The sequence below is a fragment of the Halomarina rubra genome (assembly GCF_023699475.1).
GTDB lineage: Archaea > Halobacteriota > Halobacteria > Halobacteriales > Haloarculaceae > Halomarina > Halomarina rubra.
Map to the genome: position 1 here is coordinate 698960 of NZ_JALXFV010000008.1, position 54538 is coordinate 753497.

Here is a 54538-nt window from a genome sequence, read left to right on the forward strand (position 1 = left end):
CCCGGCGACGAACCCGCACCCCCCACGGCGCAGGCCGCCTGGGACGCCGCCGAGATCGTCGGCGAGAACATCAAGCGCGACATCAACGACCAGCCCCTCCAGGAGTGGCGCTACAAGGACAAGGGGACGGTCGTCTCCGTCGGTGACGAGGCCGTCGCCCAGGACATCAAACCTACCGAGGCGATCGACATCCCCATCGCGCAGGTGCTCGGCAACCCGTTCGACGGGATGGCCGCCGAGACGCTCAAGAAGGGCATCGCCGCCCGCTGGATCAACAAGGTCGCCGGACCGAGCCACGCCGCGAAGGCGTGGCCGGACATGTAACACGACCTTTTACTGCACTCACTCGGCGCGCTTTGCGCGCCTCGTTCGCTGGTAAAAGCTCGGCCAAAAACCACGGCTCACCACCTCCGGTGGTTCGCCGTTCCCGCTCGCTCGTTTCACTCGCTCGCGGTAGGGCGGGTCGGCGTCATCGCTTCCGCACCGCACCCGCACAGCATCCGCACAGCATCGCATCGCCTCCGTACGTTCAAGTGCGAGAACGCGACCACCGTCGCCGTGCGCTGAGAACGGCAACGCGACGAGACGAGCGGAGTGCGACACGCGCCGTCGCGTGTGAGTGGTGCGTGTCGCCGTGTTCGCTATCCTCGACGCGACTGCTCAGCGACGCTTGTAGTCTCGCTGTTCGACGTCCTCGACCTCGTGGCCGGCCTCCTGCCACGCGGTGAACCCGCCGGTCATGTGTGCGACGTCGGTGAATCCCATGTCTCGGAGGACATTCGCAGCGAGCGCCGAGCGTCCCGCTTCGTTGCAGAAGAGGACGTAGCGTCGGTCCGGGTCGAACCAGTCGCGGTAGTACTCCGTCTCGGGGTCTACCCAGAACTCCAGCATCCCCCTGGGTGCGTGTTTGGCACCGGGAATCGTCCCCTCTAGCCACAGCTCTCGGATATCACGGATGTCGACGAGCGTCACGTCGTCGTCGCCGAGTCGGTCGTGGACCTGTGTGACGGTGACCGTCTCGACGTGCTCTTCGGCAGCTTCGGCCATGTCCCACGCGTGCTGACGGAGTTCGGTCATCGTCCGCAACGGGACCGCCCGAAAGAAAGCGTTGTCGGCGATTCGGATTAGAGCGACAGTCCGGCGTGCCAGCGGTCCGCACCGGCTTCGGCCTTCACTTCGTCCATCTTCGCGAGCAGGTGAGTCGCGAGGCTCGCGGTCTCGGAGGCACGGTCCGCGCCCTCGGTCCGGAACTCGCCGGTCGCGCGGTTGGCGTAGACGGTGCAGACCGCGCCCGCTCGTAGCCCGTAGACGTTCGCGAGCGTGCAGATGGCGCTGGCCTCCATCTCGAAGTTCTTCACGTTGGCCTGTTTCATCTCCTCGAACAGCGCCTCGCCGTCGGCGGACTCGTAGCCGTTGAACCCCTCGCGTCCCTGTCCGACGTAGAAGGAGTCGGCGGAGGCGGTGTGACCGACGTGGTAGTCGTAGCCCAGTCGCTCCGCGGCCGCGACGAGCGCCGTGACGACCTCGAAGTCCGCGACCGCGGGGTACGTCTCCCGGACGTACGCGTCGCTGGTGCCTTCGAGACGGACGCCGCCGGCGGTGATGACGAGGTCGCCGATGTCCATGTCCTCCTGGATGGCTCCACAGGAACCGACGCGGATGAACGTCTCCACGCCGACCCGGGCGAGTTCCTCGACGGCGATGGCGGCGGAGGGCGAACCGATTCCCGTCGACGTGACGGAGATGGGTGTCCCCTCGTACTCGCCGGTGACCGTGTGGTACTCGCGGTGGCTGGCGACCTCCTCGGCGTCGTCCCAGTATCCGACGATGGTCTCGACGCGTTCGGTGTCGCCGGGCAGGAGCACCGTCTCCGCGACGTCGCCCGGCCCGACCTCGATGTGGTACTGTACGTCCTCGGCGTCGGAGTCGCTCATGGGCGGACGTCCGCGCCTGCGGGTAAAAGTGGGCGGTTATCCGGCGAGCGGTCCTCTCACCGTGACTGACACGTCTCGTCTGGTTTCCGTTCGTGACAATTTGCCAACAACTATTGGCGTCGGGGGGTGACCTACCGGAGCCATGAGTGACATGCTCAGCGGACAGACCGCGGTGATAACTGGTGGGTCGAGCGGCAACGGACGTGCCATCGCGAAAGCGTTCGCCCGTGAGGGTGCGGACGTCGTCGTCGCGGACATCCAGTCGGACCCGCGAGAGGGCGGGACGCCGACCCACGAGTGGGTCCCCGCGGAGACCGACGCCGAGGCGACGTACGTCGAGTGCGACGTGACGAACCGCGACGACCTGGAGGCGGCGATGGACGCCGCCGAGGAGTTCGGTGGCGTCACCTCGATGGTGAACAACGCCGGCATCTTCCGCGGCGAGGAGTTCACCGAGGTCACCGAACAGCAGTTCGACCAGTTGATGGACATCAACGTCAAGGGCGTGTTCTTCGGTGCACAGGCCGCCGCGAGACGGATGCTCGACCACGGGAACGGCGGTACCATCGTCAACCTCTCCAGCGTCGCGGGGTTGCAGGGGTCGGGTGACTTCGTCACCTACTGCACCTCGAAGGGTGCGGTCCGCCTGTTGACGTACTCGCTGGCGGCGAAACTCGGCCCCGACGGCATCCGGACGAACGCCATCCACCCGGGGCTCATCGAGACGACGATGACGACCGACGACGTCCCCATCTTCGGCACCGAAGCCGAGGAGGGGTACGTCGAGACCATCCCCTCGCGACGGGCCGGCCAACCCGAGGACGTCGCCGACGCGGCGCTGTACCTCGCCAGCGACCTCTCGGGGTACGTCAACGGGGAGTCGCTCGTCGTCGACGGCGGGATGGCTCACACCCAGTGAGCGAGTCGGAGACGGTCTGTGAGGTGCCGACGGTCGGTCAGTCGGACCCGCTCTCGGTCCCGGAGACGGTCTCCGGTCCGGAGAAGCCCGTGTAGTTCACCACGACGAACGAGACGAACATGGCGGCGGCGAGGGCGGCGAACGATACCGAGAGCGTCCGGCGAGTCGCCGGCGAGATGCCGAACCGCTCGCCGGACCACTCGGTCGCGAACAGTCCCGCGAGCGCCAGCGAGAGACCGATGGCGGCGACCCACCCGCCGCCGAGTGGCGAGGCGGAGACGAGCAACAGGCCGTACGCGAACACGAGCGCGCCGGCGACGATGGCGAAGACGTCGAGGACGCCGACCGACGGCCCCGACGTAGTGGTCTCTGCGGTAGTCACGACGACGGGGAGGTGAATCGAGGAGATAGCCGTTGCGTGAGTCGAGATAGCTCGGTCTGCCGGGCGACTACTTCCCGTCGGTCGCCCGGTTCGCTTCGGCGTCTTCGAGCGTCTGCAGCGAGATGGTGTTCGGGATGAGGTCGCCCAGCACGTACTCGGCGATGTGGTCGCCCTCGTCACAGAGGACGGGCAGGTCTGCGTCGCCGAACTCCGCGAGCGTCTGGCGGCACATCCCGCAGGGTGTCACGCCGTCCTCGGCCGCGGAGGCGACTGCGAGCCGGGTGAACTCGTCGTGGCCGTTCTTCACCGCCTCGGCGATGGCGACCTCCTCGGCGTGCAGCGAGTTCGAGTAGTTCGCGTTCTCGATGTTACAGCCCAGGAACACCTCGCCGTCGGCGGTCTCGAGCGCTGCGCCGACCGGGTACTCCGAGTACGGGACGTACGCACCCTCGAACGCCTCGCGAGCACGGTCGACGAGTTCTGCGTCGTTCATGGGACGACGTTCCGGGCGCGGTGAGAAATAGCCTCCGTCTGCCGAAACGGGCCCCGGAAGGGGCCACCCGGAGACCGGTCAGCGGTCCTCGCCGGTCTCGTAGTGGTCGCCGGCCGCCTCGGGGATGCGAGTGCGGCCGACCAACGCGAGCACGACGATGACGCCGATGTACGGGAGCGTCCCGATGAGGTCGCTCGGGACGCCGATACCGGCCGTCTGGAGCGGGTTCTGGATGGCCTCCAGCAGGGTGAACAGGAACGTCGACAGCATCGCGCCGACGGGGTTGTAGTTCCCGAACAGGTACGCCACGATGGCGATGAACCCCTTCCCGTTGACCATCGTCTGCCCGCTGCCGGTGAACTGACCGATGTTGTACGACAGCGCAGCGCCGCCCATTCCGGCGAACACGCCCGAGAGCAGGACGGCCGCGTAGCGCACCCGGTGGACGTTCACGCCGCTGGTGTCGAGCGCCTTCGGGTTCTCGCCGCTCGCACGGACCCACATCCCGAAGTTCGTCCGGTTCAGCAGGTACCACCCCAGCGCGACGACCCCGAACATCAGGTACACCGAGGGTGACGCACGGAAGAGCGCCTGAGCCGGCCCCAGCGCGTTCGTCGTCGACAGCGTCTGGAACACCGGCGAGACGACCGGGATGCCGGCGTGACGCACCGCGGGGACCGAGTTCGTCAGGCTGACCGTGTTCGGACTGCCGTAGACGATTCTGGCGGCGAACGGAGCGAACCCGAGCGCGATGAGCCAGATGGCGAGTCCCGCGATGATCTGGTCGGCGCGGAACTCGATGCAGACGACGGCGAACACGAGGGCCAGCAGGACGCTGGCGAGGATGGCCGCGCCGAACCCGACCCACAGGCTTCCGGTCGTGTCCGCCGCGAAGATGGCGGTGAACGCCGAGATGATGAGCAGCCCCTCCAGTCCGATGTTGATGACGCCGGACTTCTCGGCGAAGATGCCACCGACCGCCGCGAGCGTGATGGGCACCGCGAGGGTGAGCATCGACGACCACGGCCCCGGCTGGAGCAGGAGGTACGAGAGCGTCCCCACCGTCGAGTCCGGGAACAGCGTCCCGACGACGAACAGGAGGGCGAACGCGCCCACGACACCGCCGGCGATGAGCAGCCGGCCGTCGGTGTTTCCGAGCGTCGACTCGCCGCTTCCGGCGTCGGCGGTCGCCTCACTCATCGGTCTCACCTCCGGCGACACCGCCGTCCGAGCGGACGGCGTCGGCGACCCGACTGCCGCCCTCGCGACTGCGACGACCGGCGTCGGTGAACCGCTTGCCGACCAGCCGGAAGAACTCCGGCATCGCCACGAACAGGATGATGAGCCCTCTGAGGACCCCCACGAGCTGGATGGGGATGGTGACGTTCGGGTCCGTCTGGATGGAGATGGCCCCGCTCTTCAGCACGCCGAACAGGAACGCCGCTGGGACGACCCCGACGGGGTTGTTCCCCGCGAGGATGGCGACGGTGATACCGTCGAACCCGTAGGAGGGGACGGGCGGCTGGAAGTAGCCGTAGTACATGAGGACGTAGACGGTCCCGCCGATGCCCGCGAGCGCCCCCGAGATGGTCATGCTGGCGACGATGGTCCGAGCGGAGTTCACGCCCCCGTACTCGGCGGCGGCAGCCTGGAGACCGCTCGTTCGGAGGTCGTACCCGAACGACGTGTGTCGGAGCAGGTAGTACGTCGCCGCCACCAGCGCGAGGACGAACAGCAGTGCCACGACCGAAAACGCGGTGTTCTGGGCGTACAGCAGCTGTGGGAACTCGACGCCCGCCGGGAGGTCGTTCGTCTTCGTCGAGAAGCTGTCGGGGTCCTTGAACTGCTCGCGGACCAGGTACAGCGCGACCGACGACGCGACGAAGTTGAGCATGATAGTCGTGATGACCTCGTTGGCGTCGGCGTACGCCTTCAGCGCCCCCGGTATCGCACCGTAGAGCCCACCGAAGACGGCTCCGACGACGATGCCGATGGGCAAGAGCGCGACCGTCGCAAGGCCCGTGAACACCGGAACGAGCGCGAGCATGACGAGCGTACTCGCCAGTCCGCCGATGACCATCTGGCCCTGCGTCCCGATGTTGAAGATGCCGGCCTTGAACGCGACGGCGACCGACAGCCCCGTCAACACGAGGACGGTGGTCTCGGTCAGCGTGTACGCCAGCCGGTCGTTGAACGGCGTCCACCCCTCGGTGAACGGTGCCGCGAAGTTGCCGTGGAGCGGGTCGAACAGCGGGTTGATGGGGTTCCCGAGCGCGCCCAAGAACAGCCGGTCGTACACTCGGAACGGGTCGTAACAGAACCCGTAGCCGAAGTACGTCGTCGCGGCCGTCTCGCAGGTCGCGGTCCGGCCCGCCGCGAGGATGACGAGCGCCCCGATGGCGATGGAGAGGACGAGCGCCGCGAGGCTGATGAGGGCGCGCTCGAACGCGCTCGCTTCGACGAGTCGGGCGAGGCCAGCGCGTGCGCGGTCCCCCCACTCGGTACCCGAACGGTCCGGTTTCGACCCGTCGGAGCCGGCCTCGGAACTCATCGCTCACCTCCGTCCGTCGCGGCCGTACTCGGTTCCGGTTCGCCCTCTTCGGGGAACCGGTCGGGCCGTTCGCCGGCCATCAGCAGGCCGATCTCCTCTTCGGTCACGTCCGTCGGGTCGACGACGGCCATGAACTCCCCGTCGTGCATCACCGCGAGGCGGTCCGAGAGGCCCCGGACCTCGTCGAGTTGTGAGGAGACGAGGAGGACTCCGGCACCCGCGTCGCGCAGGCCGAGCAACTGCTCGTGGATGAACTCCGTCGACCCGATGTCGACTCCGCGCGTGGGGTGCATCGCTACGACGAACCGCGGGTCGCGAGCGAACTCGCGGCCGACGATGAACTTCTGCTGGTTCCCACCGGAGAGCGACCCGGCGCGGGCCTCGGCGTTCGGTGGTCGGACGTCGTACTCCTCGATGATGTCCTCGGCGTGTGTCTGTGCTCGATTCCAGCTCACCCGGCCGCGGTTGGCGTACGGGGGCGTGTGCTGACTGCCGAGCAGCCCGTTCTCGACGAGGTCGAAGTCCATCACTAGCCCCTGCTCGTGGCGGTCCTCGGGGATGTAGGCCATCCCGTCTTCGATGCGGCGACGCCGCGAGTGGTCGGTGACGTCCACGCCGTCGAGCGAGACGCCGCCGGCGGTCGGTTGGCGCAGGCCGGTCAGCGTCTCGACGAGCTGTGACTGGCCGTTGCCGTCGACACCGGCGATGCCGAGCACTTCGCCCTGCCGGACGGCGAACGAGACGTTCGAGACGACCTCGACGTCCCTGTCGTCGCGGACGACGATGTCGTCGGCCGCGAACACCTCGGGGCCGGGGTCGGCGGGCGACTTCTCGACTTCGAGGAGCACCTCGCGACCGACCATCAGTTCGGCCAGTTGTTCTCTGGTCGTCTCCGCCGCGGGGACGCTCCCGACGTTCACTCCGTCTCTGAGGACGGTGATGTCGTCGGCGGCGTGCATCGCCTCGCCGAGTTTGTGCGTGATGAAGATGATGGTCTTCCCCTGGTCGGTGAGCTCTTCGAACACCTCGAAGAGACCCTCGACCTCCTGGGGGGTGAGCACCGCCGTCGGTTCGTCGAGGATGAGCACGTCCGCGCCGCGGTACAGTGCCTTGAGAATCTCGACACGCTGTTGGACGCCGACCGAGACGTCCTCGATTCGGTCGTCGGGGTCGACGTCGAAGCCGTAGCGGTCACAGAGGTCGTCGACACCAGACCGAGCGCGGTCGCGGTCGACCGCGAGACCGAACCACTTGCGCGGCTCGGAACCGAGGGTGACGTTCTCGGCGACCGTCATCGGGTCGACCAGCATGAAGTGCTGGTGGATCATCCCGACCCCGGCGTCGATGGCGTCACGTGGCGTGTCGAAGTGACGCTCGACCTCGTCGACGACGACGCGACCCTCCTCGGCGCTGTAGAGGCCGTACAGGACGTTCATCAGCGTGGTCTTGCCCGCGCCGTTCTCGCCGAGCAGTGCGTGGACCGTGCCGCGCTCGACGGCGAGGTCGACGTCGTCGTTGGCGACGACACCGGGGAAACGTTTCGTGATTCCGTCGAGGTGGACGGCGGTCGTCATCGGTGGAAGAGTGGCAAAGTTCGTGGTTGTTGTGTGCGAATCTCAGACGTTCGAGGGGTCGGTCGGGACCTCGATACCGCCGTCGATGATCTGCTGGCGGGCGTCGGAAACCTGCGTCTTGACCTCCTCGGGGATGTCGCCGCCGATCTGGTCGCCGTAGACGACCTTGACGCCTTCCTGTTCGAGACCGAGCGTCGTGTTGGCCCCACCCTCGAAGTTGCCGTTGACGACGGCCTCGATGGAGTTGTAGACGGCCGTGTCGACGCGCTTTACCATGCTCGCGAGGATGACGTCGGCGGAGTTCGGCTTCGTCACCGACTGGTCGCGGTCGACGCCGATGGCGAACCGGCCCTGCTCCTTCGCGGCGTTGAACACGCCCGTCCCGGTGTTCCCGGCGGCGTGGTAGACGATGTCCGCGCCGTTGTTGTACATCGAGTTGGCGGCGGCCTTCCCGGCCGTCGGGTCGTTGAACGGCGAGGACCCACCGACGTAGTTCGAGAGCACCTGGATGTTCGAGTCGACGGCCTTGACGCCGGCCGTGAACCCGGCTTCGAACTTCCCGATGAGCGAGCCCTCGGCACCACCGACGAACCCGACGGTCGTCTCCTCGGGGTTCGTCTCACCGGCACCGGCGGCGAACTCCTGGGTCGTGAGCAGGCCGGCCATCTGACCGACGAGATACGAGCCCTGGTGCTCGGCGAACAGGTAGTTCGCCACGTTGTCCGCGTCGACCGTCGCGTCGACGATCATGAAGTCCTGGTCGGGGTACTGTCCGGCCGTCTCGGTGAGCGCCTCCGCCTGCAGGAAGCCGATACACGAGACGAGGTCGTAGTCGGGGTCCTGGGACTGCGCGAACGACTGCTGGAACCGCGCGAACTCCGACACCTGGGAGGGTTCGGACTCGTTGAACGAGACACCCAGGTCCTGAGCCGCTCGGTTCAGGCCGGTCTGGGCCTGGTCGTTGAACGACCCGTCGCCGAGACCACCGGTCGCGTACACCATCCCGACGTTGACGTCGGACCCGTCGCCGGACCCGCCGTCCGTCGAGTCGGTTCCCGTCGACTCGCTCTCGTTGCCCGACGTCGTGTCGGTGCCCGTGCCTCCCTGCTGTTGGTCGCTCTGATTCTCACCATCTGTCTCGGTGCTCTCGTCGGGCCCGCCCGTACACCCTGCGAGACTGACAACTCCTGCGACACCGACCCCCTTCAGAAACTTCCGACGGTCCATACTGTGTGACACCTACCTCATGCTCTGTATGGAGGGTTGAATAAGGTCACCGTTTTACACCTATTGCGAAACACAGTATCATGCCTACGCTCACTGACACGAAACCCGACGAGCGACGGGGCGACGCCTGGGGGCGAGGTGACTACTGCGCAGTCGCGTCGGCGACGCTCTCCTCGACCAACCCGACGACCGTCTCGACGAGGTCGTCGACGGTCTCGCTCTCGGCGTAGACGCGGACGTACGGTTCGGTCCCGCTCGGCCGGACGAGCGTCCACGAGCCGTCGTCGAACGCCAGTCTGACGCCGTACTCCGTCTCGACGGTCGCCTCGGGAAAAGTCTCGGGGAGCGTCGCCCCGAGTGTCGTCATCGCCGGTGCCTTCGCGTCGTCGGGACACTCGACGCTCACCTTCCGGTAGGGCCGTTCGTTCACCGGGGCCCGAAGCGCGTCGAGTCCGCGGTCGGCGACCAGTACCGAGAGGACGGCCGCGCTGGCGACGCCGTCTATCCACGGCCCGAAGGCCGTGTGGATGTGTTTCCACGGCTCGCCCGCGAACACCACGTCACCGTCCGATTCGCGGACGCTCGCGATGCCCTCGTGGAGCGCGCCGAGGTGGATGCGTTCGACTCGGCCGCCCGCCTCCTCGACGCGCTCGTCGATTCGGCCGGAGGCGTTCGGCGTCGTCACGACGACGGGGTCGGCGACGTCGCTCGTCCGGACGTAGTGTTCGGCGAGGACCGCGAGGACGGTGTCCTCGTGGACGACCTCGCCGTCGCCGTCGACGATGACGATGCGGTCGGCGTCCCCGTCGTGGGCGATGCCGAGCACGTCGTCCTCGGCGGCCGCGACGAACGCCATCAGGTCGCCGAGCGTCTCCGGAGTGGGTTTCGAGGGTCGGCCGGGGAAGTGGCCGTCGACGTTGCCGTTCAGCGTGACCACGTGGGAACCGAGCGCGCGGAGCACCTGCGGGGTCGCGAGCGCGGCCATCCCGTTCCCGCAGTCGACGACGACCGTCTGTCCCGACAGCGGCTCGCCGTGACCCAGCGCGTAGTCGACGACCGCCTGGCGGTAGTCGACCAGCGGCGACCCGTCGTAGGTCCGGCCCCACTCCGCCCACGTCGCGGGGGCGACACCCTGCTCGACGCGGTCCTCGATTCGTCCCTCGGCCTCGCCGTCGAACTCCTCGCCGTCGACGAACAGCTTCAGACCGTTGTCCGCGGGCGGGTTGTGACTCGCGGTGACCTGCAGTCCGAACCGGCCCCGAGAGGCGAACGCCAGCCCCGGCGTCGGGAGTTGGCCGACGCGGTGGACGGTCACGCCGGCGCTCGACGCGCCCGCTTCGACGGCCGCGACGAGGGCGGTACCCGTCGTCCGACCGTCCCGGGAGACGACCAGTTCCTCGCCACCCTGCTCGCGAATCTCCGCCCCCAGCGCCCGTCCGACCGACAGCGCGAGGCCGGGCGTGACGCGCTCGCGTGCGTCGCCGCGGATACCCGCGGTCCCGAAGAGTTCCATACTCCACGCTTCAGCGGCGGCTACTTAGCTGGTTTCGTCTTCGGGCCGCGGTCCGGACACCGTGGGAGACGACGGCGGGGCCGACAACGGACGACCGACCGGAGAGGGGTCGACGCTCGGGGTCGCTCAGAGTTCGACGCCGCTGGAGACGAGCGAGTGGCGTCGGAGGAGGCCGCCGTTCTCGTCGTACACCAACAGCGTGTCCACGTCGACGTCGAGGAGGGGTCGGTCGTGGTCGACGACGAGTCGGAACTGGCCGTCGCTCTCCTCGCCGTCGCGGGCCGCGCGCACGAGGTCGAACACCACGTCGGCGCTCGTGTCGAGTTCGAACAGGAACGCACCGGTGTACCGGTTCGACACGGCGAGGACGCCCCAGGCCGACTCGTCGACCGGTTCGCGAAGTCGATAGGAGACGTCGATGTCCGCCGCGTCGAGGGGAGCGCCCGACTCGTCGGTCAGTCGCTCGGCTAACAGCCCGTCGGGGCCGTCGAACTCGACGTTCACGACCGGTCGCTCGCGCTCCGCGGTCTCGACGTCGAGTGTGAAGTAGTCGCGCCTCATTCGTGCTAGCCTTCGGTCGCGCGAGCAAAGAACGTGACGCCGATTTTCGCCGAGACGCCCGCCAGTCCTCTCATCGAGGCGTGACAACGCGGTAGTGTGTCTCCGAAACCGAGGTCCGACGCTCCCGGTCGACGGAATGTCCCGACCGACGGACACCACCGACGAACCCCATCTTCCCGACCCGTCACGAGGTCTTTACCCACGCAGAGCGTACCCGTAACATGGTCTTCACAGCGGACCGTCGGCGGGTGGCACTCGCGGGGGCGCTCGTCGCCCTCGTCGCCGTCGCCGTCGGTGGGACGGTCGCGTGGTGGGGGGCGTCGCTCGCGGTGGCGCTCGCGGCGGGCGTCCTCGTCGGCCTGTTCGCGCTGGTCGTGGTGCCCCTGGCGCTCATCGCCCGCGAGGTCGGCTCGACCGCCGACGACCCGCTGGCCCTCGAACGACGCATCGGGGCCGCCGCCGGACGCTCGACGACCGAACTCGACGCGCTCGCGGAGTGGGACGAACGCCGTGGCCGCCTCGAAGAGCCCGCCGACCGGGACTGACGGCGGCGCTCGCGAGGCGAGAGAGCGAAACGTCCGAAAAAGGTGGCGTCGGGCTACTCCTCGTCCGCGTCGTCGACTCCGACTGCTTCGTCGACTCCAACCGCGTCGTCCGCGTCGTCCGCGTCGTCTACGTCCGCATCGTCGTCCGCGCCGTCGCCCGGCGAGAACACGTCGACGCTTGCGACCCAGTCGTCGTCGAGTTTCATCACGCGCACGCCCATCGTGTTCCGACCCTGTTCGGACACCTCGTGGGCGTGGGTCCGCATTATCTGGCCCTTCTCGCTCATGATGACGAGGTCGTCGTCGGGCGCGACGGTCTCCAGCGCCACGACGGGGCCGTTGCGTTCGTTCGTCTTGATGTCGATGAGTCCCTTCCCGTAACGCGACTGGACGCGGTACTCCGACAGCGGCGTGCGCTTGCCGTAGCCGTGCCAGGTCACCGTGAGCAGCGACTTGTCGCCGTCGGTGGTGCTGACGAGACCGACCACCTCGTCGTCACCCTGGAGTTTGATGGCGTTGACCCCGCGTGCGGAGCGACCCATCGAGCGGGCCTCGGTCTCGTCGAAGCGGATGGTCATGCCGTCGCGCGTGCCGATGATGGCGTCGCCCGACCCGTCGGTGACCGCCACGTCGACGAGTTCGTCGCCCTCCTCCAGTTTGACGGCGCGGATGCCCGTCGAGAGGATGTTGTCGAACGCGGTGACGGGCGTGCGCTTGATGTACCCGCCACGGGTCGCCATCGTCAGGAACTCCTCCTCGTCGAGTTCGTCGGCGTTGACGATGGCCGTCACCTGCTCGTCGCGGTCGAGTTTGAGGATGTTGACGGCCGAGCGCCCGCGGGCCGTCCGGCCCATCTCGGGCAACTCGTAGGTCTTCAGCTTGTGGACCTGGCCCTGGTCGGTGAAACAGAGCAGGTAGTCGTGGGTCGAGGCCTGGAACGCCTTCGACACACGGTCGCCGTCTTTCAGGCGAGCGCCGATGATACCCTTCCCGCCCCGGTGCTGGGGGTCGAACGCTGACAGCGGCATCCGCTTGACGTAGTCCTCCTGCGTGAGGACGACGACCATCTCCTCCTCGGGGATGAGGTCCTCGCGGGTGACGTTGCCGTAGTCCTCGACGATGGAGGTCCGGCGCTCGTCGTCGAACTCGTCTTTGACGTCGCGCAACTCGTCTTTGATGACGCCGAGCAGTTCGGACTCGTCGCCGAGGATGGTCTCCAGACGCTCGATCTCGTCGGAGACCTTCTCGTACTCGTCTTCGAGTTCCGCCGCTTCGAGCGACGTGAGGCTCCCGAGTTGCATCCGGACGATGTGGTCGGACTGGCGCTCGGAGAAGTCGTAGGCCTCCTGCAGGGCCGCTCGTGCCGCGTCGCGGTCCTCGCTGTTGCGAATGAGTTCGACCACGTCGTCGACGTTCTCGAGGGCCTGCAGACGGCCTTCGAGGATGTGCGCGCGGTCCTCGGCCTCGTCGAGTTCGTACTGCGACCGCCGGCGGACGACGTTCCGGCGGTGCTGGACGAACTGTTCGAGCATCTCCTTGAGGTTCAGCACACGGGGTTGGCCGTCGACCAGCGCCAACGAGATGATGCTGAACGTCCGTTCGAGGTGGTGTTCGAGCAGTTGGTTTCGCACGACGTCGGCGTTCGCGCCGCGCTTGAGGTCGATGACGACCCGGATGCCCTCGCGGTCGGACTCGTCGCGGATGTCCGAGATACCCTCGATGCGCCCGTCGTTGACGTCGTCGGCGATGCGCTCGATGCGCCGGGCCTTGTTCTCCTGGTACGGCAGTTCCGTGATGATTATCTGCCGCTCGTCCTCGTCAACCTCCAGTTCCGCACGGACACGGAGCTTCCCGCGACCGGTCTGGTAGGCGTCGACGATGCCCTCGCGACCGACGATGTTCGCGCCCGTCGGGAAGTCCGGCCCCTTGACGTGCTCCATCAGGTCCATGACGGTGCAGTCGGGGTCGTCGATGAGTTCGATGGCCGCGTCGACCACCTCGCCGAGGTTGTGCGGCGGGATGTTCGTGCTCATCCCGACGGCGATACCCGAGGCACCGTTCAGGAGGAGGTTCGGGACGGCGGCGGGGAGGACCGTCGGTTCGGTCAGGCGGTCGTCGTAGTTGCCCTCGAAGTCGACGGTGTCCTTCTCGATGTCCGCCAGCATCGACTCGGCGATGGGGGCCATCCGCGCCTCCGTGTACCGCATCGCCGCGGGCGGGTCGCCGTCGACGCTGCCGAAGTTCCCCTGCCCGTCGATGAGCGGGTAGCGCAGCGAGAAGTCTTGGGCCATTCGGGCCAGTGCGTCGTAGATGGCGGAGTCACCGTGGGGGTGGTAGTTCCCCATCGTGTCCCCGACGATGTTCGAGGACTTGCGGTGGCCCGCACGGCTCGTGATGCCCGCCTCGTGCATCGCGTAGAGGATACGTCGCTGGACGGGTTTCAGCCCGTCTTTCGCCGAGGGGAGCGCCCGCCCGACGATGACGCTCATCGCGTAGTCGATGTAGGACTGCTCCATCTCCTCTTCGACGCGCACGGGCGTGACGCGCTCTGCCGGTACGTCCGGGGCTTCGCCGGGGAGGTCCGAACTCATCGGTGCCTCCGTCGTGGTGTGGGGTTCATGGTCGGTGTCGTCGTGGTCGCGGTCGTCGTCTGCGGTACTCGTGTGGCCGGTGTGGCCGTGGCTGGTCGGCGGGGCGACGGGTGGGGGACCATCAGATGTCCACCCACTCGGCGTCCTTCGAGTGCTCCTTGATGAACTGCTTGCGCGGCCCGACGGCGTCGCCCATCAGTACGGAGAACATCCGGTCTGCGGCGGCCGCGTCCTCGATGGCGATCTGCTTGAGGATGCGGTTGTCGGGGTCCATCGTCGTGTCCCAGAGCTGTTCGGGGTTCATCTCGCCAAGCCCCTTGAATCGCTGGACCTGGTCGGGCGACCCGTCACACTGCTCCTCGACGATGCGCTCGCGGTCGGCCTCCGTCATCGCGTCGTACGTCTCCCCGCCCGAGCGGATACGGTACAGCGGCGGTTGTGCAGCGTAGACGTAGCCCGCCTCCAGCAGCGGCTTCATGTGCCGGTAGAGGAACGTCAGGAGCAGGGTGCGGATGTGTGCCCCGTCGACGTCCGCGTCGGTCATCATGATGATCTTCTGGTAGCGCGCGTCCTCGATGTCGAACTCCTCGCCGATGCCCGTCCCGATGGCGGTGATGAGGTTGCGGATCTGCTCGTTCTCCAGGATGCGGTCCAGCCGGTGTTTCTCGACGTTGAGGATTTTCCCACGGAGCGGGAGGATGGCCTGGAAGCCGGGGTCACGACCCTGCTTCGCGGAGCCACCTGCGGAGTCACCCTCCACGACGAACAGTTCTGCCTCGCTCGGGTCGCGGGTCTGACAGTCCGCGAGCTTCCCGGGCAGGGAGGTGGATTCGAGCGCCGACTTCCGGCGCGTCAGCTCCTCGGCTTTCTTCGCGGCCATCCGCGCCTTCGCGGCGTCGACGGCCTTGCGGATGATGACCTCGGCGGTGTTCGGGTGTTCTTCGAGATAGGTCCCGAGCTCTTCGTGGACGGCGCTCTCGACGATACCTCGGACCTCGCTGTTGCCGAGTTTCGTCTTCGTCTGGCCCTCGAACTGCGGGTCGGGGTGCTTGACGGAGATGACGGCGGTGAGGCCCTCGCGGATGTCCTCGCCCTTGAGGTTGCCGTCGATGTCGTCGGCGAGCCCCTGAGATTTCGCGTAGTCGTTGACGATGCGCGTGAGCGCCGTCTTGAACCCGGTGAGGTGGGTCCCGCCCTCGCGGGTGTTGATGTTGTTGGCGAACGCGTGGATGGAGCCCTGGACGCCGTCTGTCGCCTGCATGGCGATTTCGACCTGGACGACCCCGTCGTCGGTCTCCGACTCCGCGTCGAAGTAGACGACGTCGTCGTGGAGCGCGGACTTCGACTCGTTGAGGTAGTCGACGAACTCGCGGATGCCACCTTCGTACTCGAAGGTCGCCTCCTTCTCGTCGGGTTCGGAGTGGAGCGTGATGCTCACACCCGGGTTGAGGAAGGCGAGTTCCCGGAGGCGCGACTCCAGGGTCGTGTAGACGAACTCGGTCGTCTCGAAGATCTCCTCGTCGGGCCAGAAGGTGACCTCCGTGCCCGTCTCCTCGTCGGGTTCCATCTCCCGGACGCGCTGGAACTCCTCGGGTTGGGGTTCGCCGTGGTCGAAGCGGTGGTTCCACACCGCGCCGTCGCGTTTGATCTCGACCTCGAGCCACTTCGAGAGCGCGTTGACGACGCTCACGCCGACCCCGTGGAGTCCTCCCGACACCTGGTAGGACTTGTTGTCGAACTTCCCACCGGCGTGGAGGATCGTCATGATGACCTCCACCGCGGGGCGGTCGTACTCGCTGTGCGTGTCGACCGGGATACCCCGCCCGTCGTCCCTGACGGTGACGGAGTTGTCCTCGTTGATGACGACCTCGATGGTGTCACAGTGTCCCGCGAGCGCCTCGTCGATGGAGTTGTCTACGATCTCGTAGACGAGGTGGTGCAACCCGCGAGAATCAGTCGAACCGATATACATGGCCGGGCGCTTTCGGACAGCTTCGAGGCCCTCGAGGACCTGAATCTGTCCTGCGCCGTACTCTGAATCCTGCGACATGAACTACTTGGATTTCCTTGGGAGTTCCCACACATAAAGCCCCCGCACGCGCGCGCGGAGTGAATGTGAAAGTGGAACGCGCACGGTCGCCGAACCGTGCGCCGGAGACACACGGTTACACTTTCACCACGCTAACGGGGAGGTTTTAACCGCACGGTAGCAAGAGACCCAACAGGATGACCTCATATCAGTCGGAGCTCGGTGGCGGCGGGAACGTCGCCGAGGAGTTGGCGAAGGGCCAGCGAGCCATCTCCATCGCCGAGTTCTTCGAGAAGAACAAGCACATGCTCGGGTTCGACTCGGGCGCTCGTGGGTTGGTGACCGCGGTGAAAGAGGCGGTCGACAACGCACTCGACGCGACCGAGGAGGCCGGGCTCCTCCCCGACATCTACGTCGAAATCGCCGAGGCCGGCGACTACTACCGTCTCGTCATCGAGGACAACGGGCCGGGCATCACCAAAGAGCAGATTCCGAAGGTGTTCGGGAAACTGCTGTACGGCTCTCGTTTCCACGCTCGCGAGCAGTCCCGCGGGCAGCAGGGTATCGGTATCTCCGCCGCGGTTCTCTACTCGCAGCTCACCTCGGGCAAGCCCGCGAAGATCACCTCGAAGACACAGGGCGAGGAACAGGCGCAGTACTTCGAACTCATCATCGACACGGACTCGAACGAACCGGAAATCTCCGTCGAGGACACGACGACGTGGGAACGACCCCACGGCACCCGCATCGAACTGGAGATGGAGGCGAACATGCGCGCCCGCCAGCAGCTCCACGACTACGTCAAACACACTGCGGTCGTCAACCCCCACGCCCGCATCGAGTTCCGCGAGCCCTCCGAGCACCTGAAGTACGAGCGGGCGACCGACCAGATGCCCGCCGAGACGACCGAGATTCGCCCCCACCCCCACGGCGTCGAACTCGGGACGCTCATCAAGATGCTCGGCGCGACCGACTCCTACAGCGTCTCGGGGTTCCTCCAGTCGGAGTTCACCCGCGTCGGTCAGAAGACCGCCGACAGCGTCGTCGACAACTTCCGTGACCGCCACTACGGTCGCGAGATGGCGTGGTCACCGCCCGCCTCGCACGAAGACGCCGACATCGAGGCGGCCATCACCGACGCCGTCAACGGTAAAGGGCAGGAGGCGACCAGCGCGTTCGCCGGCGCGGTCGCGGACGCCGTCGCTACACGCGACCGACTCGCCCACCACGAACTCCGGGCGGTCGTCGAGAAGGCAGCGGACGACGCGGAGGTCGACTCCGGCGTCACCTTCGGCGACACGGTCCGTGAGAACGCCGTCGACGCCGCGTGGCGCGAGATAGTCGTCGGGCGGGAGGCCGACTGCTTCAGGCTCGTCGACGAGGCGACGACCTCGAGGAAGGACGACGCCGCGGTCGAAGCACTCGCACGCCGCGTCGCGACCGGGTTCACCGGCAACGACGACGCGCGCGACCGCATCACCCACGAGACGCTGTCGAACTACGTCGAACGGGCCGCCGAGCGGACGAAAGAGCGCGACGACGTGAGCTTCGGCGAGACCGCCCGCGAGAACGTCGTCGAGTCGTTCTGGGCGGTCGCTCGGACCGTCCCCGACGACGCACCGAGCGTGAAGGAGACGGAGGGCGACCGCGACACCGCGAGCGAACTGCTCGAAGCGATGCGCGAGACGGACATCCTCGCGCCACCGACGGACTGTCTCGCCCCCATCACCGACGAACTCGTCGAGGCGGGGCTGAGAAAGGAGTACGACGCCGACTTCTTCGCCGCGGCGACCCGCGACGCCGAGGTCCACGGCGGCGACCCGTTCATCGTCGAGGCGGGCATCGCCTACGGCGGCGACCTCCCCGCCGAGGGCCAGGTCGACGTCCTCCGGTTCGCCAACCGCGTCCCGCTGGTCTACCAGCGCGGGGCGTGTGCTTCGACGGACGTCGTCAAACGCATCAACTGGCGAAACTACGGACTGGACCAACCCGGCGGGAGCGGGATGCCCAACGGCCCCGCCGTCCTGATGATCCACGTCGCGTCGACGAACGTGCCGTTCACGAGCGAGTCGAAGGACGCCATCGCGAACGTCCCGAACATCGAAGACGAGATCGAACTCGCGCTGCGGGAGGCGGCCCGCGAGATGAAACGCTACCTCAACAAGCGCCGCTCGATGGAGAAGCGCCAGCGCAAGCAGAACGTCATCGCCGACATCCTGCCCCGCATGGCCGACAAACTCTCCGAGGTCACCGAGCGCGACCAACTGAACGTCGGCGACTCGCTGGCCCGTATCATGAACAACGTCCTCGTCGAGCGTGAGGTGGAAGACGGCCACGTGAAACTCGTCGTCCGAAACTTCTCGGATACGAACGCCGACCCCGACATCACCGACATCGTCGGGGTCGACCCCGGCCAGCCCGAGGACGCACAGGTCATCGAGATGGACGGCGAGTGGTTCGTCAAGTGGTCGCCGACGGTGGCGGCCGGCGAGACCGCCGTCCTGGAGTACGACGTGAGCGACGACGCGACGTTCGACGTCTCCGTCGAGGGTATCGAGGACGCGAAACTGACGGTGAACGCCTGATATGAGTTCAGACAGCGACATTCCACGACAGGACGAACTCGCCCGCGAGCGACTCATCGACCTCGCGGCGGAGTTCTACGACCAGTTCGCCGCGGGGGAGGTGCCGTCGATGCAGATTCCCACGCGGACGAAGAGCAACATCGAGTACGACGAGGAACAGGGCGTCTGGGTGTACGGCGACCGGCACTCGACGCGCTCTGCGAACACCGTCGGTGGCGCACAGAAGCTCCTGAAGGCCATCTACGTCATCGACTTCCTCCAGAACCAGCTCCAGGAGAACCGCTCGTCGACCCTGCGTGAGCTGTACTACCTCAGCGAGTCGTGGGACTTAGACGCCGCACAGTTCAACAGCCAGGACGAGTCGAACGGTCTCATCGAGGACCTGGAGATTGTCTCGCACGTCAAGCGCGAGGACTTCCACATGCGCCCGGAGGAGTCCGGCGCGAAGGTGATGGGACCGCTGCTCATCCGCGAACAGACCAACCGCGGCGAGCGCCAGATCCACTGTCAGGACGACGTGGGCCAGGGTGGCTACCAGATTCCGAACAACGTCGACACCATCGAGTTCCTCGACCACGACGCCGACTTCGTGATGGCCGTCGAGACCGGTGGGATGCGCGACCGACTCGTCGAGAACGGGTTCGACGAGGAGTACAACACCATCGTCGTCCACCTCGGAGGGCAGCCGGCACGGGCGACTCGCCGCCTCACGAAACGACTCCACGACGAACTCGACCTCCCGGTGACGGTGTTCACCGACGGTGACCCGTGGTCGTACCGCATCTTCGGCTCCATCTCCTACGGGTCCATCAAGTCCGCTCACCTCTCGGAGTACCTCGCGACGCCCGAGGCGCGGTTCATCGGCATCCAGCCCTCGGACATCGTCGAGTACGACCTGCCGACGGACCCGCTCAGCGATTCGGACGTCAACGCGCTCCAGTCGGAACTCGAAGACCCCCGATTCCAGACCGACTACTGGCGCGAGCAGATCGAACTGCAACTCGATATCGACAAGAAGGCCGAACAGCAGGCACTCGCCTCTCGTGGCCTCGACTTCGTGACGGACACCTACCTCCCCGAGCGACTCGAGGACATGGGTATCCTCTGAAGGCGGTCGAGCGCGACCCGTTACTCAGAACTCCGTCTCGACGGGTCGGTCGGCCGTCGGCGACGCCCCAGATGTGAACTCCGAGAGCCCACCGCTCGCACACGAGCGACAGTAGTTGTTCTCGCCGGAGGCGGTCTCGAACAGCGGGACGCCGGCGACGACGACCTCTTCGCGGTACGAGCGTTCGACACCCTCTTCGATGGCCCCCGAGCAGACGACGCACGGTGCGTCTGGGTCGACGCGAGTCGTCTCCTCGGTCGACTGAGTCCGCCCGAACGTCGTCGGTGGGTGACGGTTCTGCAGGCGGCGGCGCGTGGCGGGCATCGCCCAGAGCGCGGCCGCGAAGAAGAACACGCCAAGGGTCATCACGACGACGTCGAACGAGGCGAACATCGCCATCGCCGAGAGCAACAGGAGCGCCCCGCCGACGTAGCCGACGAGGGTGCTGCCGGTCGACCCGGTCGACCCCGTCCGACTCCCGCGGTGGCCGCTCGGCACGTCCCGGTCGAGCGAGGCCGACAGCGTGTCGTCGCCGTCGGCCCGGAGGATGCGCCGCTCGCCCTCGTTGTTGTACTTGTGCCAGCCGTACAGCAGGTTCCCGACGCCGCCGGTGAACACGAGGAGGACGGCGTGGACCTTGACGCTCCCGTACTCGCGTTTCCGGAGGACGACCCGGTCGCCGCTGTCGCGTTCGACGTCCCAGCCGTCGAGGAGGTGGTCGTCGACCCGTCGGCGGAACTGCTCGCGGTTCGAGGCGGGGCCGTCGCCCGCCCGGTCGGTCGTCGTCGTGCCTCGGTGCCGGGCCGCCGCCGGCCGCTCCTCCGGGGTCGTCTCGACGCACTGCGTGCCACACTGCGGGCAGTAGTTGGTCGTCGCGTCGAGGGCCGCCCCGCAGTGGGCACAGAAGTTCGGTCTCGCGGAGGGCATTCGTGTCGACAGAGCGTGTCGTCTCTGTAAAACGTTCCGGTGACTGAGACGCCGACAGTGTCCACCGTCGGAGACCGTCACCGGCAACCCGGTCGTGATGTCGGTCGGCTTTTGCCGCCCTCGGCCGTCCGTCCGGTATGTCTCAGTTCTCGTCGTTCGACACGCTCCGTTCGGCGCTCAACGACCACGAGTTCGACCGGCCGCCCGCGCTCGTCGCGAACGCCCACATCACGGGACTGGGCGTCGCTCGGGCGCTGGCCGCCCACGACGTCCCCGTCGTCACCCTCGACCGGAGCGGGGAGGGGGTCGCCCCCGCCTCGAACGCCGTCGTCGCCGCGGGCGAGGTGACTTACCCCCTCGACGACCGCGCGGCGTTCCGCGAGGACGTGGAGGAACTGGTCGAGGCCATCGGCCGCGAGGTGGTCGCGTTCGGGTGCATGGACGAGTGGGTGAACGCCTTCGCCGAGACGCGACCCGAGGGCGTTCGCCGCTCGTTCGACGCCGACGCCGCCCCCGCCGTCCTCGACAAGGAGGAACTGTACGCCCGGGCCGACCGCCTCGGCGTCCCGTACCCCGAGACGTACTCGCTGGCGGCGGTCGACCCCACCGAGGCGGCCGAAGCGCTCGAGTTCCCGTTCGTCGTCAAACCCGCCCGCAAACGCGAGGGCGAAGAGGTTCTCGGGACGAACGTCGTCGAGGTCGCGGACCGCGAGGCGTTCGACGCCGTCGTCGACCGCGCCCGGTCGGCCGACATCCGCGTCCTCGCTCAGGAGAAGGTCGACGTCGCGGTCGGCGAGGACCGCTCGCTGGCCTCGTACGTACCGCCGAACGATTCGGAAGCCGACCCGCTGGCAGTCGTCGGGAACGCCCGGGTCCGCCATCCGCGACAGTTCGGGACGTCGTGTGTCGTCGACGTGGTCGAGGACGCGACGATTCGCGAGCACGCCCTCTCGGTCATCTCGGACGCGGAGTACCACGGCATCAGCGAGGCGGAGTTCGTCTACGACTCGGCCCGCGGCGAACACGTCCTGCTCGACATCAACACCCGCCCGTGGAAGTGGATCGGTCTGCCCGTCGCCGCCGGGCGGAACCTCCCGCTCGCGGCCTACGAGTCGGCGGTCGGCGGCGACGTCGAGCGCGCCCGCGGACCGAAACTCGCCTCACGATGGGTGTACCTCCGGGACTTCCTCGCGGGCCTCGCCGGGGGCGAGACTCCGAACGTCCTCACCGGCGAGCAGTGGCGAGCGGTCGCGGCCGGGCGACCCGTCGACGCCGACGTGACGACGGCCGTCTTCGACACGGCCGACCCGGGGCCCGTCCAGCGCCTCGTCGAGACGGAGTTCGGCGGTCGGGACTACTACTGCTCCTGTTGAGCGTGGCGGCGTGTCCGAGACGACGGCCGATTCGGCCGCTTTCCCCCGGAGTTTAGCGGCCCGCGGCCGGACCGAACCCAATGACCGACACGCGGCCCGACGGCGGCGGCGGGACAGACGAGGACGGTGACGGTCCGGACGACGACGGTCGGATGCGACTCAACCTGTTCACGATGAACGCCGTCGAGCACGTCTCGATGGGTAGCTGGCGGTACCCCGGCGACCAGTCGGCACGGTACACCGACCGGACCTACTGGGAGGAGGTCGCTCGCACCGCCGAGCGCGGGGGGTTCGACGCCGTCTTCTTCGCCGACGTGCGGGGCATCTACGACGTGTTCGGCGACTCCCGGGAGACGGCCATCCGGAAGGCCGTCCAGACGCCCTCGAACGACCCCTCCTACCTGATTCCCGCGATGGCCTCGGTGACCGACCACCTCGGGTTCGCCGTGACGCGCTCGACGTCCTACTCCCACCCCTACCAGCTCGCCCGCGAGTTCTCGACGCTCGACCACCTCACCGACGGGCGGGTCGCGTTCAACGTCGTCACCTCCTACCTCGAATCGGCCGCCCGGAACCTCGGCGTCGACGAACGCCTCGACCACGACGACCGCTACGACCGCGCCCAGGAGTTCATGGAGCTGTGTTACGCACTCTGGGAGGACTCCTGGGACGACGACGCCGTCGTCCGGGACCGCGAGGCGGGCGTGTTCACCCGGCCGGAGGGCGTCCACGACGTCGACCACGACGGCGACTTCTTCACCGTGCAGGGACCGCACGGCTGCGAGCCCTCGCCCCAGCGGACGCCCGTCGTCTACCAGGCCGGGTCCTCCGAGCGCGGCCGGGAGTTCGCTGCCCGCAACGCCGAGGCCGTCTTCGTCAGCCTCCCGACCGAACGCGGCGTCCGGGACTACGTCGGGGACATGCGCGAACGGGCCGCAGACCACGGCCGGGACCCCGATTCACTGGCCTTCTTCCCCGGTATCGTCCCCGTCGTCGGCGAGACGGCGGCGCTCGCGGAGGCGAAGTACGAGAGCTACCGAGACGCCATCGACGTGGAGGGTGTCCTCGCGCTGCTCTCGGGGTTCATGGACATGGACCTCTCGGCGTTGGACCCCGACGAGCGCGTCGAACACATCGAGACCGAGGCCATCCAGGGGGCGGTCGACGCGTTCACCACCAGCGACCCCGACCGGGAGTGGACCGTCCGGGAGGTAGCGCAGTTCGCCGGTCTCGGGACCACCTCGCCGGTCCTCGTCGGCACGCCCGAACACGTCGCCGACGAACTCGAACGATGGTTCCACGACGTCGGCGTCGACGGCTTCAACGTCAAGGAGGTCGTCCGGCCGGACAGTCTGACCGACTTCGTCGACCTCGTCGTGCCCGAGTTTCGCGAACGCGGACTGCTTCGCGAGTCCTACGAGGGCGGGACCCTCCGGGAGAACACCCTGGGGTACGGCCCGCGACTCCCGGCCGACCACCCGGGACGACGCCGGGAGTGAACGGGGAGTGAAAGAGTAGTGAACGGGAACCGACCAGTGCCTCGCCGGACGCGAGTTTATCCCCGCTGCGGGCCTCCCTCGACCCGTGTTGTTCCAGAGCTTCTTCGACCCAGGCCACGGACTGCTCTCCTCGTTCGACGAGCGGGCGGTCGCAGTGGTCGCGTTCCTCGTTCTCTCGGCGGTCGGCCTGCTCGCGGAGGCGCTCTGGGACGCGAAGGGGATGCTCGTCGCCGGCGCGCTGGTCGTGTTCGTCGTCGCAATCGTCGTCTGGGCACCGCCGCTGTTCGCCGAGGAGTGGCACTACGCCGTCCTCGCCGCCGTCCCCGTCGTCCTCGGGAACCACTTCTACCGAGGGCGTAACCCACGGGGACGCGGCGGCCCGTAGTGTTCGGCCGACGCTCCACGACCGGCCGTTCGGCGGTCAGGATTCGTCGAGGACGACCGGGACCCCGCGGCTCGCGACGTCGGCCGCGAACGCGCCCGAATCCGTCTCCAATGCGTGGAACGTGTTGTAGTGGATGGGGAGTACGAGGTCCGGTTCGACGCCGGCGGCGAGTACCGCGGCCTCGTGGCGGTCCATCGTGAACGACCCACCGATGGGCGGACAGAACAGCGAGCAGTCGACTGCCCGGTGGCTGTCGAGCGCGTCCGAGTCCCCTGGCCAGAACACTCCGGTCCCGTCGACGTCGAGGTGGAAGCCACAGCCGAACCCCTCGGGGTGGTAGGGAGTGCCGTCGTCGCGGGTGTGGGGGCCGTCGGGGTCGTTGTACGCGGCCGTCGCCGTCACCTCGACGCCGGCGACGGTCAGCGAGTCGCCGTAGGCCACCCGCTCGACCTCGTAGGGGAGGTCGTCGAGCGGGTCGACGTCGCGGTCGATTGCGTCGGCGTCGACGGCCTCGAAGGCCACGACCGTGGCGTCGTCCCCGGCGACCCGTCGGACGGCGTCGGAGTCGTAGTGGTGGTCGTGAGTGATACAGACCACGTCCCCGTCTTTCGCGTCGTAGTCCACCGGCGTGGGGTGGCCGACGCCGGGGGTGTCCGGCTCCCAGTCGCCGGTGAGGACGCCGTAGCGACCGGGGTCGAGGTAGACGGTCGCGGTCGGCGATTCGAGGCGGAGCGTCGCGTAGCCGAACCAGTCGACGGCGAGGCCCTCGTGTCGTATCGTCATCGCCGGCGGTACGGCGACGAGCGAGAAAAGCGACCCAGATGCGGAAGGTGGTGCCGCGACCCGCCCGCCCCGAGGCGGTCGGAGGCGGACGTCGCTCGCCACCCGCCGCTCAGGACTGGAGGTCCGCCGCGATGTCGGCCTCGGTGATGATTCCGCGCATCTTCCCGCCCTCGACGACGATGACGGCGTCGTGGTGGTCGAGGTGGTTGTCCACCTCGTCGAGCGTCGCGTCGCGAGCGACCGTCGTCAGCGCCTCGCGCATCACTTCGGCGACGGGGAGGTCGCCGAGGCCTTCGCTCTCGTCGACCCGCCGGATGTCGCTCGTCGAGATGAGACCGACCGGGTAGCCGTCGCGGGCGACGGGCAACTGCGAGTACCCCTCGGCGCTCATCGTCTCGATGGCCTCCCGGACGCTGTCGTCGGGGGCGACGGCGACGACCGGTTCGTGCATCACGTCCTCGGCGCGACGAATCGCCCCCTCGGCGGCGTCCATCGCCTCGACGATGCGACGCAGCGTCGAGAGTCGCGGGTCGACGTCGTCGCCCTCGATGCGGGCGATGAGCGGTTGAGAGACCCCCGCCCGCTCGGCGAGTTCGCTCTGGGTCAACTCCAACGAGTGACGCCGTTCGCGGAGGTCCGCTGGCGTCGGCAGCTTCATACGCCACCGATAACCGAGGGTTATTCAAAAGTGTTCCGTCGGCGGGTGCCCGACGCTCGGTAGTCGCTGGGCCACAGCGGTCGCGTTCTCGGAGCGACCCGGTGGAACGCGAGGTGTTTTGTGTAGTGACCGACTGGTAGGAACTGACATGGGTGAGGGACAGTCGGAGGGTGGTGCGCGGCTCACACTCGACATCTGGCACCCGAACTGCTGGACGTTGGAGGTGACCGACGAGGTACCGGCCGGTCTGCTCGGTCACGGCGTCCACCACGTCGACGGCCGTGCGCAGGGCCGGTTCACGGCGTTCGCCGACACGACGGCGGACCTCGCCGCGCTCATCGACGCCATCGGGGCGTCCTCGCTCACCGAGTCCGTCTGGAGTGTCGCCCAGCCCCGAACCGTCGAGGACGGTGCGCTCGCGCCGGGGAGCGCGACTCAGGGTCTCATCGTCACCTACGACATCCACAACAGCATCAACGATGCGCTCGTCTCGCGAGGGTTCATCCCCGACGAACCGGTCCGGATGGTCGGGGGGCGGGAGTTCTGGACGGTCGTGGTTCGGAAGGACCGCGAGGCGGTGCAGGCGGCTCTGGAGGAGGTTCGCGCCGAACACGACGCGGACATCCGCGTCAGCCACATCGGCACCGCGAGCGAAGGCGTCGGCGCGGGGATGTTCTCGACCGACGACCTCTCGGAGCGCCAGCGCGAGGTGTTCGAACTCGCCCGACAGCGCGGCTACTACACCTGGCCCCGCGACGTCTCGGCGGCCGACCTCGCCGACGAACTGGGGCTGTCGAAGGCGACGCTGCTCGAACACCTCCGGAAGGCCGAGGCGAAACTCCTCGGCGAACGCTCGAAGTGAGCGGGCCGTCGGCGGGTCGTGACCTCGTCCCGACGACCCAATCATGCTAGGTGCGGGAGTTAACACACGACGGTGAGAGACGGTAGCACATGTCTTCAGAGGGTGCGAGCGCCGACAACAGTCTCGCCCGGAACATGGGGCCGCTCGGGGCGGTCGCCACGGTGGTTGCCGGGACGCTCGGTGCGGGACTGTTCGTCACGCTCGGCACGGCCAGCAGCACGACCGGTCCGAGCGTCATCCTGGTGGTGGCACTGTCGGGCCTGCTCGCGATGGCTATCGCGACGAACTACAGTTGGATGGCGACCATCTTCCCCGGAGCGGCGGGGTCGTACACGTACATCTCCCGGACGTTCGACTCCCGGTTACCGGGGTTCGTCGTCACGTGGTCGAAGTGGTTGGGGTACATGGCCGCCGACGCCGTCCTCGCCATCGGGTTCGGGAGCTACCTCAAGGTGTTCTACCCGAACGTGGTGCTCCCGTTCGGCGTCGACTTCACGGTCGGTGCTGGCTTCGCGCTGCTCACCGTCCTCTTCCTCGTCAACCTCGTCGGTACGAAGGGCTACAGCGTCTCCCAGAACCTCATCTTCGGGTTCCTCATCGTCTCCATCCTGGTCCTGGTCGTCCCGGGACTGTTCTCCATCGACACCGTGAACTACCAGCCGTTCTTCACGGGCGGTCTGGACGGGTTCGTCGCCGCCGCGGTGCCGCTGTTCTACGCGTACATCGGCATCGCCGTCGCCGCTCAGATGGGCGCGGAGGTGAAGAACCCCGGTCGGAACCTCCCGCTGGCGATGGTCGGCGGGACGGCCATCCTCATCGTCCTCTACATGCTGACGGCAGCGGTCATCTACGGCGTCGTCGGCGACTACACCGTGCTGGCGAACTCCGACCGCCCGCTGGCGACCGCCGCCGAAGTGTTCCTGGGCGATATCGGGACCGGCATCGTCGCGTTCGGCGGGTTGCTCGCCACTGCCTCCAGTGTCCACGCGGTGATGGCCGCCGGTATCAAGATGCCGTACTCGTGGTCCTGGGACGAGGTGTTCCCCAAGCAGTTCTCCGCCGTGAGCGAACGGTTCCGGACGCCCCACTGGTCGCTGCTGACGCTGTACCTCGTCGCCGCTGGCCTGACGTTCTGGTCGGGCGGTCTCGACCGGGCGCTCGCCATCGCGACGTTCAGCTACCTCATCGCGTACCTCACCGTCTCGCTGACGGCGGGGTACGTCTACGTGAAACGCCCAGACATCGGCTCGCGGGCCGCGTTCCAGCCGGGCACGTGGTTCTACCTCTCGATCGGCGTCGCGACGGTCGGTGCGGCCGCGCTCCTCACGCAGGCCGCGAACTGGCTCGGCGTGTTCGCCGTCGACTACGGCGCGGTGTTCGACGCGCTCTCGCGTGGGGCGCTCCTGGAGGCCGCCGGGGTCGTCAACGAGACCATCCCGACGCTCAGCATCTACGTCCCGTGGCTGCTCGTCGGCCTGGGTATCTTCGGGGTGTACTGGTACCTCGGCAACCAGCGGGGCACCGACGTCGGAGCCATCCTCGACACGCTGCCGGGCGTCCCGAGCGACGAGTGGAACCCGGACATCCGGGAGAACGACCCCGAAGCGAGCGACGACCGCACGCCGAGTCCGGGGGCGGGTGATTAGATGATTCACCCACGGTCCGTCGCCGACACCGTCGACGCCGAGGCGACCGTCGACCTGCTCCAGGACCTCGTGCGGATTCGGAGCCCGTACTTCGAGGAGGCCGAGATAACCGAGTTCGTCTACGACTGGCTCGACGACCGCGACCTCGACCCCGACTACCACCACGTCTCGGAACCCGACATCACGGGGTTCGAGGGCGACAACGTCGTCGCTCGTCTGGTGGGCGACGACCCCGACGCACCCACGCTGCTCCTGAACGCCCACGTGGACACCGTGAAGATAGTCGAGGCGTGGGACGAAGACCCCTGTTCGGGGCGTATCGAGGACGGGAAGCTGTACGGACAGGGTGCCTGCGACATGAAGGGCGGCCTCGCCGCCATCATGGTCGCGTTCGAGGCGCTCGCGGACGTCGACCTCGCGGGCGACGTGCTGTTCACCGCCGTCGTCGACGAGGAAGGACCGTACGGTCTGGGCGCGGACGCGCTCGTACGGGACGGGTACACCGACGACTGCGACGCCGCCGTCGTCACCGAACCCGGCCCTATCCTCTGTCAGTCGGACGTCGAGAACCCCGCGCTCGTCCTCGGCGCACGGGGGCGATTCCTCTACGACGTCGAGGTGACCGGCCGCGCCGCTCACGGCTCGCAACCCGAGAAGGGCGTCAACGCGGTCGTCGACGCGGGCCGCGTCGCGGAGGCGCTCGACGAACTCGAGGTGGACTCCCACCCGCAGTTGGGCGACGGGTCGGTCTGTCCGCTGTTCGTCGAGGGCGGGGGACAGACGCTCTCGGTTCCGGAGTCGGCCCGCCTCATGGCCGACCGGCACGTCGTCCCCGGCGAGACCAAGGCGGTGGTGCGCGAACAGGCCGAGGCCGCCATCGAGTCGCTCGACCTCGACAGCGAGGTCGACGTGGACTTTCGCGAGGCACCGGCCGACGACGTCTACTACGGCCCGTACGTCACCGACCCCGACCACCCGCTGGTGGGGGCGCTCGACGGGGCGACCCGCGAGGTGGCGGGCGTCGCCCCGGAGGTGGGCTACTTCTCCAGCGTCGGCGACTTCAACTACTTCGGCGACCGTGCAGACCTCCCGACGGTCATCGTCGGGCCGGACGGCGAGAACATCCACAGCGCCGGCGAGTTCGTCTACACGGACGACGTCGTCGAGGTGGCACGCATCGTCACCGCGGGTGCGGCGTCGTACCTCGGCTGAGCGGTTCGGCGGCCGGTCGCGGCGACCGCCCCCTCCGCTCAGTCCTCGTCTTCGTCCTCGATGTCGAACGTCTGGATGACCTTGAGGGGAACCTTCCGGAGTGCGCCACCGATCTCGCTCTTGGCGATGCGCTGGGCGTGCTGTTCGCCCTCGGCGTTGAACACCTTCATCTCCAGGAGGAGGCCGACGAGCGCGGTGTCGGCGGCGATGAACGCCGAGTCGAACGCCTCGCCACAGGCGGGACACGGCGTCCCGCCCACCTCGACCTCGACGTAGTCCATGTCCTTCTGGTTGAGGCGCTTGCCCGCCTCGCTCACCGCGACGCCGATGGCGTCGTCGATACCGTCCACGTCCCGCACCAGCCACGCCGCCTCCATGGCGACCAGGTAGTTGCTCATACCGTCGAGTCGGGGGCTACCCATTCGGCCCTTGTGGTTTGGCGCGCACGGTACCGCGAAGCGTCGCATAAGTTATGGCGAACGCGCGGCACACCGGAGTGCGGCTTACCCGGATTCGCCGATTCGAGACAGGTGCAGTTGATGCCGAGACAGGCCCGGTTGAATCGCTACACTGCGGCACTGTCCTCTCTCTTCCGACCGAATGCGTAGCCACAAGGCGTATATAAGGGTCCGTGTTCAGAAGGCGGTGAGGAACCCGATGTTCAATCACGTTCGGTCCCTACTGCTGTTCGCCCTGTACCAGTGCTGTCTGTTCGCCGGCATCCTGCTGATGCCGGTGGCGGTGCTGGCGAGTCGTGTCGGAGTCCGCTTCCCGTACCACCGCGTCGTCGCCCGGGTCGGCGGGGCGTACGACCGCGCGAAGAACCACTGAGCGGACCCGTCCCAAGTTCTCCGTATTTTCGCCCCACGAGCGGGCGCTCGGTTCGGGTGACGGCGTCCCGTTGGGCAACCTATTTCCGGGCCGCCCGGGTAGACGACGGTAATGTACCGCGAATCTAGCGTGGAAGACCGGCGCGACTGGGAACCACCGATCTACCGCCCCGAAGTCGGCAGCCTCCCCGAGATGGAGGAGAAAGACGCCGAGAAGGTGAACCAGACCGGGACGACGACTGTCGGCATCACGACTACCGACGGCGTCGTCATCGCGACGGACATGCGCGCCTCGCTGGGCGGCCGGTTCGTCTCGAACAAGAACGTCCAGAAGGTCGAGCAGATCCACCCGACCGCGGCCCTGACGCTCGTCGGCTCCGTCGGCGGCGCGCAGTCGTTCATCCGCAACCTCCGTGCGGAGGTCGACCTCTACGAGGCCCGTCGCGGCGAGCAGATGAGTATGCAGGCGCTCTCGACGCTCGCGGGTAACTTCGCCCGCGGCGGCCCGTTCTTCGCCATCAACCCCATCCTCGGCGGCGTCGACGACGAGGGCCACCACGTCTACTCCATCGACCCGGCCGGCGGCGTCATGGCCGACGACTACACCGTCACCGGGTCCGGTCTCACCGTCGCCTACGGGACGCTCGAACGCGAGTACGAGGACGGCCTCTCGAACGAGGAGGCCAAGTCCGTCGCCGCCAGCGCCGTCAAGGCCGCCGTCGAGCGCGACACCGGGTCGGGCAACGGCGTCTTCCTCGCGGAGGTCACCGAGGAGGGTGTCGACATCAACGGTCACAAGGACTTCTCCGAGGTCCTCTGAGCGCCCCCAGAAACCGACCACTCTCGGCCGTTCTCCGTTCTCTCCCGACCGCACAGCGCTCGCTCGACCAGTCGCGACGCTACCGAGAGCGTAGGGAGCGTGGGTTCGAGAGTGGTCGTCCCCTCGGCCGACGGATTACTCGTCGACGGCGGAGGCGGCGTGAGAGGCCCCCTCGGCGCTGAGCGCGACGAGGTCCCGTTCCTGGTCGTACTCGACGAGGTCCGCCGCCTCCAGTCGCGGGACGTGGTCGTGGTACAGCGAGAGGTAGACGTCGAGGACGTCGTCGGGAGGAATCTCGACGATGGAGGTCTGGAACTCCTCGATGGCCACCTCGTCGGCGACGTCCGGGAGCGTTATCTCGTGGTGTTCGTCGACCAGCGCCAACACCTCGCGACGGCGGTAGTCCGCGAGCAGGTCGAACCCCTCGTCCGCGCCGTGGGTCGCTCGCTCGACGTTCGCGTTCGCGTCGACGAACTCGTAGAGGTGGTCGAACCCCGCCGGCGGGTCGTAGGTGACGACGCCGTCCCGGGAGTCGACGATACCCGCGGCGACGAGTTTCGGCAGGTGGACGTGGTACAGGAGGTTCGCCAGCCGTTCGCGCTCGGGGAACTCGCCGGCGAACGCATCGACGAGGTCGTCGAACGTCGTCTCGCCGACGCTGGCGAGGTGGTCGAGGAGGCGACGGCGGCGGCCGTCGGCGAGAACGGCGTAGAACTGGTCGAGGGTCGCACTGTTTGGCGCAGCACCGTTAGGCACGGTGGCGAGTGCGAGCACGTCGATGGTGGTGATGTCGGACGTCATTGGTGTGTTCCTGCTGGTGCGTCCCCGTCCGGTGGTCGAAACCACCCGAGTACGCGGGTGCCCGAAGCCCATCGCGGCCGGCTCACGGCCGGTCGGTAAGTGTTTTCGACCGAGTCGGTTTGTAGATGGTCCCTGCGAGTGCTGACATATGATTCTTTCGTGAGCGTTACGACAGCGTCAAGCCACGAATCGAGACGGTGCCGTCGCCGTCTTCGACGGTCCCGATACGACGGGCCGATTCGACCTGCTCGACGAACCGGTCGGCCTCCGCCGGGGCGAGCGAGACGACGAACCCGGTGCCCATGTTGAACGTGCGGTACATCTCCTCGTCGGCGACGTTCCCGGCCGTCTGGACGAACTCGAACACCGGTTGTGGGTCGAACGCGTCGGTCACCTCGTAGTGGTGGTCGCCCATGCGAGTGAGATTCGTCCAGCCCCCACCGGTGACGTGGGCGGCAGCGTGGGCGTCACAGTCGTGCAGCGCGTCGAGCAGGTCGGTGTAGATGCGCGTCGGTTCGAGCAGCACCTCGCCGACGGTCTTCGACTCGTCGAGGGGGAACGGGTCGGTGTAGTCGTGGTCGGCGGTCGCCGCCTCGCGAGCGAGCGTCAACCCGTTCGAGTGGATACCCGAGGAGGGGACGCCGACGAGCGCGTCGCCCGATTCGGCCGCTCCCGGCAGCAGGTCACCCTTCTCGGCGATGCCCGCACACGCCCCCGCGAGGTCCAGACCCGTGACGACGTCGGGGAGGACGGCGGTCTCGCCGCCGACGAGTTCGATGCCCGCTTCGGCGGCCCCGGCCGCGAGACCCCTCCCGACCTGTTCGGCGGTGTCGTCGTCGGGGACGTCGACGGCGAGGTAGTCGACGAACGCGACGGGCGTGACCCCCGCGGCGACGAGGTCGTTGACGTTCATCGCGATGCAGTCGACGCCGATGGTCGAGTAGTCGCCGAGCGCCTCGGCGACGAGCAGTTTCGTCCCGACGCCGTCGGTGGCGAGCGCGAGGTACCGGTCCCCGAGGTCGACGAGACCGGCGTAGTCGCCCGCCGTCTCGCCGATGGCACCGACGAGCGCGGCGGTCGCCGCCTCGCTGTCGGCGATGTCGACGCCGCTCTCCGAGTAGGTCATCCGCTCGTCGTCGGCCGGCGACTCGGACGTGTCGGCGTCTTCGGTCATAGTCGAGTGCGCGAAGCAGACCCCCAAAAACGAATCGGTACGACCATCGAACCGGGAGTTTCCTCGTCCGACTCTCAGCCGAACAGGACGACGAAGACGGCCGCCGCCAGCCCACCGCACAGCAGGAACGAGCCGGCGAAGACCGGTTTCGACCACGTCAGCACCTTCCGACCGTCGAGGGGGCCGAACGGGATCATGTTGAACCCCGCGAGCAGCGCGTTGATGCCGACACCGAGGACGCCGACGGTCCCGAGCAAGCCGTCGAACAGGAACACGAACGGGAGGAACACCGCGACGAGCGCGACGTTCGTCAGCGGCCCCGCGAGCGCGATGAGACCGTTCTGACGCTTCGTGATGGGCCGACCGCCGTGGTACACCGCACCCGGCGCGGCGAACAGGAACCCCGCGAGACCCGCGGCGATGGCGAGCGCGAGCATGCTGTAGTCAGCCCGGAACTCCGCGAGTTGGCCGAAGCGGATGGCGACGACCTTGTGGGCGAGTTCGTGGAGCAGGAAGCCGACGCCGACCGTCGCCAGCGACAGTCCGAACGAACGGGCCGCCTCCGCGACCGGGAAGTCCCCGGCGAGCAACCCGGTCGCGAGGTCGCCGTTCAGGAAGAACATGAACGCGACGCCGAGCGCGAGCCACGCGACGGCGAGGTCCTGGAGCTCCTTGGCGCTGAATCGAATCCCACGGTTCGCGGTGTGCGTTCGGCCGCTCATAGGCCCACCAGCCCCCGCAGGAGGTCGACGCTGTTCTCGGCTCCCTGTATCATCAGCCGGACGACGCCGTCGATGCCCGCCACGTCCTGCGAGAGATACGGCAGGACGACGAACGGGAACAGCAGGCTCGCAATCATCGACCCGATGTTCGTCAGGGCGACGACGAGGATGAGTCGGAACAGCGGCACCTGACGCATCTGGGTGAATATCTCGCCGACGGACTGGTCCTCGTCGCCCAACAGTTCGTTCATCCGGCCGATGTCGCCGACGTTGACGTCCGCGTAGCGCAACTCGACGTAGCCCGCGAACCACCCCGGCGCGAGCAACGGGTTGACGCTCGTCAGCCACGCGATGCCGCCGCCGACGGCCGCGCTCGGCCAGTGTGCGCCCGCGGCCCGCGCCAGCGAGAACGCGAAAATACCGTTGAACAGGAACCACGCCGCGAACAGTTCAAGCAGGAATCGGTCCTGCGCCCCCGCCATCGCCAGCAACCCGAACGCGACGGCGAAGCCGACGGTGAACAGGTAGCCCACCAGCTTGTACAGCGAGAACCGACTGCCGGACTCACGGCCCGACAGCGACTCCATCGACGGTAGCTCCTCGGGGTGGTCGAGGTAGCGCTCGATGCCGCTCTGGTGGCCCGCACCGACGACGGCGACGACGTGTTTCCCCGACTCGCGCAGCGCGACGAGGTTGTGCGCGATGTAGGCGTCGCGCTCGTCGATGAGCGCCGAGGCCCCCGCCGGGGAGAACTCGCGGAACTCCTCCATCATCACGCTCACGACGTCGGTGTCGGTCAGCGTCTCCATGTCGAGTTCCTCGTACTCGTCGCCCTCCATCCCCGCGCCGAGGATGGAACCGAGGAGGAAACCGGCGAGACCGAAGACGGTGACTCCGGCGGCGACGCCGAGCAGGAAGACGAGCGCACCGCGGCCGAACCCTTCGAGCGTGGCCGCAGAGAGGTCGAGCGGGCCGACGACGACCCCGCCGCTCGCCCAGATACCGACGCCGATGGCGAGACCGGCGACGAGCGACGCGACCGCACGGGTCGTCACGCTGAACCGCTCCTGGACGAGGTCCGCGACGAACACGAACAGGACGACGGCGGCGACGAGGCCGACGACCAGTCCGCCGACGACCCCGGCGACGGGACCGAGCGACGCGGCGAGCGCGTCCAGTCCGACGAGGCCGCTGCCGAACGTCCCCAGCAGCATCCCGACGAACAGGCCGACGGCGGCCCCCGCCATCGCACCGACCTCTCTCGGCGGGGCGATGCTCAGCGACAGGCCGCCGACGAGTTTCAGCTTCTCGAAGCCCGACAGCCGCGTCCAGAACCGCTGGATGGTGACCTGGATGTCGCGGTCGACGAGCGCGATTTCCGTGCCGTGCTCCTCGGCCGCGTCGATGGCCGCCAGCATGTCCGCACCCGGCTGGATGTCGAACTGCTCGCCCATCTTCGTCTGGACGTACGACAGCATCCAGTACGCGAGGAACTGGAAGACGGTGTTCCCCCGCAGCAGGTCGCTCGCGTCGAGGTCGTCGGGACTGTCGCCCTGCAACTGGCGATAGCGCCCCTCGTCGAGTTCGACGGCGACGACGTCGGGTCGTTCCTCGGCGACGACGCGTTCGACCTCGTCGACGCTGTCCGCGGAGACGTGGGCCGTTCCGACCACCCGGACGCTCCCACGCTCCGTGGCCTGCTCGCTCATTACACCCGGCTATCCGTCCCGGCTTCTTACCTGTGTCGCACCGCAGAAGCGAAGAATTCGCGAGCGCGACCCCCCGAGACTCCGTGGCCCGGGTCAGAACTCTTCGACGCGGACCTCGCCGTCGGAGTCGATCGCGAACTCGTGGTCGCGATAGGAGAAGGTGACCGCGCCGTCGACGCGGGGCGTGCCGTCCGCTCGCGGTTCGAACAGCGTGTTCAGTGCGTCGGGGTCGACGACGTTGTACACCGGCGGGGTGTCTGCGAAGAGGTCGTCGAGCGCGCGTCCCAGCAGTTCGACCGGCGACGCGTCCTCGGCCCGATACACCTCCTCGGAGTGTTGTAGCGTACTCATTGTGGGGGTCTCCACTGGCGTTCCACCCGTTCGTTCGACCGTACAATGATAAGTTTTTGTGTGATTCTCTCACCGTTGATAGTCAGCCAGGGTGTCGGTTGACGAGGTGCGTCGCGACCGCCGGTCGTCGACACCCGAAGTCGGCTCTCCCGTCGCACCGAGTTCCCCTCTCGTCGGCCCAGTGAGATGGGAAGCGCTCAAGCGCGTCGGCGGTGAGGCGACGGTATGGCCGTCGCACTCCTCGATTCGTACACGGAGATGACCGAGATACTGCTCCCCAACGACACCAACAACCTGGGCCGGGCGCTGGGCGGTGCGGTGTTGAACTGGATGGACATCTGTGGCGCGGTTGCGGCGATGCGCTTCGCGGGCGACCAGGTCGTCACCGCCTCGATGGACCACGTCGACTTCATCGCCCCCATCGAGCAAGGCGAGGTGGTCGTCGTCGAGGCGTACGTGTTCGACACCGGGCGAACGAGCGTCGACGTGAAGGTCGACGTCCGTGCCGAAGACCCCCGCAGCGACCGCCCGGACCGCGACACGACTACCTCGTTCTTCACGTTCGTCGCACTCGACGACGAGGGACGACCGACGCCCGTCCCGGACCTCACCTGCGACAGCGACACCGAGCGGGAGATGCGCGAACGCGCCGTCGCCGACCGGCGCGAACAGTTGCGGACGGTCGCCGACAGACTCGACGAGTGAGTCGACACGCGACGACGCGAGACCGGCGAGCGCTCCCCGTCAGTCGTCGAACAGGCCCGTCGAGAGGTAGCGCTCGCCGCTGTCCCAGAAGACGGTGAGGACGAGCGGTCGGTCGTCGTCCTCCTGTGTGGACCCGTCGCCGTCGCCGCCGTCGGTCGTCGCGTCCGGTCGCTCGACGCCGACGGGCAACTGGTCGGACGGTCGGTCGACGAACGCGGTCCGCTCCTCGCGGTCGGTGCTCGTCTCGTCCGTCCCCCGCGCCGCCGCGAGACGAGCGGCGACGCGCCGTGCGGCGACGGACGAGGCCCCCGACGACTGGCCGACGAGGATGCCCTCCTCGCGGGCGAGGCGGCGACACTCCCGTTCCGCCACGTCGAGCGAGACCGTCTCCACGGAGTCGAGGAGGTCGACGTCGAGGTTCGGCGAGACGAACCCCGGACCCATCCCCTGGAACGTGTCCTCGCGACGGTCGCCCCCGGAGAGGACGTCGCTGTCCTCCGGTTCGACGGCGACGATATCCAGGCCGGGGAACCGCTCTCGGAGTCGTCTGCCGACCCCCGAGAGCGTCCCACCGGTGCCGACGCCGGCGACCAGGGCGTCGGGCGTCCGGCCGTCGAGTTGGTCGAGAATCTCGGGGCCGGTCGTCTCGTAGTGTGCGTGCGGGTTCGCGACGTTCTCGAACTGGTCGAGTTGGACCGCGCCCTCGGCGTCGAGTTCGTCGGCGCGCTCGTTAGCGGCGGAGATGTCGCCCTCGACGAGCTCGATGTCCGCACCGTAGGCGTCGATGACCGCCCGGCGTTCGGGCGACTTCGAGGCAGGCATCACGATGGTGCAGTCGTAGCCGCGTGCGGCGGCGACCATCGCGATGCCGATGCCGGTGTTGCCCGACGTCGCCTCGACGATGCGGTCGCCGGGCGACAGCGTGCCGTCGGCCTCGGCGGCCTCGACCATCGCGCGAGCGGGGCGGTCCTTCGCGCTCCCGCCGGGGTTTCGCGACTCGAGTTTGGCGGCGACCGTCCCACCGGGGACGCCGGCGACCCGAACCAGCGGCGACCCGAGCGTGTCGAGAACGCTCTCGTCCATGTCACGGGACTACCCGACCGACGAGTAAAGACGTGACGAAGGCGACAGCGTCGCTCGTCGGTGGTGAAAGACGTCGGTGAACGAACACCGAAGGGTAGTTTTGCCGTTCGCGTCGTGCGAGGAGTCAGTCGTCGTCCGCTGCCCGAAGCGTGTCGTCGGACGCGTGAATGGACTCCTCGTCGGCCTCCAGACGGTCGAACTCCTCGCCCCCACACGGACACTGCCGTCCGCCAACCGGGAGGATGAGGTTCCCGTCGTTGCCGAGACGCGCGACGTACGGCTTCTCACAACTCCGACAGACCACGATAATGCGGTCGCGCATCGACATACCCTACCCACAACCGTAGCCTTTATAAAACGACAGTACTACGCCCAAAGTTCTCTCCTGGTACTCCGAACCGAGTACTGTCGTCTCGTGAACGTTCGAATTAAGCTACCGGGCCAGCTAGCACCGCTATGCAACTGGAGACGATGTCGCCGAACCCCGTCTGGACGGCCGACGCCTACGAGGAGACCATCGCGACGCTCCGCGACCACGACGACGTCGTCTACAAGGTCTGGGCCGGCGACTGGTGTAAGGACTGCCGCAAACAGCTCCCGGACTTCGCCGCCGCGCTCGACGCCGCGGACGTCCCCGTCGACCGTATCGAGCAGTTTCCCGTCGAACGTGGCGAGGACGGGAAGGTCGGCCCTGGCGTCGAGGAGTACGGTATCGAACTCATCCCGACGGTCGTGGTCGAACGCGACGGCGAAGAGCTGTTCCGCTACGTCGAAGACGCCACGGTCCCGCCAGCGGTCTTCGTCGCCCAGCACCTCGACGAGCACTGAGCGGGTCGTCTTCTCGCCGCTCTCGCCGCTACTGTTCTCGCCACGCGAGCGCGTCGCCCAGGTCCGTCTGTGGCGGCGAACACGCGAACGACTCACAGAGGTACGCCGTCGGGCCGTCGCTCGCCTCGCGTCCGGCCCAGATGGGCGGCGTCTCCGCGACGCCCAACTGCGTCAGCCAGTCGTCGAGCGCCGCGTCCGTCGCGGGCCGGAGCGCCAGTAGTCGTCGCGGCAGGTACGTCCTGCCGATTCGCTCGCGCCAGCCCTCGGGCCAGCCGTCGGCGGCGACGGTGAGTTCGACGTGCCCCGAGGTGTAGTCGTCGGCCGCCAGCGCCAGCGCCGAGTGCTGGAGCGGGTTCGAACGGACCCGCCGTGCGTTCGCTTCGAGCGTCGCTTCGGCGACGTCCGCGAACCCCTCCCCGGGGGCGAACGAGTCCAGTGCGAGCAGCAAGGACACCGCGACGCCGGAACTCGACGGCGTCGCGTGGTCCGACACCTCCTGCGGGCGAGCGACCAGCGACTCGCCACCGCTCGGCGTGAAGTACAGCGTTCCCCTCTCCGCGTCGTAGAATCGCTCGACGAGCGCCCGTGCGAGGTCGAGCGCGAATCCGAGGTGGTCGGGGTCGCCCGTCGCCTCGTACGTCGCCAGCGCGCCACGTCCGAGGAAGGCGTAGTCCTCCAGATACCCCGGCACGGCGGTTCCGTCGTGGCCCGCGGCGTAGCGCCGCGAGAGCGTTCCGGATTCCGCGTCCCAGAGCTGCTCCCGGACGAACCCGAGCGCGTCGGCCGCGGTGTCGGCGAACCGTTCGCCGAACGTGAGTGCACCGTCGGCGAACGCCCAGGCCATCAGCCCGTTCCACCCGGCGAGCACCTTATCGTCGCGGGGCGGTCGGGGACGCTCCTCGCGGGCGTCGAACAGTCGTTCGCGGGCGGTCGCGAGACCCTCGCCCACCTCCTCGGGAGAGCGGTCGAACTCCTCGGCGAGCGTCTCGACGGACTGCGATAGGCCGAGGACGGTCGTCCCGCGCTCGAAGTTTCCGGAGTCGGTGACGCCGTAGCGGGTACAGAACAGGTCGGCCAGTTCCTCGTCGTCGAGCACCGCGTGGACCTGCTCGGGCGTCCAGACGTAGAACGCGCCCTCCTCGCGGTTCCCGTGGTCGGCGGTATCGTCTGAGGCTCCTGCCGGAACCTCGCTCTCCGCGTCCAGCGTCGAGTAGAACCCACCGTCGGGGTGGGTCAACTCACGTCCGACGAAGTCGAGCGTCTCGCGGGCGGCGGTCGCGTACCGCTCCGTGCCGGTGAGCCGGTAGCCGGCGAGCATCGTGCGGGTGAGTTCGGCCTGGTCGTACAGCATTTTCTCGAAGTGCGGGACGGTCCACTCGCGGTCGACGCAGTAGCGGTGGAAGCCACCGCCGAGGTGGTCGTAGAGGCCCCGCGAGGCCATCGCGGCGAGCGTCTCGTCGAGCACCTCGCGGTAGACTTCGCGGTCGGTCGCGTCGGAGGCACGCGCGAGGAGGTGGAGGCGACCGGGCTGGGGGAACTTCTGTCCGGTGCCGAACCCGCCGTGCTCGCGGTCGGCGGCGCGGACGGCGGCCGCACCGGCGTCCGACAGGAGGTCCGACCCCGGAACGTCGTCGGGCGTCGGCACGTCCTCCAACTCGTCCTCGATGGCGCGAGTCCACTGCTCGGCGCGCTGTTCCATCCCCTCGCGGTCGTCGGGGTCGTCCCACGAGTCGGCGATGTCGGTCAGCAGGTCTCGGAAGGCCGGCATCCCGCGACGCGGTTCGGGCGGGAAGTACGTCCCGACGAAGAACGGCTTCAGGTCGGGGGTGAGCCACACCGACAGCGGCCAGCCGGCGTTGCCTCTGACGAGCTGACAGATGGTGAGGTACAACTGGTCGAGGTCCGGGCGTTCCTCACGGTCGACCTTGATGGGGACGAACCGCTCGTTGAGCACGTCGGCCGTCGCTTCGTCGGCGAACGACTCCTCGGCCATGACGTGACACCAGTGACACGCCGAGTAGCCGACGGAGAGGAAAATGGGGACGTCGCGTTCGCGGGCCGCTTCGAGCGCCGCGTCGTCCCACGGCTGCCAGTGGACCGGGTTGTCCGCGTGTTGCCGGAGGTACGGACTGGCGGCGTCGGCGAGCCGATTGGTCTCGGTGTCGGGCATACCCGAGATGCGCCCGCGGGCCGTAAATCGGTGTCCGTCGGACGCGCCGGTTCACGGGACAGTCAGTTCGAACATGGCGAACGTACTTCCGGCTGTCCGGTGTCCGTGTAGTATGGGAACGGGTACGGGCGTCGAGGGCGCGTCGCTCGGTGGTCTGACGCTCCACGTCGCCGACGTCGAGCGGTCGCTGCAGTTCTACGAACGACTCCCGGGTGTCGAGACGATCCAGTACGAACCGGGCACCGTCGCCCGCCTCCGCATCGGGGACGGTCACCTCACGCTGTTGAGCCTAGAGGAGGGGCAGTTCCACGTCCGACTCGACTGCACGGACCTCGACGGGTTCTACGAGACCTGTCGCACGAGCGGCCTCGACGTACCCCCGCCACGGGACATGCCGTGGGGCGAGCGTGCGAGCCTCGCGTTCGACCCGGACGGGAACGTCGTCGAGTTCGGCCAGGTCATCGACTGAGCCGACCGTCGTCGGCCGGTCGAACCCCGCCCGAAGTCGATGCGTGAGGCGTGCACAGCCGAGAGACCGTTCATGTTCGTCCGGCGCACAGCTATCGTATGAGTGAGACGTTCGTGGTGGTGGGCGGGGACGCGGCGGGGATGAGTGCGGCGAGCAAGGCGAAACGCGACGCACCGGCCCTCGACGTCGTCGTCTTCGAGAAGGGTGGCTACGTCTCGTACTCTGCGTGTGGGATGCCGTACTACATCGAGGGCACCGTCGAGGACCTGGACGAACTCGTGGCCGTCACGCCCGAGGAGTTCGTCGATGAGCGCGGCATCGACCTCCGACTGTACCACGAGGTGCTCGCCGTCGACCCCGAGACGCGGACGGTGACGGTCCGCGGCGAGGACGACACGTTCGAGCAGTCCTACGACCACCTCCTGCTCGCGACGGGCGCGGCGGCGACCACGCCGCCCGTCGACGGCACCGACCTCTCGTGTGTGTTCACGCTCCGGTCGCTCGACGAGGCCCACGCCATCCGCGAGCGACTGGACGGCGGCCCCGACGAGACCCTCGACCTCGACAGAGACGGCCAGGCCGTCGCGAGTTTCCTCACCGACCGTGACCCTCGGCGAATCGGCGTCGTCGGCGCGGGCTACGTCGGTCTGGAGATGGCGGACGTCCTCCGGGCGCGCGGCTGTGACGTCCACCTGTTCCAGCGGTCTGCCCACGTCCTCTCGGGGTACGACGCCGACGTCGCCACCGTCGTCGAGGACCACCTGCGCGAACTGGGCGTGACCCTCCACCTCGGCGTGTCGGTGACCGGCCTCGCCGCCGACGCTGGCGAAGTGAGCGCGGTCGAGACCGAAGAGGGGAGCGTCCCGGTCGACATGGTCGTCGTCGGGACTGGCGTCCGACCCCGGACGGACCTCGCCGTCGACGCGGGCGTCGAACTGGGCGAGACGGGGGCCATCGCGACCGACGCCTACCGTCGGACGAACCGCCCGGACGTCTACGCCGCGGGCGACTGTGCGGAGGTGCATCACGTCGTCGCCGACGAACCGCGGTACGTTCCGCTAGCGCTCGCGGCGAACCGTCACGGGCGAGCGGTGGGCCGGACCGTCGCCGGTGACCCGACCGTCGGTGGCGGCGTCGTCGGCACCGCGGTCACCAAGGTCGGCGACCTCGAAGTCGCCCGGACCGGGCTGACCGACGCCGAGGACGCGCGTTCGCTGGGTTTCGACCCCGTCGCTCGGACCATCACCGCCGGGTCGCGCGCCTCGTACTACCCCGGTCGCGCCCCCATCACGGTCCGGATGGTCGCCGACCGTGACTCCGGGAAACTGCTCGGCGCGGGCATGGTCGGTGCGGACGTGGTCGCCAAACGCATCGACACGGTGGCGACGGCGCTGCACGCGGGGATGACCGTCGCCGAGGTCGAACGCCTCGACCTGGCGTACGCGCCGCCGTTCTCCACGGTGTGGGACCCGGTCTTGACGGCGGCGAAGGTGCTCGCCGGCGCGCTCGACGAGTGAGTCGGTCTCGTGACGAGTGTCCCACGGAGCGCATCCGGCGACCGTCTCACCGGCGGAGACCAACACGGATATGTATAGAACGGCTGACCGGAAGAACAACTCTTACGTCCTCATGCGCATCGTTGTCGCGTATGGCCCCAGACGAGACGGTGGTGCTGGTCGGCGGCGGCGGTCGGGAACACGCCATCGCCCGCGCGCTAGCCGACGACTGCACGCTCTACGCCTGCGCGTCGAACCGGAACCCCGGCGTCGCGCGCCTCGCCGACCGGGTCGAACTGCTCGACGAGACCGACCCCGAGGCCGTCGTCGCCTTCGCCGAAGAGGTGGGGGCGACCCTCGCCGTCGTCGGTCCCGAAGCACCCCTCGCCGCGGGCGTCGTCGACGCGCTGGAAGACGCGGGCGTCTACGCGTTCGGCCCTCGCGCCGAACAGGCCCGCATCGAGACGGACAAGGCCTACCAGCGGCGGTTCATGCGCGACCACGACATCCCCGGCTGTCCCGACTTCGAGACGTTCGACGACACCGAGGCCGCGTGTGAGTACATCGACGCCTACGACGGCGACCTCGCGGTGAAACCCGCCGGCCTGACGGGCGGGAAGGGCGTCCGCGTCACCGGCGACCAGGTGACGAAAGCGGAGGCGAAAGAGTACCTCCGCGAGGCCGACCACGACCGGGTCGTCCTCGAAGAGCGTCTCGTCGGCGAGGAGTTCACCGTCCAGGCGTTCGTCGCCGACGGCGAGTTCCGCGTCTCGCCCGCCGTCCAGGACCACAAGCGCGCCTACGAGGGCGACGAGGGTCCCAACACCGGTGGGATGGGCAGCTACACCGACGCCGGCTTCCTCCTCCCGTTCCTCACGGACGAGGACTTCGACGAGGCCACGCGGGTCGTAGAGGCGACCGTCGACGCGCTCGACGACTACCGCGGCGTCCTCTACGGTCAGTTCATGCTCACCGCCGACGGCGTGAAGGTGATCGAGTTCAACGCTCGCTTCGGCGACCCCGAAGCGATGAACACCCTGCCCGTGCTGGACACGCCGTTCCTCGACGTGCTGACCGCCGCACGCGACGGCGAGTCGCTCCCGGACCTCACGTTCGCCGCCCGCGCGACCGTCTGTAAGTACGCCGTCCCCGAAGGCTACCCCGAAGACCCCGCCGGCGGGGAGCGGGTGAGCGTCGACGAGGCGAGCGTCCACCCCGCACAGTTGTTCTACGCGAGCGTCGACGACCGCGACGACGGCATCTACACCACCACTTCCCGGTCGTTCGCCGTCGTCGGCGTCGCCGAGTCGATTGCGGCCGCAGAACAACAAGCCGAGAGCGCGCTCGCCGCACTCGGCGACGGACTCAGGGTCCGCCACGACGTCGGCACCGAGGCCCTCGTCCAGCGCCGCATCGACCACGTCGCCGAGTTGCGCTCGCGAGACTGACCACCGGAACCCTCCGCACCGCCGGGGCGACCGGACCCGCCGGACGACCCTGCTTTTTACCCACGCCCGCCGAACGGGCGGTGTGTCCGCCCCAGACGACGCCGACCACCGCCACGACCGGACGACGCGCCACCCGACGCCGGGGCCGCTGAACAGCCTCCAGCACTGGCGCGAGGCGAAGTCCATCCCGCGCGTCGTCTACAACTTCCTGTTCGTCCTCGTCGCACGACTCGCACCGTTCCTCTCGGTGAAGGCGTGGGCGCTCCGACGCATCGGCGTCACCGTCGGTGAGGGGGTCTCCTGGGGCCTCGAAGCCACCCCGGACGTGTTCTGGCCCGAACTCGTCACGCTGGAAGACCACTGCATCGTCGGCTACGACGCGGTTCTCCTCTGTCACGAGTTCCTCCAGGACGAGTACCGCACCGGCGAGGTGGTCGTCGGCGAACGCGCCATGATCGGCGCGAAGGCGGTCGTCCTCCCCGGCGTCCACGTCGGCACGGGCGCACAGGTCGCCGCCAACTCGCTGGTCACCGAGGACGTCCCTCCCGGCGCGACGGTCGCCGGCGTCCCCGCAGAGGTGGTCAAGTCGGGTGACCCCGGACGGGACGACTGAACCGTCGCCGTCCCGCGCGGCCGGTCAGCGGACGCGGACGATGCCCGACCGGAAGACGAGGTGGTTCGGGACGATGAACTCCTCGCCGTCGTTCTCGACGGTCGTGACGAACACGTCGACCTCCGAGACGATGCCGCGGTGGCCCGCGACCTCGACCTCGTCGCCGATGCCGTACGGCTGGCTCAACAGGAGGTAGATGCCCGCCGTCGCGGCCGGGACGACGTCACGGAGCGCGAGCGCGCCAAAGACGATGACCGCGAGGAGGTAGCTCCCGAGCAGGACGTACAGCGCGCTGGCCGCGAGTCCGAGTTGGGCGAGCGCGATGACGCCAGCGACGTAGTAGACGCTGTACTTGACGACCTTCGGGACGACGTTGACCTCGGTGAACTTGACGTTCTCCAGACGCTCGCGGACCGCCACCTCGGCCTTGTCGCCGATGACGAGGCCGGCGATGACGATGAGGATGGCCGCGAACACGGACGGGAGGTAGCCCGCGAACCCGACCAGCGAGAGGTCGGTCTCGAGGATACCCGCGACCTCCAGCGCCCCCGCGACAGTCGCGATGTAGATGAACAGCGTGACCAGCGTCGCGACGAGACCGACCGTCGACGTACCGACCCGCTGGGCGGTCCGTTCGAAGCGCGTCCCCTCGACGGCACGCGGCAGGCCGATGGCGACCATGAACCGCCGGGCGTACCGACCGACGAGGAACCCCAGGATGAGCCCGACGACGAGGATGAAGATGGCCCCGACGGAGTTCGAGACGGCGCGTAACACCCGCTCGGCGACGCCTTCGACCTGCATCTCAGTAGTCCTCCGGGTCGAGTTCGAGGACGATCTCGCCGCCCGCGAACGCCCGGACGAGACCGTCGCTCTCGGAGAGGACGATGGAGATGGCGTTGGTGTCCCGCGAGATGGCGGCGGCCGCCATGTGCCGGGTACCCAGACCCTTGGGGATGTCGACGCCCTCGGCACCGGGTTCGAGGTAGCGGTACGCCGAGACGATCTTCCCCGAGTCGGAGATGACGAACGCGCCGTCGAGCCGCGAGAACTCCTTGAGCATCACGTTCACGATGGGGTCACCGACGTGGACGTGGGACTTCTCGAAGGGGTTGTACGACAGCGACCGGGACTTGTTCATCACCTTCCCCGCGTCGCCGACGACGAACAGCGCGCCGACTGGTTTCCCCTTCTGTCCCTTCTTCCCGAGTTCGATGACGACCTCCAGGACCGCGCGGATGACCGAGGGGTCGGCCCGTGAGTCGGTGAACAGACCGTAGACGCCCGACCGGACGAACTCGCTCGTGTTGACCCGGACCACCGTGTCGACGGTGTCGTCGAACAGTTTCGTCGCGCACGCGACGATGGCCCCCTCGTCGACGTACTCGCGTTCGATACCACCTTCGAGGCCGAACCGGATGCGGTCGCGGACGTCCTCGAACTCCAGCGGGAGTTCGACGTACCGGTCCGCGCCCACCGCGTTCTCCGGGGAGACGACCACGACCGGGGGCGCTTCCTCGTTCGTCGCGAACTCGTCGAAGAGGGAAGCGCTCGGCGAGAAGAGAAACACCGCATCGACGTCGCCGACGATGTCGTCGTACAGACCGCCCAGCGCTGACATGATTGCACTCACTTCCCATGACCGCAAAAGCCTTTTCGACCGTCCGACGGTGGTCGGACGCTCGCCGACACGGAGTCCCCGACACCCTCTGGTAGCCGTCCCCGCCGAGCGTGCAGTCGTCGAGCCTTCACGTGTGAAGAACCCGTTTTATCTCGATGCCATCCCGGTGTCCACACATGACTCGTGGTGACACCCTGCACGACGTTCGGCCGACCGACGTGGACGAACCGCTCGCCGTCGACGAAGTGCACCGCGTCTTGGCGGACCGGTGTCGTCGGGCCGTCCTCGCGGACCTCGCCGCCCGCTTCCACCCGGTTCCGCTGTACGATCTGACCCATCGGGTCGCCGCGACCGTCGCCGACGGCCCACCGACCGACGCGACGTACCGCGAAGTCCGAGCCGCGTTGGAACACGACCACCTCCCCACGCTGGAGGCGGCGGGACTCGTCCAGCGGACGCCCGTCCGCGTCGAACTCACGGCGACGGGACTCCACGTCGAACGACTGCAACGGGCGTTCACCGCGTCGCTCCGCGCCGCGTTGGACGACGCGTGAGGGCGTTCGGTACCGAGACGTACACTCGGTTGCAACGTCGTCGGCGACTCGCTACGCCGTGGGAGTCGCCGGGGCGCGGACAGAAGATGCACGGGACCCGATTCGAACGGGCGGACTCCTGAGAGACAGCGTCCTAAGCGCTGCGCCGTTGGCCTGGCTTGGCTACCCGTGCGCGTTCTCCTCTTTCACCAACGCCGAGACAAAGCTTTCGTTCCGTCACTGCCGTCGCTCGCGAATCGCCGCGGCCAACCCCTCGCCGTCGAACACCGGTCCGAGCAGCGTCACCTCGTCGCCGAGCGCGACGGTTCCACCCTCGACGACGTCCGCACAGATGCCTCCGCGCCCCTCCCGCAGTGCTCGGGCGACGCCCGCCTCCTCGGCGACCTGTTCGACGTGCGCGCAGGGTGGCCGCGGTCGCGTCCCCTCGAACGTCGCCTCGCCGATACGGAACCGCTGGTCGAGGAGGTCGTGGACCTCGACGCCGCGAACCTCGACGTTGCGGCGGTGCCGACCGTCGGCGAGGTCGATGCCGTACTCGGCGCGGACGTGGTCGAGCGCCTCGCTCGCGACGAACGTGACCTGGCAGACGTCGTACGGAACGTAGTACCCCGTCCCGAGGCAGTAGCGGTCGCCCTCGACACCACAGCCCTCGACACAGCGAACCGACTCGTGGGACACCATCGGTGCGGCGTCCTCCGGTGCGGTCCACAGTCGCTCGATTCGACCCATGGCCGTCGTACGCCGAGCACCGCCAAAACCGTTCGCGACGGTCCGAACGGTCGCCCGCAAGCGCTTTGCCGCCGGCCGACCGAGCGAGCGTATGTACAGTGCCCGCGACCACGTCGAGAACGAGCGGTGGCTGGCCGACCTCGACACCGCCGGCGACCGACTGGACCTGGAGAGCGCGGCGCGCACCCGGGCCGTCGACCTCTTCCTCTCGACGGTCCCAGAGGAGGACCGCTCGAAGAAGGCCTCCCTCGCCGCGGCGCTCTACGTGGGCGCGCTCATCGAGGGCGACCGACGCTCGCAGGGCGACGTCGCCGACGCCGTCGGCGTCTCGCGGCTCTCGGTCCAGCAGAACTGGAAGGACCTCATCGAGGAGGCCGGCCTCCGAAAACCCAGTTGGTGACCGACGGACCGACGGGCCGACCGCTACCGGACTGTCCCGTTCGAGCGACGTGAGAAGGGCCCGAGTGCGTCGCGTCCCGGGAGCGCGACCGTCCCGCGGTGTGGGGCCGTCTCGCTACGTTACTGTTCGCGGGTGGCGCGGCGGCCCTCGGCCTCGGGCGTGAGGTTGCCGTGCTCGTCGATCTCGCCGCGGACGATACGCGTCGAAGAGATGCGCTCGCCGTCCTCGGCGGAGACGTGGTCGACGACGACGATTTCGAGTGGGTCGATTCCGTCGTCGGCCCGGAGGTCGTTGACCCGCTCGCCGCCCTCGACGGTCTCGGGCGAGACGATGAGGTAGTCGAAGCGGGGTTCGGTCGCGATGCCCGTCGGTTCGACGAGTTCGTGAATCTCGAACTCGCGGTCGTGTTCCGCGGCGATAGGTTCGAGTTCCGCCCGGAGCGCTCTGCGGCGCTCGTCGAACGGTTTCACGTAGCGGTCCTCGTTGCGCGTCTTCGGGGCGAGCGCGTCGCTCGTGAGTCCGACCGTCACGTCACCCAACTCGAACGCGCGTTCGAACAGGGCACGGTGACCGTCGTGCACCGGGTCGAACGTTCCCCCAAGCGCGACCTGCATACACCGGTGGAAGGTGGCCCGTGGCTTATGCCTTCGGCTCTGGAGTCAGTCGTCCGACTCCGCGCCGGCGGACTCGCTGTCGGCCGACTGGTCGACGGTGATGGTGACCGGGCCGTCGCCGACCGAGCGGTCGGCGAGGCGGTCGTCGAGGTTGAACACGGTGTTCAACCCGTCCTGAACGTCCCCGACGACGTCGGCCACCAGGTCGCTCGGCGGGATGGCGACGTACTCGTAGGGGTTGTTCCCAGCACCCGCGGACTCGCGTTTACCCCGGGTGACCTTCTCTTCGGCGTTCAGTTCCGCGAGCGCCTCGCGAACGGTACTCGGGTAGAGGCCGGTCCCCTCGGCGATCTCGTCGCTCGTCGAGTTCGGCCGTTCGCGGAGGTGGATGTAGATGCGGGCCCGTGTCTCGGTGTCGAGAATCCACGTCAGGAGTTCTACGAGTCCTTCGTCGAGGGTCTCGACCGCGCGGTCCGCCTCCTCACCCAGACGTTCACGGACGGAGCCCTCGTCGGTCTCTGCGCCGGCGTCGTCGTGCGTGTCATCCAGAGACATTCGATGTGGTGGAAGCCAAGGATTTGTCAGATTTAAACCCTTGCTTCGCAGCATCTACCGCTGTGCGGCCATCGTCCGGCAGTTCGTCGCCAGTTCGGCTACTCGAACCGCTCCCGTCAGGACCGTCCTCCCGACCGTTTCGACCAGTGGTGAGAACCGCGCGGTCACTCGGGGGTCGACTCGCCGTCCGGCGACGACGCGGCGTCGGCCGAATCCGAGTCGGTCGACACCGCATCGCTCGACTCGTCGATGCGCACCGTCCCATCCCCCGAGACGGTGATGCAGTGGCCCCACGCCTCGAACGCCACCGTCCCGGCGGCGTGTTCGAACAGCGCGTCGAGCGCGTCGGGGTCCACGAACTCCGTGAGCGGCGGAGACAGCGAGAGCGGCGAGGTGTTCTCTCGCTCGGCGACCCGTTCGACGACGCGGGTACTGATTGGAATGAGAGCGGATGTCGAGTTCATGTTGTTCCGGCAGGGAGTGGAAGGAATAAACGTGTCGCCGCTGGTAGGTCAACTGCGATTCGATTGGAAACTGTTGGAAACGGTCGTCGCTACAGCGTGAGTGCGCCGCAGAGTGCGTCGAGACCCTCGTTCTCGCGAAGTCGCCGTTGCATAGTCGACCCGCCCTCCGCGTCGAGTACCTCGCGGATGCCCGTCACACCGAGACGGTCGCACTCCGCGTCGACGGCGGCGGCGAGCGAGACGGTCCCGGCGCACTCGCGGTCGATGAACGACGCCTCGCGACCCCAGCGCGCCGCCCGCCACTTGTTCTCGTCGAGCGTCTCCCGGCGGTGGTCGCTCAGGTGTCCCCACGGGTCGGGGTGGTCCTCGTAGCGCTCGGCGTAGTCGACGACCAGCGCGCGGACGTACTCGGCGAACGCCAGCACGCGCCACTCCTCGTGTTGGCCGTCGGGCGTTCGAACCTCGACGGTGCCGTGACCCGTGTGGGGACGCACGTCGTACCAGAGTTCGCCCCGGTCGCTGATGGAGTCGGTCTCGACCATCAGTCGTTCGAGCGCGAGATAGTCCTCGAAGGAGGTGAACGTCGTCGGCATCCCCGTGTTCGGCAGGTTCTCGAAGACGACCGACCGCGCCGAGGCGAGACCGGTGTCGAACCCGTTCCAGTACGGCGAGTTCGCCGACAGCGCGAGGATGAGCGGCAGGTGCCAGCGCAGGCGGTTGGACACCCACGTCGCCTTCTCGGCGTCGTCGACGCCCACGTGGACGTGCAGTCCGGCGGTCGTGTTGCGGTGCTGTGGGTACTGGATGCGGTCGAGCTGCGCGCGGTACCGCGACTTCTCGGCGTGGTCGAGTTCGCGCCAGCGAGCCGCCGGGTGCAGCCCCGCCGCGGCGATGCCGAACCCGTGTGCCTCGGCGTGGGCCACCAGCGCGTCGCGGACCTCGGCGAGTGCGTCCGTCGCGTCGGCGAGACCGTCGATGGTCGGCGTCTGCGTCTCGATGACGCACTTGAACAGTTCGTGGTCCAGTCTGTCCGTCAGAATCGCGGGTGGGTCCGACTCGTAGACGAGTTCGTCGGTGCCGGACGTGGGGCGACCCTCGGCGTCGACGACGAAGAACTCCTCCTCGATGCCGAGCGTCCCCATCCGGTCGAACGCGTCGGCGGACCCCAACTCCTCCATACGCTCTCTGCTCCCGGCCCAGAGTAAACCCTTCCCCTCTGCTGTCGCGAGCGTGCACAGACGCGAGCCGACCACCCTGCCCCCGTCTGGGCCACCGCGCGACCCTACCCGCCGAACTCGTCTTCGGTGACGCGGACGACGAGCGTCTCGTCGACGTCGCGCAGGTCGTACTCCGGCAGTTGGCGGCCCGTTCGCGCGACGAACATCGGTTCGACCAGCCGTGGCGGCCCAGCGGGGGAGTCGCCCGGTTCCTCGGTCGGCGACGTCGCAGCACCGTCCGCTCGCGCTTCGTCGGGTCGCTCGGTCGACTCGGGGTGCTCGACGCCGTATATCTTCAGGTAGCGGCCGGACTCCTCGGGCGTCACCGCGCCGTCGCGGATGGCCGCCGCGAGGTCACGCGAGAGCCACTCGCCGTCGCTGACCGACGGTTCGTGGACGAGCGTCGTGTCGACGAACCGGACGAGGTACCACGCGAGGTCGTTGACGAGCGCGACGGCCGCCCCGAGGCTGATGGTCTCGACGGCGACGCTGTTGTCGAACGGCCGGTCGAGCGCGTACGTCGCCAGTGCGTCCCGTGCGGTCTCCCGTGACAGCAGTTCGTACCGGAGGTCGTACTCCGGGGTCCCGACGAGACAGACCGTGGTCATGCGGGGACTGTCGTCACCGAACGCAAGTCGGTTTCGCTCTCCGTCGCCCCCGGCGGCGAAACACGCAAGTAGGAAGAACCCATGGGTTGTGATGACACCCCGCGAGTCCCCGTCGAACAACCCAGTCAGGTCGTTCCGATTATGTCTCACCAGGTGGAGTCGCGGTGGGTGTCGGTCTCATGTGCACGCGGCGGGCACCCCCGCCGTGTTGAGACTTCCGACGCCGACCGATGAGGGAGCGACCGCACTCGCCACCCGCTCTACACTCTCGCGGGCCGAACCCAACTCAGAACGTCGTCAGTTCGCCGTCGATGACGCGCTCGGTGATGCTCGTCACGTCCGCCAGTTCGCGGTCGACGATGGCGGTGACTTCCTGTTCGATGTCGGCGACGGAGACGCCGTCTTCGGTGACGATGGCCGCGTCCGCGACGTGCGGGTCGTCGATTGGCTGGCCGATCTGACTCAGCAGGCGGATGCGAATCTCGCGGATACCGTCGACCTCCTCGACGACGGCCTCGGCGATGGCCGTCGACAGCAGGTTGTATATCTTCCCGATGTGGTTGACGGGGTTCTTCCCGGAGGTCGCCTCCATGCTCATCGAACGGTTCGGCGTGATGAGGCCGTTGGCGCGGTTGCCTCGCCCGACGGAGCCGTCGTCGCCCATCTCCGCGGAGGTCCCCGTCGTCGTGAGGTAGATAGCTCCCTCGTCGTAGTCGTCGGCGGTGTTGACGTGGACCTCGACCTCGCGGTCGGTGTACTCCGTCGCGAGGTCGTGGACGTACTCCCGGACGTCTCGGACGGCCTCCTGGTAGGCATCGATGTCGTCGATGTAGCTGTCGACCATCGCGGCGGCGACGGTGACGTCGATGCGGTCGCCCTCGCGTTTGCCCATCAGTTTGATGTCCTCGCCGAGTTCGGGGTGGTCGGCGCTGTACTCGCCGTTGAGGTGGCGCTCGGCTTCGAGGACGATCTGTTCGGTCTCGGTCAGCGGCGCGTGACCGACGCCGAAGGAGGTGTCGTTGGCGCTCGGGACGGTGCGTTCCTCCTCGCCGAACACCTCCTGGAGGTCACCGGACCCCTCGCCGAGGCGGACGTCGACGATGACGTCGGTGCCGAACTCCAGTTCGGGGAAGTTCGTCTCGACGTACTCGCGGGCGGCGCGCAGCGCGATGGTCTCGGTGGGAATCTTCGCCCCCTGGTACGTCTGGGTCGCGCGCCCGACGATGAGAACGTACACCGGTTCGAGCACCTCGCCGCCGCCGAACGCGGGCGCGGCGCTGCCGGCGACCAGTTGCGTCTCGTCGGTGTTGTAGTGGAGCACCTTCCCGACGCGGTCGAGGTACTCGCGGGCGAGCGCCTGCGAGACGTGCTCCGCGATGCCGTCGCAGATGGAGTCCGGGTGACCCAGTCCCTTTCGCTCGACGATCTCTACTTCCTGGTCCTCGACTGCGAGACCCGCCATCGGCTCGACGCGGATGTTCCGGTTGCTCATTGACCCCGGTTCTCCGTCGGAGGTAGAATAACTTACGGAAACTCTTGCCACCCGAATGATTACCTTCGGTTATCGCTCTCCAGCAGGAGACCGAGGTACGAGGTCCGGATGCCGTCTCCGGGGTCGAGTCCGAGTTCTCGGACGACCTCGAAGCAGCGCTCGCGGGCCGCGTCGACGTCCTCGCTCTCCAACTCCACCTCGACGAACTGTCCGAGGCCGGTCACGTCGTCGAGGACCACGGTGACACCGTCGAACGCGTACTGCTCGCGACGTTTCTCGACGGTCACCGCGGGGTCGAACCCGAGTGCGTCGAGCACCTCCCCCATCGTCTCGCCGTCCTCGACGCCGGTCTCGTGTTCGACTCGGGTCTTCGTGGTGTCGTCGACGAGCGGCCCCTTGTAGGTCACGCGGCACTCCGGTGGTTCCTCGGGTCCGTCGAGCCGAGTCACCCGTCGGATGCGCAGCGCCTCGTCGGTCTCGGCGAACTCGCGGTGGGGGGCGTCGTAGTAGGTGTCGCGCTGTTCGACGGTCCGGTCGTGCGTCGCCCCGAGCGCCGCGAGTCGGTCGGCGAGCGCTGCGTGCTCCGCTCGAAGCTTCACCTCGACCTCGTACATACTCGCTCGGAACACCCCGAGTGCAAAAAAAATCGCCGCGTTCGGGGTGTACGACGAGTGACACGGCGAGGAACGCTCATCCGTGTCACACACTCCCATTCGCCCGCTCGAAGCGTGGTTATTAAGCGTGCGTCGGGAGGACTGGTTCGGTATGAGCGACGAGACAGAGCAGACCGAGGCCGAGGAGGCCGAGGCCGACACCGAAGCGACCGAGACCGAGCCGGAAGCAGAAGGGCTTCAGGACGGCGACTTCGTCGAGATCGACTACACCGCACGCACCGTCGAGGGCGACCAGTTGGTCGACACGACCGACCCCGACGTCGCGGAGGAGGAGGGCGTCGGCGACCAGGGCGAGTTCGCCCCGCGCACCATCGTTCTCGGTGCGGGCCACATCTTCGAGGCCGTCGAGGACGACATCGTCGGCAAGGAGGTCGGAGACTCCGGTAGCGTCACCGTCCCCGCCGCAGAGGCGTTCGGCGAGTACGACCAGGAGCAGGTCAAGACCGTCAGTGCCGACAAGATCCCCGAGGACGACCGCTACCCCGGCGCGCAGGTCAACATCGACAACCAGCAGGGCTACCTCGAGACCATCATCGGCGGCCGCGCTCGTGTCGACTACAACCACCCGCTCGCGGGCGAGGACATCGAGTACGCCTACGAGATTCTCGACACCGTCGAGGACAAGACCGAACGCGCACAGGGTCTCCTCGGCATGTTCCTCGACGTCGACCTCGAGATGCACATCCAGACCGACGAGGTCGAGGAGGAGCAGGTCGTCGAAGGCGAGGCCGCTGCCTCGGAGAACGAGGACGACGAGGAGAGCGAACCCGAGACGGAGACGGTCACCGTCGAGAAGGAGACGCTCTACATCGAGTCCACGCCGCAGCTCTCGTTCAACCAGCAGTGGATGTTCCAGAAGCAGCAGATCGCACAGCAGGTGATGGACCGCGTCGACATCGACCGCGTCATCATCCAAGAGACCATCGACGGGTCGGGCATGGGGATGCCCGGCATGATGGGTGGCATGGGCGGCATGGGCGGCATGGGCGGTGCCGAGGGCGAGGACCTCGAAGCCGCACTCGAAGACGCCGACG

The 54538-nt window shown here is 68.0% G+C and carries 56 protein-coding genes and 1 tRNA gene (2 of these 57 cut by a window edge); 22 read left to right on the top strand and 35 right to left on the bottom strand.

The genetic code is table 11. The features are described from left to right. Nucleotides 1–324: the 3' end of an NAD(P)/FAD-dependent oxidoreductase gene (locus M1L36_RS18630; RefSeq protein WP_250875241.1), read on the top strand. Its footprint begins 870 nt before the window's first position; 324 of the gene's 1194 nt are visible here — the last part of the coding sequence; the start codon falls outside the window, past its left edge; its stop codon occupies nt 322–324. 336 nt (nt 325–660) lie between these two features. Here M1L36_RS18630 and M1L36_RS18635 read toward each other — a convergent pair whose 3' ends face one another. Then, nucleotides 661–1077, bottom strand: a complete 417-nt coding sequence (locus M1L36_RS18635; protein WP_250875242.1) for a rhodanese-like domain-containing protein — start codon at nt 1075–1077, stop codon at nt 661–663. Between the two features lie 47 nt (nt 1078–1124). Then, nucleotides 1125–1934, bottom strand: a complete 810-nt coding sequence (locus M1L36_RS18640) for a nucleoside phosphorylase (RefSeq protein ID WP_250875243.1) — start codon at nt 1932–1934, stop codon at nt 1125–1127. Nucleotides 1935–2076: 142 nt separating this feature from the next. Between M1L36_RS18640 and M1L36_RS18645 the strand changes: the two genes are divergently transcribed. After that, on the top strand, nt 2077–2853 hold the full coding sequence (locus tag M1L36_RS18645; RefSeq protein WP_250875244.1) for an SDR family oxidoreductase: 777 nt from the start codon (nt 2077–2079) through the stop codon (nt 2851–2853). A gap of 37 nt (nt 2854–2890) precedes the next feature. Here the strand turns inward: M1L36_RS18645 and M1L36_RS18650 are convergent, their stop codons facing one another. From M1L36_RS18650 to M1L36_RS18685, 8 genes are all read right to left on the bottom strand, one after another. Beyond that, the gene (locus M1L36_RS18650; protein WP_250875245.1) at nt 2891–3235 is read right to left on the bottom strand and encodes a hypothetical protein; all 345 of its coding nucleotides are present in this window, start codon (nt 3233–3235) and stop codon (nt 2891–2893) included. 67 nt (nt 3236–3302) lie between these two features. Continuing rightward, nucleotides 3303–3728, bottom strand: coding sequence for a cytidine deaminase (gene cdd, locus M1L36_RS18655; RefSeq protein WP_250875246.1), 426 nt, complete (start codon nt 3726–3728; stop codon nt 3303–3305). Between the two features lie 78 nt (nt 3729–3806). Further along, nucleotides 3807–4928: an ABC transporter permease gene (locus M1L36_RS18660; RefSeq protein WP_250875247.1), complete on the bottom strand. Its 1122-nt coding sequence runs from the start codon at nt 4926–4928 to the stop codon at nt 3807–3809. Then, nucleotides 4921–6279 (bottom strand): ABC transporter permease, encoded by a 1359-nt coding sequence (locus M1L36_RS18665; RefSeq protein WP_250875248.1) that lies wholly within the window; start codon nt 6277–6279, stop codon nt 4921–4923. Before M1L36_RS18665 ends, M1L36_RS18660 begins: the two co-directional genes overlap by 8 nt. Continuing rightward, a complete protein-coding gene (locus M1L36_RS18670; protein WP_250875249.1) occupies nt 6276–7853 on the bottom strand; it encodes an ABC transporter ATP-binding protein in 1578 nt (525 codons plus the stop codon). Before M1L36_RS18670 ends, M1L36_RS18665 begins: the two co-directional genes overlap by 4 nt. Nucleotides 7854–7895: 42 nt before the next feature. After that, entirely contained in the window at nt 7896–9080 is a 1185-nt protein-coding gene (locus tag M1L36_RS18675; RefSeq protein ID WP_250875250.1) for a BMP family lipoprotein, read from the bottom strand. A 142-nt stretch (nt 9081–9222) separates the two neighbouring features. Beyond that, the gene (locus M1L36_RS18680) at nt 9223–10593 is read right to left on the bottom strand and encodes a phosphohexomutase domain-containing protein (RefSeq protein ID WP_250875251.1); all 1371 of its coding nucleotides are present in this window, start codon (nt 10591–10593) and stop codon (nt 9223–9225) included. Between the two features lie 126 nt (nt 10594–10719). Continuing rightward, nucleotides 10720–11154 (bottom strand): DUF5793 family protein, encoded by a 435-nt coding sequence (locus M1L36_RS18685; RefSeq protein WP_250875252.1) that lies wholly within the window; start codon nt 11152–11154, stop codon nt 10720–10722. A gap of 221 nt (nt 11155–11375) precedes the next feature. Here M1L36_RS18685 and M1L36_RS18690 point away from each other — a divergent pair, with 221 nt between their 5' ends. Further along, nucleotides 11376–11699: a hypothetical protein gene (locus M1L36_RS18690; protein WP_250875253.1), complete on the top strand. Its 324-nt coding sequence runs from the start codon at nt 11376–11378 to the stop codon at nt 11697–11699. A 53-nt stretch (nt 11700–11752) separates the two neighbouring features. On the opposite strand, the gene gyrA is transcribed toward M1L36_RS18690, so the two are convergent. Beyond that, nucleotides 11753–14290 (bottom strand): DNA gyrase subunit A, encoded by a 2538-nt coding sequence (gene gyrA, locus M1L36_RS18695; protein WP_250875254.1) that lies wholly within the window; start codon nt 14288–14290, stop codon nt 11753–11755. Nucleotides 14291–14411: 121 nt separating this feature from the next. After that, on the bottom strand, nt 14412–16340 hold the full coding sequence (gyrB, locus tag M1L36_RS18700) for a DNA topoisomerase (ATP-hydrolyzing) subunit B (RefSeq protein WP_250875255.1): 1929 nt from the start codon (nt 16338–16340) through the stop codon (nt 14412–14414). Nucleotides 16341–16516: 176 nt separating this feature from the next. On the opposite strand from gyrB, the gene M1L36_RS18705 reads away from it, so the two are divergent. Next, entirely contained in the window at nt 16517–18904 is a 2388-nt protein-coding gene (locus M1L36_RS18705) for a DNA topoisomerase VI subunit B (protein ID WP_250875256.1), read from the top strand. A 1-nt stretch (nt 18905) separates the two neighbouring features. Then, nucleotides 18906–20012 (top strand): DNA topoisomerase IV subunit A, encoded by a 1107-nt coding sequence (locus tag M1L36_RS18710; protein ID WP_250875257.1) that lies wholly within the window; start codon nt 18906–18908, stop codon nt 20010–20012. Between the two features lie 24 nt (nt 20013–20036). On the opposite strand, the gene M1L36_RS18715 is transcribed toward M1L36_RS18710, so the two are convergent. Next, nucleotides 20037–20939, bottom strand: coding sequence for a zinc ribbon domain-containing protein (locus M1L36_RS18715; RefSeq protein ID WP_250875258.1), 903 nt, complete (start codon nt 20937–20939; stop codon nt 20037–20039). A 137-nt stretch (nt 20940–21076) separates the two neighbouring features. On the opposite strand from M1L36_RS18715, the gene M1L36_RS18720 reads away from it, so the two are divergent. From M1L36_RS18720 to M1L36_RS18730, 3 genes are all read left to right on the top strand, one after another. Further along, complete coding sequence (locus M1L36_RS18720; protein ID WP_250875259.1) at nt 21077–22312, top strand: carboxylate--amine ligase; 1236 nt, start codon at nt 21077–21079, stop codon at nt 22310–22312. Between the two features lie 152 nt (nt 22313–22464). Continuing rightward, nucleotides 22465–23811 (top strand): LLM class flavin-dependent oxidoreductase, encoded by a 1347-nt coding sequence (locus M1L36_RS18725; RefSeq protein WP_369694270.1) that lies wholly within the window; start codon nt 22465–22467, stop codon nt 23809–23811. An 85-nt stretch (nt 23812–23896) separates the two neighbouring features. Beyond that, nucleotides 23897–24196 (top strand): hypothetical protein, encoded by a 300-nt coding sequence (locus M1L36_RS18730; RefSeq protein ID WP_250875261.1) that lies wholly within the window; start codon nt 23897–23899, stop codon nt 24194–24196. Between the two features lie 36 nt (nt 24197–24232). Here the strand turns inward: M1L36_RS18730 and M1L36_RS18735 are convergent, their stop codons facing one another. Together M1L36_RS18735 and M1L36_RS18740 are read right to left on the bottom strand one after the other, a co-directional pair. Then, nucleotides 24233–24979 (bottom strand): MBL fold metallo-hydrolase, encoded by a 747-nt coding sequence (locus tag M1L36_RS18735; RefSeq protein ID WP_250875262.1) that lies wholly within the window; start codon nt 24977–24979, stop codon nt 24233–24235. A 109-nt stretch (nt 24980–25088) separates the two neighbouring features. Beyond that, nucleotides 25089–25637 (bottom strand): CBS domain-containing protein, encoded by a 549-nt coding sequence (locus M1L36_RS18740; RefSeq protein ID WP_250875263.1) that lies wholly within the window; start codon nt 25635–25637, stop codon nt 25089–25091. A gap of 148 nt (nt 25638–25785) precedes the next feature. Between M1L36_RS18740 and M1L36_RS18745 the strand changes: the two genes are divergently transcribed. The 3 genes from M1L36_RS18745 (at nt 25786) to M1L36_RS18755 (ending at nt 29357) form a co-directional block, all read left to right on the top strand. Beyond that, nucleotides 25786–26499 carry a helix-turn-helix domain-containing protein gene (locus tag M1L36_RS18745; RefSeq protein WP_250875264.1) on the top strand — a complete coding sequence of 238 codons (714 nt, stop codon included), beginning with the start codon at nt 25786–25788 and terminating at the stop codon, nt 26497–26499. Between the two features lie 89 nt (nt 26500–26588). After that, entirely contained in the window at nt 26589–28145 is a 1557-nt protein-coding gene (locus M1L36_RS18750) for an APC family permease (RefSeq protein WP_250875265.1), read from the top strand. Then, nucleotides 28146–29357, top strand: coding sequence for a M20 family metallopeptidase (locus M1L36_RS18755; RefSeq protein WP_250875266.1), 1212 nt, complete (start codon nt 28146–28148; stop codon nt 29355–29357). Nucleotides 29358–29395: 38 nt separating this feature from the next. Here M1L36_RS18755 and M1L36_RS18760 read toward each other — a convergent pair whose 3' ends face one another. Beyond that, nucleotides 29396–29755 (bottom strand): DUF555 domain-containing protein, encoded by a 360-nt coding sequence (locus tag M1L36_RS18760; protein ID WP_250875267.1) that lies wholly within the window; start codon nt 29753–29755, stop codon nt 29396–29398. Between the two features lie 259 nt (nt 29756–30014). On the opposite strand from M1L36_RS18760, the gene M1L36_RS18765 reads away from it, so the two are divergent. Then, the gene (locus M1L36_RS18765) at nt 30015–30188 is read left to right on the top strand and encodes a hypothetical protein (protein WP_250875268.1); all 174 of its coding nucleotides are present in this window, start codon (nt 30015–30017) and stop codon (nt 30186–30188) included. Nucleotides 30189–30299: 111 nt separating this feature from the next. Continuing rightward, on the top strand, nt 30300–31007 hold the full coding sequence (psmB, locus tag M1L36_RS18770) for an archaeal proteasome endopeptidase complex subunit beta (RefSeq protein ID WP_250875269.1): 708 nt from the start codon (nt 30300–30302) through the stop codon (nt 31005–31007). Nucleotides 31008–31142: 135 nt separating this feature from the next. On the opposite strand, the gene M1L36_RS18775 is transcribed toward psmB, so the two are convergent. The 5 genes from M1L36_RS18775 to M1L36_RS18795 all read right to left on the bottom strand — a co-directional run bounded on the left by M1L36_RS18775 (nt 31143) and on the right by M1L36_RS18795 (nt 35764). Further along, the gene (locus tag M1L36_RS18775) at nt 31143–31808 is read right to left on the bottom strand and encodes a DUF7344 domain-containing protein (RefSeq protein ID WP_250875270.1); all 666 of its coding nucleotides are present in this window, start codon (nt 31806–31808) and stop codon (nt 31143–31145) included. A gap of 166 nt (nt 31809–31974) precedes the next feature. Beyond that, on the bottom strand, nt 31975–32982 hold the full coding sequence (purM, locus tag M1L36_RS18780; RefSeq protein ID WP_250875271.1) for a phosphoribosylformylglycinamidine cyclo-ligase: 1008 nt from the start codon (nt 32980–32982) through the stop codon (nt 31975–31977). A 74-nt stretch (nt 32983–33056) separates the two neighbouring features. Beyond that, on the bottom strand, nt 33057–33704 hold the full coding sequence (locus tag M1L36_RS18785; protein WP_250875272.1) for a zinc metalloprotease: 648 nt from the start codon (nt 33702–33704) through the stop codon (nt 33057–33059). Then, nucleotides 33701–35413: a TraB/GumN family protein gene (locus M1L36_RS18790; protein WP_250875273.1), complete on the bottom strand. Its 1713-nt coding sequence runs from the start codon at nt 35411–35413 to the stop codon at nt 33701–33703. Before M1L36_RS18790 ends, M1L36_RS18785 begins: the two co-directional genes overlap by 4 nt. Before the next feature lie 93 nt (nt 35414–35506). Then, entirely contained in the window at nt 35507–35764 is a 258-nt protein-coding gene (locus M1L36_RS18795; RefSeq protein WP_250875274.1) for a HalOD1 output domain-containing protein, read from the bottom strand. Between the two features lie 225 nt (nt 35765–35989). On the opposite strand from M1L36_RS18795, the gene M1L36_RS18800 reads away from it, so the two are divergent. Further along, a complete protein-coding gene (locus M1L36_RS18800) occupies nt 35990–36469 on the top strand; it encodes an acyl-CoA thioesterase (RefSeq protein ID WP_250875275.1) in 480 nt (159 codons plus the stop codon). Nucleotides 36470–36508: 39 nt separating this feature from the next. On the opposite strand, the gene M1L36_RS18805 is transcribed toward M1L36_RS18800, so the two are convergent. Together M1L36_RS18805 and M1L36_RS18810 are read right to left on the bottom strand one after the other, a co-directional pair. Continuing rightward, a complete protein-coding gene (locus M1L36_RS18805) occupies nt 36509–37552 on the bottom strand; it encodes a PLP-dependent cysteine synthase family protein (protein WP_250875276.1) in 1044 nt (347 codons plus the stop codon). Between the two features lie 124 nt (nt 37553–37676). Then, complete coding sequence (locus M1L36_RS18810; protein WP_250875277.1) at nt 37677–37880, bottom strand: hypothetical protein; 204 nt, start codon at nt 37878–37880, stop codon at nt 37677–37679. 128 nt (nt 37881–38008) lie between these two features. On the opposite strand from M1L36_RS18810, the gene M1L36_RS18815 reads away from it, so the two are divergent. Continuing rightward, nucleotides 38009–38380: a thioredoxin domain-containing protein gene (locus tag M1L36_RS18815; RefSeq protein ID WP_250875278.1), complete on the top strand. Its 372-nt coding sequence runs from the start codon at nt 38009–38011 to the stop codon at nt 38378–38380. A gap of 28 nt (nt 38381–38408) precedes the next feature. Here the strand turns inward: M1L36_RS18815 and M1L36_RS18820 are convergent, their stop codons facing one another. Beyond that, nucleotides 38409–40550 carry a thioredoxin domain-containing protein gene (locus M1L36_RS18820; RefSeq protein ID WP_250875279.1) on the bottom strand — a complete coding sequence of 714 codons (2142 nt, stop codon included), beginning with the start codon at nt 40548–40550 and terminating at the stop codon, nt 38409–38411. A gap of 112 nt (nt 40551–40662) precedes the next feature. Here M1L36_RS18820 and M1L36_RS18825 point away from each other — a divergent pair, with 112 nt between their 5' ends. The 4 genes from M1L36_RS18825 to M1L36_RS18840 all read left to right on the top strand — a co-directional run bounded on the left by M1L36_RS18825 (nt 40663) and on the right by M1L36_RS18840 (nt 44576). Further along, nucleotides 40663–41019: a VOC family protein gene (locus tag M1L36_RS18825; protein ID WP_250875280.1), complete on the top strand. Its 357-nt coding sequence runs from the start codon at nt 40663–40665 to the stop codon at nt 41017–41019. A 98-nt stretch (nt 41020–41117) separates the two neighbouring features. Then, complete coding sequence (locus tag M1L36_RS18830) at nt 41118–42536, top strand: FAD-dependent oxidoreductase (protein WP_250875281.1); 1419 nt, start codon at nt 41118–41120, stop codon at nt 42534–42536. 131 nt (nt 42537–42667) lie between these two features. Further along, a complete protein-coding gene (gene purD, locus M1L36_RS18835; RefSeq protein ID WP_250875282.1) occupies nt 42668–43963 on the top strand; it encodes a phosphoribosylamine--glycine ligase in 1296 nt (431 codons plus the stop codon). 82 nt (nt 43964–44045) lie between these two features. Then, a complete protein-coding gene (locus M1L36_RS18840; protein ID WP_250875283.1) occupies nt 44046–44576 on the top strand; it encodes an acyltransferase in 531 nt (176 codons plus the stop codon). A 24-nt stretch (nt 44577–44600) separates the two neighbouring features. On the opposite strand, the gene M1L36_RS18845 is transcribed toward M1L36_RS18840, so the two are convergent. Continuing rightward, nucleotides 44601–45380 (bottom strand): mechanosensitive ion channel domain-containing protein, encoded by a 780-nt coding sequence (locus tag M1L36_RS18845; RefSeq protein ID WP_250875284.1) that lies wholly within the window; start codon nt 45378–45380, stop codon nt 44601–44603. 1 nt (nt 45381) lies between these two features. Further along, entirely contained in the window at nt 45382–46197 is an 816-nt protein-coding gene (gene dacZ, locus M1L36_RS18850) for a diadenylate cyclase DacZ (RefSeq protein WP_250875285.1), read from the bottom strand. Between the two features lie 176 nt (nt 46198–46373). On the opposite strand from dacZ, the gene M1L36_RS18855 reads away from it, so the two are divergent. Then, nucleotides 46374–46751, top strand: a complete 378-nt coding sequence (locus M1L36_RS18855; protein WP_250875286.1) for a DUF7344 domain-containing protein — start codon at nt 46374–46376, stop codon at nt 46749–46751. An 87-nt stretch (nt 46752–46838) separates the two neighbouring features. Here the strand turns inward: M1L36_RS18855 and M1L36_RS18860 are convergent. Together M1L36_RS18860 and M1L36_RS18865 are read right to left on the bottom strand one after the other, a co-directional pair. Further along, nucleotides 46839–46923, bottom strand: a tRNA-Leu gene (locus tag M1L36_RS18860). A 44-nt stretch (nt 46924–46967) separates the two neighbouring features. Further along, complete coding sequence (locus M1L36_RS18865; protein WP_250875287.1) at nt 46968–47480, bottom strand: MOSC domain-containing protein; 513 nt, start codon at nt 47478–47480, stop codon at nt 46968–46970. A gap of 91 nt (nt 47481–47571) precedes the next feature. Here M1L36_RS18865 and M1L36_RS18870 point away from each other — a divergent pair, with 91 nt between their 5' ends. After that, nucleotides 47572–47880 (top strand): transcription initiation factor IIB family protein, encoded by a 309-nt coding sequence (locus tag M1L36_RS18870; RefSeq protein WP_250875288.1) that lies wholly within the window; start codon nt 47572–47574, stop codon nt 47878–47880. Between the two features lie 119 nt (nt 47881–47999). Here M1L36_RS18870 and M1L36_RS18875 read toward each other — a convergent pair whose 3' ends face one another. The 7 genes from M1L36_RS18875 to cyaB form a co-directional block, all read right to left on the bottom strand. Continuing rightward, on the bottom strand, nt 48000–48494 hold the full coding sequence (locus M1L36_RS18875) for a phosphopantetheine adenylyltransferase (RefSeq protein WP_250875289.1): 495 nt from the start codon (nt 48492–48494) through the stop codon (nt 48000–48002). Nucleotides 48495–48539: 45 nt separating this feature from the next. Next, nucleotides 48540–49049, bottom strand: coding sequence for a winged helix-turn-helix domain-containing protein (locus M1L36_RS18880; RefSeq protein ID WP_250875290.1), 510 nt, complete (start codon nt 49047–49049; stop codon nt 48540–48542). A gap of 164 nt (nt 49050–49213) precedes the next feature. Further along, nucleotides 49214–49513, bottom strand: a complete 300-nt coding sequence (locus M1L36_RS18885; RefSeq protein ID WP_250875291.1) for a HalOD1 output domain-containing protein — start codon at nt 49511–49513, stop codon at nt 49214–49216. 89 nt (nt 49514–49602) lie between these two features. After that, nucleotides 49603–50691: a glutamate--cysteine ligase gene (locus M1L36_RS18890; RefSeq protein ID WP_250875292.1), complete on the bottom strand. Its 1089-nt coding sequence runs from the start codon at nt 50689–50691 to the stop codon at nt 49603–49605. 104 nt (nt 50692–50795) lie between these two features. Continuing rightward, nucleotides 50796–51338: a DUF5804 family protein gene (locus tag M1L36_RS18895; RefSeq protein ID WP_250875293.1), complete on the bottom strand. Its 543-nt coding sequence runs from the start codon at nt 51336–51338 to the stop codon at nt 50796–50798. Between the two features lie 286 nt (nt 51339–51624). Further along, on the bottom strand, nt 51625–52830 hold the full coding sequence (locus tag M1L36_RS18900) for a methionine adenosyltransferase (RefSeq protein WP_250875294.1): 1206 nt from the start codon (nt 52828–52830) through the stop codon (nt 51625–51627). Nucleotides 52831–52889: 59 nt separating this feature from the next. Continuing rightward, nucleotides 52890–53444: a class IV adenylate cyclase gene (cyaB, locus tag M1L36_RS18905; protein WP_250875295.1), complete on the bottom strand. Its 555-nt coding sequence runs from the start codon at nt 53442–53444 to the stop codon at nt 52890–52892. 151 nt (nt 53445–53595) lie between these two features. Here cyaB and M1L36_RS18910 point away from each other — a divergent pair, with 151 nt between their 5' ends. Continuing rightward, nucleotides 53596–54538: the 5' portion of an FKBP-type peptidyl-prolyl cis-trans isomerase gene (locus M1L36_RS18910; RefSeq protein WP_250875296.1), read on the top strand. It continues 41 nt past the right edge of the window; only the first 943 of its 984 coding nucleotides appear in the window; the start codon lies at nt 53596–53598; its stop codon lies off the right edge, out of view.

What these genes read in the sequence shown, in the direction of transcription:
- M1L36_RS18635 (WP_250875242.1), bottom strand. Translation starts at nt 1,077, where the DNA reads ATGACCGAACTCCGTCAGCACGCGTGGGACATGGCCGAAGCTGCCGAA.
- M1L36_RS18640 (WP_250875243.1), bottom strand. Translation starts at nt 1,934, where the DNA reads ATGAGCGACTCCGACGCCGAGGACGTACAGTACCACATCGAGGTCGGG.
- M1L36_RS18645 (WP_250875244.1), top strand. Translation starts at nt 2,077, where the DNA reads ATGAGTGACATGCTCAGCGGACAGACCGCGGTGATAACTGGTGGGTCG.
- cdd (WP_250875246.1), bottom strand. Translation starts at nt 3,728, where the DNA reads ATGAACGACGCAGAACTCGTCGACCGTGCTCGCGAGGCGTTCGAGGGT.
- M1L36_RS18660 (WP_250875247.1), bottom strand. Translation starts at nt 4,928, where the DNA reads ATGAGTGAGGCGACCGCCGACGCCGGAAGCGGCGAGTCGACGCTCGGA.
- M1L36_RS18665 (WP_250875248.1), bottom strand. Translation starts at nt 6,279, where the DNA reads ATGAGTTCCGAGGCCGGCTCCGACGGGTCGAAACCGGACCGTTCGGGT.
- M1L36_RS18670 (WP_250875249.1), bottom strand. Translation starts at nt 7,853, where the DNA reads ATGACGACCGCCGTCCACCTCGACGGAATCACGAAACGTTTCCCCGGT.
- M1L36_RS18675 (WP_250875250.1), bottom strand. Translation starts at nt 9,080, where the DNA reads ATGGACCGTCGGAAGTTTCTGAAGGGGGTCGGTGTCGCAGGAGTTGTC.
- M1L36_RS18680 (WP_250875251.1), bottom strand. Translation starts at nt 10,593, where the DNA reads ATGGAACTCTTCGGGACCGCGGGTATCCGCGGCGACGCACGCGAGCGC.
- M1L36_RS18685 (WP_250875252.1), bottom strand. Translation starts at nt 11,154, where the DNA reads ATGAGGCGCGACTACTTCACACTCGACGTCGAGACCGCGGAGCGCGAG.
- M1L36_RS18690 (WP_250875253.1), top strand. Translation starts at nt 11,376, where the DNA reads ATGGTCTTCACAGCGGACCGTCGGCGGGTGGCACTCGCGGGGGCGCTC.
- gyrA (WP_250875254.1), bottom strand. Translation starts at nt 14,290, where the DNA reads ATGAGTTCGGACCTCCCCGGCGAAGCCCCGGACGTACCGGCAGAGCGC.
- gyrB (WP_250875255.1), bottom strand. Translation starts at nt 16,340, where the DNA reads ATGTCGCAGGATTCAGAGTACGGCGCAGGACAGATTCAGGTCCTCGAG.
- M1L36_RS18705 (WP_250875256.1), top strand. Translation starts at nt 16,517, where the DNA reads ATGACCTCATATCAGTCGGAGCTCGGTGGCGGCGGGAACGTCGCCGAG.
- M1L36_RS18710 (WP_250875257.1), top strand. Translation starts at nt 18,906, where the DNA reads ATGAGTTCAGACAGCGACATTCCACGACAGGACGAACTCGCCCGCGAG.
- M1L36_RS18715 (WP_250875258.1), bottom strand. Translation starts at nt 20,939, where the DNA reads ATGCCCTCCGCGAGACCGAACTTCTGTGCCCACTGCGGGGCGGCCCTC.
- M1L36_RS18720 (WP_250875259.1), top strand. Translation starts at nt 21,077, where the DNA reads ATGTCTCAGTTCTCGTCGTTCGACACGCTCCGTTCGGCGCTCAACGAC.
- M1L36_RS18725 (WP_369694270.1), top strand. Translation starts at nt 22,465, where the DNA reads ATGCGACTCAACCTGTTCACGATGAACGCCGTCGAGCACGTCTCGATG.
- M1L36_RS18735 (WP_250875262.1), bottom strand. Translation starts at nt 24,979, where the DNA reads ATGACGATACGACACGAGGGCCTCGCCGTCGACTGGTTCGGCTACGCG.
- M1L36_RS18740 (WP_250875263.1), bottom strand. Translation starts at nt 25,637, where the DNA reads ATGAAGCTGCCGACGCCAGCGGACCTCCGCGAACGGCGTCACTCGTTG.
- M1L36_RS18745 (WP_250875264.1), top strand. Translation starts at nt 25,786, where the DNA reads ATGGGTGAGGGACAGTCGGAGGGTGGTGCGCGGCTCACACTCGACATC.
- M1L36_RS18750 (WP_250875265.1), top strand. Translation starts at nt 26,589, where the DNA reads ATGTCTTCAGAGGGTGCGAGCGCCGACAACAGTCTCGCCCGGAACATG.
- M1L36_RS18755 (WP_250875266.1), top strand. Translation starts at nt 28,146, where the DNA reads ATGATTCACCCACGGTCCGTCGCCGACACCGTCGACGCCGAGGCGACC.
- M1L36_RS18760 (WP_250875267.1), bottom strand. Translation starts at nt 29,755, where the DNA reads ATGAGCAACTACCTGGTCGCCATGGAGGCGGCGTGGCTGGTGCGGGAC.
- M1L36_RS18765 (WP_250875268.1), top strand. Translation starts at nt 30,015, where the DNA reads ATGTTCAATCACGTTCGGTCCCTACTGCTGTTCGCCCTGTACCAGTGC.
- psmB (WP_250875269.1), top strand. Translation starts at nt 30,300, where the DNA reads ATGTACCGCGAATCTAGCGTGGAAGACCGGCGCGACTGGGAACCACCG.
- M1L36_RS18775 (WP_250875270.1), bottom strand. Translation starts at nt 31,808, where the DNA reads ATGACGTCCGACATCACCACCATCGACGTGCTCGCACTCGCCACCGTG.
- purM (WP_250875271.1), bottom strand. Translation starts at nt 32,982, where the DNA reads ATGACCGAAGACGCCGACACGTCCGAGTCGCCGGCCGACGACGAGCGG.
- M1L36_RS18785 (WP_250875272.1), bottom strand. Translation starts at nt 33,704, where the DNA reads ATGAGCGGCCGAACGCACACCGCGAACCGTGGGATTCGATTCAGCGCC.
- M1L36_RS18790 (WP_250875273.1), bottom strand. Translation starts at nt 35,413, where the DNA reads ATGAGCGAGCAGGCCACGGAGCGTGGGAGCGTCCGGGTGGTCGGAACG.
- M1L36_RS18795 (WP_250875274.1), bottom strand. Translation starts at nt 35,764, where the DNA reads ATGAGTACGCTACAACACTCCGAGGAGGTGTATCGGGCCGAGGACGCG.
- M1L36_RS18800 (WP_250875275.1), top strand. Translation starts at nt 35,990, where the DNA reads ATGGCCGTCGCACTCCTCGATTCGTACACGGAGATGACCGAGATACTG.
- M1L36_RS18805 (WP_250875276.1), bottom strand. Translation starts at nt 37,552, where the DNA reads ATGGACGAGAGCGTTCTCGACACGCTCGGGTCGCCGCTGGTTCGGGTC.
- M1L36_RS18810 (WP_250875277.1), bottom strand. Translation starts at nt 37,880, where the DNA reads ATGTCGATGCGCGACCGCATTATCGTGGTCTGTCGGAGTTGTGAGAAG.
- M1L36_RS18815 (WP_250875278.1), top strand. Translation starts at nt 38,009, where the DNA reads ATGCAACTGGAGACGATGTCGCCGAACCCCGTCTGGACGGCCGACGCC.
- M1L36_RS18820 (WP_250875279.1), bottom strand. Translation starts at nt 40,550, where the DNA reads ATGCCCGACACCGAGACCAATCGGCTCGCCGACGCCGCCAGTCCGTAC.
- M1L36_RS18825 (WP_250875280.1), top strand. Translation starts at nt 40,663, where the DNA reads ATGGGAACGGGTACGGGCGTCGAGGGCGCGTCGCTCGGTGGTCTGACG.
- M1L36_RS18830 (WP_250875281.1), top strand. Translation starts at nt 41,118, where the DNA reads ATGAGTGAGACGTTCGTGGTGGTGGGCGGGGACGCGGCGGGGATGAGT.
- purD (WP_250875282.1), top strand. Translation starts at nt 42,668, where the DNA reads ATGGCCCCAGACGAGACGGTGGTGCTGGTCGGCGGCGGCGGTCGGGAA.
- M1L36_RS18845 (WP_250875284.1), bottom strand. Translation starts at nt 45,380, where the DNA reads ATGCAGGTCGAAGGCGTCGCCGAGCGGGTGTTACGCGCCGTCTCGAAC.
- dacZ (WP_250875285.1), bottom strand. Translation starts at nt 46,197, where the DNA reads ATGTCAGCGCTGGGCGGTCTGTACGACGACATCGTCGGCGACGTCGAT.
- M1L36_RS18855 (WP_250875286.1), top strand. Translation starts at nt 46,374, where the DNA reads ATGACTCGTGGTGACACCCTGCACGACGTTCGGCCGACCGACGTGGAC.
- M1L36_RS18865 (WP_250875287.1), bottom strand. Translation starts at nt 47,480, where the DNA reads ATGGGTCGAATCGAGCGACTGTGGACCGCACCGGAGGACGCCGCACCG.
- M1L36_RS18870 (WP_250875288.1), top strand. Translation starts at nt 47,572, where the DNA reads ATGTACAGTGCCCGCGACCACGTCGAGAACGAGCGGTGGCTGGCCGAC.
- M1L36_RS18875 (WP_250875289.1), bottom strand. Translation starts at nt 48,494, where the DNA reads ATGCAGGTCGCGCTTGGGGGAACGTTCGACCCGGTGCACGACGGTCAC.
- M1L36_RS18880 (WP_250875290.1), bottom strand. Translation starts at nt 49,049, where the DNA reads ATGTCTCTGGATGACACGCACGACGACGCCGGCGCAGAGACCGACGAG.
- M1L36_RS18885 (WP_250875291.1), bottom strand. Translation starts at nt 49,513, where the DNA reads ATGAACTCGACATCCGCTCTCATTCCAATCAGTACCCGCGTCGTCGAA.
- M1L36_RS18890 (WP_250875292.1), bottom strand. Translation starts at nt 50,691, where the DNA reads ATGGAGGAGTTGGGGTCCGCCGACGCGTTCGACCGGATGGGGACGCTC.
- M1L36_RS18895 (WP_250875293.1), bottom strand. Translation starts at nt 51,338, where the DNA reads ATGACCACGGTCTGTCTCGTCGGGACCCCGGAGTACGACCTCCGGTAC.
- M1L36_RS18900 (WP_250875294.1), bottom strand. Translation starts at nt 52,830, where the DNA reads ATGAGCAACCGGAACATCCGCGTCGAGCCGATGGCGGGTCTCGCAGTC.
- cyaB (WP_250875295.1), bottom strand. Translation starts at nt 53,444, where the DNA reads ATGTACGAGGTCGAGGTGAAGCTTCGAGCGGAGCACGCAGCGCTCGCC.